Here is a 57,671-nt window from a genome sequence, read left to right on the forward strand (position 1 = left end):
ACCGGTGATCAGCGTCCGGATCTGATTGCCCGTCAGACGTCCACCGGCGACCTCTACCTCTACCGCCACAACGGCAAGGCCGCACTGACCAAGGTCGGTCTCCTCGCCGCCGGCTGGAAGACCAAGACCCCCATCGGTGCGGGGGACCTGAACGGCGACGGCCACGCCGACCTGCTGGCGCGGGACGCGGCGGGCATTCTGTGGCGGCACTTCGGCACCGGCAAATCCACCCTGGGCCCGGCGGTCAAGGTCGGCCCCGGCTGGGGCCCCTTCACGGCCATTGTCGGCGCCGGTGACCTGACGAAGGACGGCAAGGACGATCTGGTGGCCCGCGACGCGGGGGGCCTGCTGTGGAGGTACACGGGCAACGGCGCCGGCGGCTTCGCCAAGCCGGTCAAGATCGGGACGGGCTGGAACGGATTCGCCACGCTGAACTGACCGCTGAACCGACCGTTTGACCGAGCGCGGAACCGACCGCACGGTCGAAAGGGGGCGCCTCCCGGAGTGGGGCCGCCCCCACCTGGTTTGACCCCCCACACAGCCGCCCCGTACTGTTGACCCTCGGCGTGTTTCTTTGCGCGCCTGCTCCTGAGCACCTCACCTGCCGGTGGCTGTCATCGACGCCGTCGGCGGAGGCCGCTCGTCCCATCCGGATGTGGCGGCTGGCATCAGGAGTCCCGTTCCGAGCGAGAGTGAGATCCGCGTGTACGCCATCGTGCGCAGCGGTGGTCGTCAGCACAAGGTTGCTGTTGACGACATCGTTGAGGTTGACAAGATTCCCACTGCCAAGGTTGGCGACACGGTCGAGCTCTCGACCCTGCTCGTGGTCGACGGCGACGCCGTGACCAGCGACCCGTGGGTCCTGAACGGCATCAAGGTCACCGCCGAGGTCGTGGACCACCACAAGGGCGCGAAGATCGACATCCTTCGCTACAAGAACAAGACCGGTTACCGCCGTCGCCAGGGCCACCGCCAGCAGTACACGGCGATCAAGGTCACCGCTATTCCCGCGGCCGCGAAGAAGTAAGGGACTGAGGAGACATGGCACACAAGAAGGGCGCATCGTCCACCCGTAACGGGCGCGACTCGAACGCTCAGCGGCTCGGCGTGAAGCGCTTCGGCGGTCAGGTCGTGCTCGCCGGTGAGATCCTCGTCCGTCAGCGTGGCACCCACTTCCACCCCGGTTCGGGTGTGGGCCGTGGTGGCGACGACACGCTGTTCGCGCTGGCCCCGGGTGCGGTCCAGTTCGGCACCCACCGTGGCCGCAAGGTCGTGAACATCGTTCCGGTCGCCGAGTAATTCGGTACCCGTAGAGCGATTTCGATCGGTTTCTCGCGAGGGCGGACCTCACTTCCCGTAGGGGAAGCGGGTCCGCCCTTCGCTTGTTCAACTGTCTGAACGCAGGAATTTCCGTATGTACTGGAGGCACCACCATGACCACCTTCGTGGACCGCGTCGAGCTGCACGTCGCCGCGGGTAACGGAGGCCACGGCTGCGCCTCCGTCCACCGTGAGAAGTTCAAGCCGCTCGGCGGCCCGGACGGCGGCAACGGCGGCCGTGGCGGAGACGTCATCCTGGTCGTCGACCAGTCGGTGACCACGCTTCTCGACTACCACCACTCGCCGCACCGCAAGGCCACCAACGGCCGGCCCGGCGAGGGCGGCAACCGTTCCGGCAAGGACGGTCAGGATCTCGTCCTGCCCGTTCCCGACGGCACGGTCGTCCTCGACAAGAACGGCAACGTCGTCGCCGACCTCGTCGGCCAGGGCACCACCTACGTCGCCGCCGATGGCGGTCGCGGCGGCCTCGGCAACGCAGCCCTCGCCTCCGCCCGCCGCAAGGCCCCCGGCTTCGCGCTGCTCGGCGAGCCCGGCCGGTCGGGCGACATCGTCCTGGAGCTCAAGACCGTCGCCGACGTCGCGCTCGTCGGCTACCCGAGCGCCGGCAAGTCGTCGCTGATCTCCGTACTCTCCGCGGCCAAGCCCAAGATCGCCGACTACCCGTTCACCACGCTCGTCCCCAACCTCGGTGTCGTCACGGCCGGTTCGACCGTCTACACCATCGCGGACGTCCCCGGTCTGATCCCGGGCGCCAGCCAGGGCCGCGGCCTGGGCCTGGAGTTCCTGCGCCATGTGGAGCGCTGCTCGGTCCTCGTGCACATCCTGGACACGGCCACGCTGGAGTCCGACCGCGACCCGATCTCCGACCTCGACATGATCGAGGAGGAGCTCAAGCAGTACGGCGGCCTCGACGACCGCCCGCGCATCGCGGTCCTCAACAAGATCGACATCCCGGACGGCCTGGACCTCGCCGAGATGATCCGGCCCGAACTCGAAGCGCGCGGCCTGCGTGTGTACGAGGTGTCCGCCGTGGCCCGTACCGGTCTCAAGGAGCTCTCCTTCGCGCTCGCCGAGATCATCGCCGCCCAGCGCGCGGCGAGGCCCGTCGAGGAGGCCACCCGGGTCGTCATCCGGCCCAAGGCGGTGGACGACTCGGGCTTCACGGTCGGGCTGGAGGAGGACGGCCTCTACCGCGTACGGGGCGAGAAGCCCGAACGCTGGGTCAGGCAGACCGACTTCAGCAACGACGAGGCGGTCGGCTATCTCGCGGACCGGCTCAGCCGACTCGGCGTCGAGGGTGAACTCGTGAAGGCCGGCGCCCGCTCCGGCGACGGCGTCGCGATCGGCCCCGAGGACGACGCCGTCGTCTTCGACTGGGAGCCGACGGTGATGGCCGGCGCCGAGATGCTCGGCCGGCGTGGCGAGGACCACCGGCTCGACGCGCCGCGCCCGGCCGCCGTTCGGCGCAGGGACCGGGACGCGGAGCGGGACGACGCGGACAAGGAGTACGACGAGTTCAGGCCGTTCTAGCGATTCCGGCCGGGCTCCGGCCTGTTCGCGTCCGAACCCCGTTCGGTGCCGTAAGCATCGAATTCGAGCGGTGACGACACGATTACGCGCCGTCGCGCCCCCCGGCACCCCGATCCGCCCCCGCCGTCGTCAAGGCCGTGGTCCGCTCCATCCGGAGCGGACCACGGCCTTCGTCATGCCCGTACGGCCTAACGCGCCCGGATGGCCGAAAGCCAACTGCGCGCATTGACGGATATGGGCGGAATAATGACTCATGCGGTTTCTTTTCAAGTGCTCGCACAACCGTCGGCCGCGTTCACCCGTCTTGCATGCGGGGCACAGCCGTGACGGCTGCGTGAACCCGTCCGGACCTGAAGGGGAACTTGGGATGACCGCCCAGGATTCCGAACACCGAACGGAGCGTTGATGAAGATCTCCTTCCTCATCCACACCATCTATGGCATCGGCGGCACCATCCGCACCACGCTCAACCTCGCGGAGGAGTTCGCCGACCAGCATGAGGTGGAGATCGTCTCGGTCTTCAGGCACCGGCCCGTCCCGCTCTTCGACGTCGACCCGCGCATCACGCTCGTCCCGCTCATCCACACCTGGAAGGAGTCCCCGGCGTACGAGAAGGACCACCCGCTCCATCTCCAGCCCGCCGAGTACTTCCCCCGGAACGAGGCGCGCTACCGCGAGTACAGCAAGCTGACCGACGAGCGGGTCAGGGACCACTACGCGGATTCGGACGCCGACGTCGTCATCGGCACCAGACCCGGACTCGCCGCGTACGTCGCCCAGTTCGCCCCGGCGAGCGCCGTGCTCATCGGCCAGGAGCACATGACGTACAACCACCACAAGCCCGCGCTGCGCAACGAGATGTACCAGCACATCGACGCGCTCGACGCGTACGTCACCGTCTCCGAGGGCGACGCCGCCGTCTACCGCGCCAAGATGCCGTTGCCCGCGACCCGCGTGCTCGCCATCTCCAACAGCGTTCCCGAGCCGTCGATCCAGCCGTCCACGGGCTCGGGCACGACGGTCGTCGCCGCAGGGCGGCTGTCCGCCGAGAAGCAGTACAGCGTGCTGGTCGACGCGTTCGCCAAGGTCGTCGCCGTACGCCCCGAGTGGGACCTGCGGATCTACGGCGGCGGCCCGGAGAAGGAGAACCTGCGCCGGCAGATCGACCGGCTCGGCCTCTACAACAGCGTGCGGCTCATGGGCTCCGTCTCGCCCATCGAGCCCGAGTGGGCGAAGGGCGCCATCGCCGCGTCCACCTCGCGTCACGAGTCCTTCGGTATGACCCTCGTGGAGGCGATGCGCTGCGGCCTGCCCGTCGTCAGCAGCGACTGCGACTACGGCCCCCGGGAAATCCTCCAGCCCGGTGTGGACGGCCTGTTGGTGCCCGTCTCCGACCCCGGCGCGGTCGCCGACGCGCTGCTCAAACTGATCGACGACGAGCCGCTGCGCCGCAGGATGAGCACGGCGGCCGTACGGAACGCCTCACGGTTCGATCCGAGCCAGGTCGCCAAGAAGTACGAGGAGCTCTTCGGCGAGCTGCGGACCGTCGCCGCCCAGCGCGCGGCCGTGGGCGATTTCATGCCGGTCGCCGACTGTGTGGTGGAGTCCGGCGGCGCGCTCGCCTTCTCGCTCGTCGCGCCGCAGGCGGCGGCCGTCGTCCACGAGGGGCTGAAGCTCGTCTGTGTGCGCGCCGATGTCCGCACCCAGGAGCGCGTCTTCCCGCTGTCCGGCAACGGCTCGGTCACGATTCCGGCGGACGCGGAGTTCAGCGAGGGTGTCTGGGAGTGCTTCGCCGAACTCCCTGAATCCGGGCGGCGGGTACGGATCGCCGCGCGCTCCATCGACCAGCGCGGTGCGATGAGCGCTAGCGAACGTGCGCGGCACGGTGAGCCCGTCCACAATCTTGTCCCGTACGCGACACGGCCCCAGAAACATCTCGCGCTCCGCGCCTGGGTCCGGCCGGTCCACGCGGAGGCCGGTGACATCCGTGTCGACGGCAAACGGATCACGGTCGTGGGCGAGTTGCTGGGCGCGGGCACGATGGCGCAGGAGCCTTCGCTGGTGGTACGCCGACGGAGCAAGCCCGCCGTGGAGTTGACGTACGCGGGCAGCCGGGAGGGGGAGCGCGGATTCCGCTTCACCTTCCCCGCTTCGGGACCGGCCGGACGCCAGGTGGCCAGGTCGGAGTCGTGGGACCTGCTGCTCAAGTACGCTCCGGACGCCGCGCCGGTGAAGGTCGCGCGGGTGCTCGACGACGTCGTGGAGAAGCGGCCGATCTACGAATACCCGGTCACGGAAGTCCGTAAGAGGAGGCCGTGGGGACCGGTGCGCCGAGTGGTCCGTAAACTGAGGAGCCGGCCGGCCCAGTGGGTGCGGGTGCGGATCATGTACATGGGGACCAACGACCTCATCGTCAACGTGGCGGACGCTCCGCAGAAATAGCGTGGTAATCGCGGAAGCCGCTCACGCGCGGCGGAATTCGCTTACGTAGCGCTTATATGGCGGTCGGACCGAGGTCGGATCGCGGATGGACCGAGTTCGGGAAATCGCGGACGCGAAGTAAAGGTCCGGTGCAGGTAACTGCCTGGTGGTCGTGGTGATGTGGTGTCGGTCACGCCGCAGTTGGCCGGGCTCGGTCCCAATCTGGCTGGCCAGAGGGTGAACAGATGGTTTCCTGTAGGTGAGGGGCATCCGGCGTCCGCCTTGCGAGACGGTCACGGAGAGTGCGACCATCACAGCGTCCCCCACTCGTCTCAAGGTAGGTCGTTCTGTGTCTGTGCCGCATGCAGCCCATCCCCGTACCACGGCAGTCGTGCTCGCCGGTGGTACCGGCCAGCGCGTGGGCCTGTCGATCCCCAAGCAGCTGCTGAAGATCGCGGGGAAGGCTGTCATCGAGCACACGCTGTCGATCTTCGAGCAGTCGGACTCGATCGACGATGTGATCGTGCTGATGGCACCGGGTTTCGTGCCCGACGTGGAGAAGATCGTCGCCAAGGCCGGCCTCACCAAGGTGACCAAGGTCATCGAGGGCGGCCAGACCCGCAACGAGACGACGGAGCGGGCCATTTCGGCGCTGGGCGAGGGGCTCGCCGAGGGGGAGGACCGCAACGTCCTGTTCCATGACGCGGTGCGTCCGCTTCTGTCACAGCGCGTCATCAAGGACTGTGTGGACGCGCTCGGCCGCTATCAGGCCGTCGACGTCGCCATCCCGTCCGCCGACACCATCATCGTGACCCGCACGCACGGCGGTGACGGCGAGTTCATCACCGACGTCCCCGACCGCTCGCGCCTGCGGCGCGGCCAGACGCCGCAGGCGTTCAAGCTCTCCACGATCCGCAAGGCGTACGAGATCGCGGCGGGCGACCCCAACTTCCAGGCCACCGACGACTGTTCGGTGGTCCTGCGCTATCTGCCCGACGTGCCGATCTACGTCGTCGCGGGTGACGAGTACAACATGAAGGTGACCCAGCCGGTCGACGTCTTCATCGCCGACAAGCTGTTCCAGCTCGCCTCCACCGCGGCCCCCGTGCAGGCGGACGAGGCGGCCTACCGCGAACTGCTCTCCGGCAAGACGCTGGTGGTGTTCGGCGGTTCGTACGGCATCGGTGCGGACATCGCGGCCCTCGCCGAGCGGTACGGGGCGAAGGTGTACGCGCTGGGCCGCTCCACCACCGGCACCCATGTCGAGAACCCGGAGCATGTCGACGACGCGCTGTCGAAGGCGTACTCGGCGACGGGCCGGATCGACTACGTCATCAACACGGCGGGTGTCCTGCGCATCGGCAAACTCGCCGAGACGGACAACACGACGATCCAGGAAGCGCTGAACGTCAATTATCTGGCGCCTGTCCAGATCGCCCGCGCTTCGTACAAGTATCTGGCCGAGACCCAGGGCCAGCTGCTCCTCTACACGTCGAGCAGCTACACCCGGGGCCGCGCCGAATACAGCCTCTATTCGTCCACGAAGGCGGCCATGGTGAATCTCACCCAGGCTCTCTCGGACGAATGGGCGGGGGACGGCATCCGGGTGAATTGCGTCAATCCGGAGCGCACCGCGACGCCGATGCGCACCAAGGCGTTCGGTACCGAGCCCGCCGGCTCGCTGCTCTCGTCGGAGGCCGTGGCCCGTACGTCGCTGGACGTTCTGCTCTCCGAGCTGACAGGTCATGTGATCGACGTCAGGCAGCAGGACCCGACCCGGGAGGCGTCTTCCGAGGCGTCGGGATTCGAGCAGGCGCTGGCCTCCGTTCTTGACCGCCAGGAAGATGTGTAATAATTCACCATAAGTTTGCATTAAACGGGCCTTTGCGGTCGCCATTCGGCGAATTGCAGAGGCCCGTGTGCGTGAAGCCCCGACTTCACAATTCCCGCCAACTGTGAAATAACCGGCACCCTCTCCTGGAGCAGGTTCTTCGTGATTTCGACCGCAATTCGCCTGGCCCGTGTGGGCAGCCGCGCCGAGCTGGCCGCGGCGGCCCTGCTGGGGCTGGGATACCCGTGCGTCATGCTCGCAGCGCTGATCCCGAACCTCTGGTTCTTCGCGGCGGCCTGCGCCGTGACCTACGGCGCGGACCGATATCTGCACCAGCGGAACAGCTATCTGGTCAACCGGCTCAACAAGGTCCGGGCCGGTCTGTCGATCCGCTTCCTGGTGCGCCAGTTGCTGCTCGTGCTGCTGCTGGCCCGGATGGGCCTGGCCGAGCAGCCCCTGTTCTACGCGGCGGTCGCCGGTTTCCTGCTCTTCTACGGCGTCCAGGCACCGCAGGGCGCGCTGGCGACACTGATCCGGCTGCGCCGCGGCATGCCGGTCGTCGCCCGCAACGTGGACCTGCACGCCCTGCGCATCCCGGACGCCCCGCCGAACTACCTGGTCAACCGCTCCGCCGAGAAGATGCTCCACCTCGACGTGTTCGCGATGGCCGGTCTGCTGGCCGCCGCCGAGTCAGGCACGGACGCGTACGGGTACGCGGGACTCGGCATCACCCTCGGGCTGGGCCTGGGCTACCTCCTGCTGCTCGTGCCCTACCTGCGCCGCAGCCGCCGCGTGCCGCAGCCGCCGATCGTGCTCGGCGCGGTCGACAACTGGCTGCGGGAGTACCAGCCTTCGGTGGTCCTGTACTTCTCCGGCTCCAAGGAGTCCGCGTACCAGGTCAACATGTGGCTGGAGACGCTGGAGCAGTCCGAGGGCCGGCCGCTGGTCCTGCTGCGCGAGCGGGCCATCATGACCCAACTCGCCCCGACGTGGCTGCCGGTGCTCTGCGTCCCCGGCGGCACGCACCTGATGAACCTCGACCTGTCGTCGGTCCGGGTCGCGCTCTACGCGGCCAACGTCGGCAAGAACATCCACCTGCTGCGCGTCCCGACCATGAAGCACGTCTTCATCGGCCACGGCGACAGCGACAAGATCGCCAGCGTCAACCCGTTCAGCAAGGTGTACGACGAGGTGTGGACCGCCGGGCGGGCCGGGCGCGACCGTTACGCGCTGGCCGACGTCGGGGTCCGCGACGACGACATCGTCGAGGTGGGCCGGCCGCAGCTCGCGCCCATCAAGACGAGCGCGGGCGCGCCGGGACACCCCGTACCGACGATCCTGTACGCGCCCACGTGGGAGGGCTGGGACGACAACCCCGGTAACACCTCGCTCCTGCTGGCCGGCGAGAACATCGTCAAGGGGCTGCTGAAGGCCGAGAAGCCGGTCCGGGTCATCTACAAGCCGCACCCCTTCACCGGGATCCGCGACAAGAAGGCCAAGGCAGTCCACGACCGGATCACGGCGATGGTGAACGCGGCGAACGCGGCGCGTGCGGCGGAGCCCCGCTGGGCGAAGGAGAGCGCCGACGCGCAGGCCGGACAGGCCGCCGCGCGGGCCGAGTTGACCGGTATCGAGGAGCGCCTCGCCGCGCTCACGGCCCCGGGCCGCGCGGGCGGCGACGAGTCGGAGGAGTCCCGCGTCTCGCTCGCCGACCACGACCGCCTGGACCGGGCGAAGGCGCTGCGGGCGGAGTGGAACGACGCGTACTGGCGGACGTTCGGGTGGTGGGAGCACAAGGTCGTGACGGGCGCCGAGCCCAAGCTGTACGACTGCTTCAACCAGTCCGACGGCATGGTTTCGGACATTTCCAGCGTGGTGTCGGACTTCATCGCGAGCGGCAAGCCGTACGCGGTCACGGACTCGGCGCAGCTGGGTGTGGAGGAGTTCAAGCGGCAGAACACCGCGGTGCGGGCCGCGGTCGTCCTGTCCAACAGCGCGGCGGAACTTGACGAGTTGCTGACGGCGGTCGCGGACCCGACAGCCGACCGGCTGGCGTCGGCGAGGCGCGAGCTGAAGACGTATCTGCTGGGCCCCGACGAGCCGACGTCGATCGAACAGTTCAACGCCGCGGTGTCCGCGCTGGGCGCCAAGGCGGCGGCCCGCAACGCGGGTGTGACCCAGCGTCTGAGCGCCCAGGAGCAGCAGCCGGGCACGGAACCGGAACGCGAACCGTCGGCGGACCCGGAGTCCCCCGCGGCGGAACCGGCGCCGATCCCGGACCCGAACACCGCGGAAGCACCGGCGGCCCACTGACGCACACGACGCCTACGGCCCGGACGGCCTCCTGAGGGGGGCGGTCCGGGCCGTAGGCGTGACGGGGCGATACGCGCGGCCGCCCGCCGGGGCGACGCCGTACCGGCACCCGTGCCCTACGCGCCCGGCAGACGGCCGAGCCGAGCGGCCCCGCGCGCTGTCCAGCGCGTGAAACGACCGCGCGGTGGTGGTGGGCGCTGGCATAGGTTCGGGGCGTGACAGTGGCAAGGCAGCACGTAACGGAAGCCCGCAGGATCGTCGTCAAGGTTGGGTCGTCCTCGCTCACCACCGCCTCCGGTGGGCTCGACGCCGATCGGGTCGACGCCCTCGTCGACGTACTCGCCAAGGCCCGCAGCGGCGGCGAGAAGGAGATCGTTCTCGTCTCCAGCGGCGCCATCGCCGCCGGGCTCGCCCCGCTCGGCCTCGCCCGCCGGCCCCGGGACCTCGCCCGCCAGCAGGCGGCGGCCAGCGTCGGGCAGGGGCTGCTCGTCGCGCGCTACGCCTCGTCCTTCTCGCGTTACGGACTGCGCGTCGGCCAGGTCCTGCTCACCACCGACGACACCAGCCGCCGCTCCCACTACCGCAACGCCTACCGCACCCTCGACCAGCTGCTCACCATGGGCACCGTCCCGGTCGTCAACGAGAACGACACCGTCGCCACCGAGGAGATCCGCTTCGGCGACAACGACCGGCTGGCCGCGCTCGTCGCACACCTCGTCCGCGCCGATCTGCTCGTCCTGCTCTCCGACGTCGACGGCCTGTACGACGGCGACCCCAGCAAGCCGGGCAGCTCACGGATCGAGCGCGTCGACGGCCCCGCCGATCTGGTCGGCGTCTCCATGGGCAGCGCGGGCAAGGCGGGGCTCGGTACCGGCGGCATGGTCACGAAGGTCGAGGCGGCCAGGATCGCCGCCGCCGCCGGCATCCCCGTCGTACTGACGTCGGCCGGCCGCGCGGGCGACGCCCTCGCCGGCCGCGACACGGGTACGTACTTCGGCCGAACCGGCCGCCGGTCCGCCGACCGGCTCCTCTGGCTCGCCCACGCGTCGACCCCGCAGGGCGCGCTGACCCTCGACGACGGCGCCGTACGGGCCGTCGTCGAGCGCCGCACCTCGCTGCTGCCCGCCGGAATCGCCGCGGTGGAAGGGGAGTTCAGCGCGGGGGACCCGGTCGAACTGCGTGACACGGCGGGCCGGGCCGTGGCCCGCGGTCTCGTCAACTTCGACGCCAAGGAGATCCCTCAGCTCCTCGGCCGCTCCACCCGGGATCTGGCGCGCGAACTGGGACCCGCGTACGAGCGGGAGGTCGTACACAGGGACGATCTGGTCATCCTGCATCCTTGACGTACGCCTGAAACGGCTGAAAGTCCGGTTTTTTGGAAGGGACCTTTACCGAAACCACCCCATGCCCCGCCCAGGGCTGGTCAACTTTGTCTCAGGGGTTAGAGGCGGGGTAGCAGTACGACGAAGCAGCAACAGGAGGCCGCCGGTGAGACGAACGCGCCCGGGGGCGGGGTCCCTCGGGTCAGGAGGAGGCACCTTGCACGCCCGGAGGGCCGCGGGGGAAGAACGGACGCTGACCAGCGTCGGAGCCGGGGCGGACTTCGACGACTTCGACGACGTGGAGGATCCGGGCACGTCCCGGCAGACCCAGTCGCGCCGCGGTGAGGACCGCGCGGTGTCGAAGCTGTGGCACATCACGCTCAGCGTGTCGGGTTCGCAGGCGCCGCTCACCGAGGTCAGACGGGGCCTCGAACAGCTCGCCCACGACCATCCGTTCCTGCTGACCAGCAGATACGCCAACGACCACGCGGAGATCCGCTACTGGGAAGAGGCCAGGGATCTGCACGACGCCGCGGCGGTCGCGCTACGGCTCTGGGGCGAGCACCGGTCGAGCGCCAAGCTCCCGCCCTGGGAGATCGTCGGCCTGGAGGTCATCGACCGCGAGACGTACCACCTGCGGATCGCGGAGGGCTACGGTCCGCCGCCGGCGGCGCCGGTGGGCGTCCACCCGTTCTGACGGCAAGGACAACAGCAAGGGCGACGGCGGGGCGAGGGCAGGGGCGACGGCCGGGGCCGCCCTACACGGTGAAGGCCGCGGCCGTCTCGCAGTACGGGATACGGGGGAAGTGCCCGCAGCGCGCGCATTACTCTGCGGGCATGACCTCGCTCTCGCCGTACGACAACCTGACACCGGTCACCAGGACCGCCTACCGCGCCCGCTCCGCAGCCGCCGATCTCGCCCCACTGCCGCGCTCGGTCAAGGACGACGCACTGCTGGCGATCGCCGACGCTCTTGAGGTCCGTACGCAGGAGATCATCAAGGCGAACGGTGAGGACATCGCGCGTGCCAGGGAAGCGGGCACCAGCGAGGCGATCATCGACCGGCTGACCCTCACGCCCGAGCGCGTGCGGGCCATCGCCGCCGACGTACGGGACGTGGCCGCGCTGCCCGACCCGGTCGGCGAGGTCGTGCGCGGCTCGACGCTGCCCAACGGGATCGACCTGCGCCAGGTCCGGGTCCCGCTCGGCGTCGTCGGGATCATCTACGAGGCCCGCCCCAACGTCACCGTGGACGCCGCGGCGCTCTGTCTGAAGTCCGGCAACGCCGTGCTGCTGCGCGGCTCGTCCTCCGCGTACGCCTCCAACACCGCGCTCGTGCGCGTGCTGCGCGACGCCGTCGGCGGGGCCGGGCTGCCGGCCGACGCCGTCCAGCTCGTGCCCGGTGAGAGCCGTGACTCCGTACGTGAACTGATGCGCGCCCGCGGCCTGGTCGACGTCCTGATCCCGCGCGGCGGCGCCTCACTGATCCGTACGGTCGTCGAGGAGTCCACCGTCCCCGTCATCGAGACCGGCACCGGCAACTGCCATGTCTACGTGGACGCCGAGACCGATCTCGACATGGCCGTCGACATCCTCATCAACTCCAAGGCCCAGCGCCCCAGCGTCTGCAACGCCGCCGAGACGCTCCTGGTCCACCAGGACATCGCCGCCGCGTTCCTGCCGCGCGCGCTGGACGCGCTCGCCGCCGCCGGGGTCACCGTCCACGCGGACGAGCGGGTGCTGGAGTACGCGCAGACGGCGGGCGGCACCGAGGCCACCGTCGTGGCGGCGACCGCCGAGGACTGGGAGACCGAGTACCTGTCGTACGACATCGCCGCTGCCGTGGTCGACTCGCTGGAGAGCGCCGTCGCGCACATCCGGCTCTGGTCCTCCGGGCACACCGAGGCCATCGTCACCACCTCACAGGCGGCGGCCCGCCGTTTCACCCAGTTGGTCGACTCCACGACCGTCGCCGTCAACGTGTCGACGCGGTTCACCGACGGCGGCCAGTTCGGCTTCGGCGCCGAGATCGGCATCTCCACGCAGAAGCTGCACGCGCGCGGCCCGATGGGGCTGCCCGAGCTGACCTCGACCAAGTACATCGTGACCGGCGACGGTCACACACGGTAGCCGGGAGGGGAATCCCGGGGAATCTGCACGGTCTCTGCCGAAAACGTCCTCCCCGGTCTACTCTGAGAAGGTGCCGGACGACGTGGGGGGCAAGCCGTTCCCGGACGGCTGGGAGCCTGACGACGACCGCGGAGGCGCGGACGAGGACTTCGCCTCCGTGGTGTTCGACGAGGAATTCATCCGGTCCGCACCCATTCATGAACCGACCGCCGTGGAGCGGCTGCTGGCCGCCGCGCAGGCGCGCGCGGACGCCGAGGCGGCCCGCGCCCGGCCCTACGGCGGCCCGCCGGACGACGAGCGTTACGAGGACGGCTACGGCCCGTCGGGCGAGTACGCCGACGAGCGGCTGTACGGCGGCGCGTACGACCCGGACGACCCCGACGGCGACTTCGGCCCGTACGGCCGCCACGGCGGCTCTCTGCGTCCCTACCGTGGCCGCGCCCGCTGGCACCGGCCCGTCGCCTGGGTCCTCGCCGTCGTGATGGGCATCGGGATGGTCGCTCTCGCGTTCACGGCCGTCTACCGCGGGGCGTCGGGCAACCGTCAGGACCGGGTGCCGCCGCCCGCCACGACCGGCGTCGACGCGTCGCGCGGCGGAGACGGGCCCACGACCTCGACGGAGTATTCGGTCCCCAAGGTCTCGGCCGTGCCGCGCAGCACGCCCTGAATCGCCTTCGGCGCCCCCGGAAGCCTCGCGCGTACCCCGAAAAGCGCTCTCCGACGCCCCCCGACCCATGTCGTTCTTGGGGACGGCGTCCGAGTTTATGTTCGGCCGAGCCGACCTAACCTGAAGGTATGGCAGGGCGCGGAGACCCACCCGAGGGCACGCCTGAGGGAACCCCCGGCGGTGGCGAGGACGAATTCCGATCCGTCGTCTTCGACGAATCGTTCGTCCGTGCTGCCCGGCTCCAGGAGTTCTCAGCCCGGGAGCGGATGGGCGACAACTCCCATGCCGTACGCCGACGCGCCCCCGCCGAGAGGTCCCGCGCCGGCTCGCTGACTCCCCGCAGGGGATCGGTCCAGGCGCTGCTGCTGGTGCTGGTGGTCGCCGTGGCCTTCGGCACCGCCGTCTATGTGGGTGTACGGCCCCCGTACCGGCCGCCGTTCACCCGGTCGGCGGAACCGCTGCGTATGACGGTCATCCCGCTCGCCCCCGCCGGAGAGGTGCCGGGCGACGACCCCAAGAGTCTGCTGCGGCGCAGTCCCGCCGCGGAGTTCGGCACGGGTGCCTCCGGCATCCCACTGCCGCTGGCGCGCCGCACACCGCACTTCACGGAGAACGAGGTGATGGCCGCGCTGGCCACCGCCAAGGACTATCTCGTGGCCTCGTCCCTCGACCCGGACGTCCTCACCGGCACGCAGCGGCGCTCGGTGCGGATGATGCTGGACCCGGGGCAGCTCGCCCAGTTCGACCAGACCTTCGCCGAGCCCGCCGACGACGGCAGACACGCTCCCGCGGGCTGGCTGGTGCGTTTCGACCCTTCGAGGGTGGCGCTCGCCGAGTCGGCCGTCCGGGTCAGGGGCACGCTGCGGTTCGCGGAGTCGGCGCCCGGCACGATCGACGTGCTCTCGGACCACACCTTCGTCTACGCGCTGAAACCGGCCGGGAAGCCGGCGCGGGAGGACGCGTCGCTCTTCACCGTCCGGCGGACCCTGCACTTCCGGCTCGACCGCGAGGACCTGCCCCGGCATCAGGCCGAGTTGGTGACCAGTGAGATACAGGCAGGACCGCAGGCCTGCTCGAAAGAGCCCCCGACCACCCTGAGGCCCCTGCTGGCCGGGGCCAGGGCGACGCCCGCAGGACCGGCGGGCACCGATCCGTACGTGAAGGGACCGCCTTCCGCCGGGCTGTGCGGCGTCCTCGACAACAACGCACAGCCCCGCGGCTGATCCCTGTCCGGGCGCCGGCGGCCCGGACGCTTCCCGTCGCCTACTTCCCGTCGCCTACTTCCCGTCGCCTACTTCCCGTCGTCGGCGGGCTTGGCGCCGTTGCCGTTGGCACTGTCGCCGCCGCTGCTTCCGCTGCCGCCGCCCGCGTTGCCCGACGAGCCGCCCGTGAACCTGTCCCGGAGCTTGCCGCCGAGGTCCCCCGCGCCGCCGGCGATGTCGCCGACCAGCTTCATCAGCGGGTCCTTGCTGGTGCGGACCGAGTCCGCGTAGTGCGAGGCGGAGTCACGGATCGAGTCGCTGACGGACGTGTCCTTGTCCTCCGTACGACGTGGGTAGTGCCCGTCCATGATCCGCTGGAAGTCGCGGCTCTCGCCCCACTTCTTCAGCTCGGCGGCGCGCACCGTCGTGAACGGGTGCGTACGCGGCAGCACGTTCAGGATCTTGAGCACGGAGTCCCGCAGATCGCCCGCCTCCTCGTACTCCCGCGCCTGCTCCAGGAACGCGTCGACGTTCATCTCGTGCAGATGATTGCCGCCCGCGATCTTCATCAGGCCGCGCATCGACGCCTGGGGGTCCTGGCCGACCAGCAGCCCCGCCCGGTCCGCGGACAGCTCCGACTTGCGGAACCACTCGCGCAGCGCCGACACGATCGCCATGATCGCGACATTGCCGAGCGGGATCCAGGCGACCTTGAGCGCGATGTTCGTGAGGAACAGCAGTATCGTCCGGTAGACGGAGTGCCCGGACAGCGCGTGGCCCACCTCGTGGCCGACGACCGCCCGCATCTCCTCCTCGTCCAGCAGCTCGACGAGACCCGTGTTGATCACGATGATCGGCTCGTCGAGACCGATGCACATGGCGTTCGGCGTCGGGTTCTGCGCGACGTACATCGTGGGGACCTTCTCCAGGTCCAGGATGTAACAGGCGTCCAGCAGCATCGTGTGCAGATGCGCGAACTGCACGTCGCTGACGCGCACCGAGTCGGAGAGGAAGAGCAGCCGCAGGCTGCGCTCCGGCAGCAGGCCGCTCATCGCCTTGAAGACCGTGTCGAAACCGCTCAGCTTGCGCAGCGCGACCAGGGCGGAGCGGTCCGCGGGATGTTCGTACGCCCGTGAGGAGATACCGGGGAATCGCTTGCGCTGCCTGCTCGGCACGTTCTCGCGACTGGCTGCGTCGTGGCTGTCTTCGGTCATTGAATTCCCCTGTCCGTACGAGTCACCGGCTCGTCCCCCTGCCGGACCCCACCGTATGCGCTGCGACTACGGTTGTGCGGGGCCGCTGCGCGCCGTCGTCGACTTCAACGTCCGAGTCGGCGTGAGGGTGCCCGACGGGCCCGCATACGATGTGCGCGAAGTCTCCGCTCCCGATCGAATAGGTCCTGCCGAAGATGAGCCTCTACAGCACCGCAGCCAGCATGGTCACCGTCGCCGCCGAGGGCAGCGAGCACGGAGGCAGCCACGAGAGCCTCAGCGCGTACCTCATCGGTGGCGGCGCGCTGTTCGCGCTGCTTCTGGCGCTGTGGATCACCACCCGCTTCAACCGCGACCGCTGAGACGGGGCCGTTACGCCGTGCCAGTAGGCTCCGCAGGCATGGGAAATCAGGCAGCGCCGGTGGGCGCGGGACAGAACGGCAGACGCCGTCTCGGGGTGATGGGCGGGACGTTCGACCCGATCCACCACGGGCACCTGGTGGCGGCCAGCGAGGTGGCCGCGCTGTTCAACCTCGACGAGGTGGTGTTCGTACCGACGGGACAGCCGTGGCAGAAGAGCCACTCGGCGGTCTCGCCGGCGGAGGACCGGTATCTGATGACGGTCATCGCGACGGCTTCCAACCCGCAGTTCTCGGTCAGCCGTATCGACATCGACCGTGGCGGCAAGACCTACACCACCGATACGCTGCGGGACCTGCACTCCCTGCACGGCGACGCGGATCTCTTCTTCATCACCGGCGCTGACGCGCTGTCCCAGATCCTCAGCTGGCGGGACGCCGAAGAGCTGTTCGCGCTGGCCCACTTCATCGGTGTCACCCGCCCCGGACACGATCTGACGGACGACGGACTGCCCAAGGGCGGCGTCTCGTTGGTGGAGGTTCCCGCGCTGGCCATCTCGTCGACCGACTGCCGGGCAAGGGTCGCGCAGGGTGATCCGGTCTGGTATCTGGTGCCGGACGGCGTGGTGCGCTACATCGACAAGCGGCAGTTGTACCGCGGCGAATGAGCCACGGAGAGGGGCACCGGTGAACGACCAGCAGCCGTACGACCCGTACGACCCGTACGACCCGTATTACACCCAGCCGCAGATCGTGGGCTACGACGAGTACGGGCAACCGGTGTATCAGCAGCAACAGCAACAGCAGCAAGACGGGCAGCAACAGCAGCCTCAGGGACAGCAGTACGACCCGTACGCGCAGCAACAGCAGCAGTCGCAGCAGCAACAGGGGTACGGCTACGACCCGTACGGCCAACAGCAGGCTCAGGGGCAGCAGTACGACCCGTACGCACAACAGCAACAGGGTTACGGCTACGACACCGGGCAGCAGCCCGCGGCGGTCGACACGACGCAGTGGAACATCCCGCAGCAGCAGCAACAACCGCCGCCACAGCAGCAGTCGGCGCCGGTCGAGGAGCCCGCGCCGGCACCCGCACCCGCCGCCCCGGCCCCCGAGCCCGCCGTGCCGGGCCAGCGGCGGTCCGCGCCCGACGGTGACTACAGGACCGAGCAGTTCTCCTTCATAGAAGAGCCGGACTCCGACTCCGAAGACGTCATCGACTGGCTCAAGTTCACCGAGAGCCGCTCCGAGCGCCGCGAGGAGGCCCGCCGCCGCGGCCGCAGCCGCGTCGTCGCCCTGGTCGTCGTGATGGCGCTGGTGGTCGTCGGCGGCGTCGGCTACCTCTGGTACGCGGGCAAGCTGCCCGGCTTCCCGGCCGACGAGAAGAAGCAGAACACCGCCACCGGCCCGCAGAAGCGCGACGTGATCATGGTGAATCTGCACAACACGAAGGACAAGGCCACCTCCACGGCGCTGCTCGTCAACAACTCCACGACCAAGCAGGGCACCACCGTCCTGCTGCCCAACTCCACTCTCGTCGCGGACGGGGAGACCGGCGCCACCGGCACCCTCGCCAAGTCCGTCGCCGACAGCGGCTCCCAGAGCACCCGCGAGTCCGTCGACACCCTCCTCGGTACCAAGATCTCCGGCACCTGGCGGCTGGACACCCCCTATCTGGAGAATCTCGTCGAGCTGGTCGGCAACATCGACATCACCACGAACGTCGAGGTCCCGGCCGCCAAGAAGGGCGAGGACCCGCTGGTCACCAAGGGCGAGGAACAGACGCTGAACGGGCAGGCGGCCGTCGCGTACGCCACCTTCCTGGGACCGGACGAGCCCGAGGTGAAACAGCTGGAGCGGTTCGGCGCGGTCATGCAGGGCGTCCTGCGGAAGATCTCGGACGACCCGAAGGGCGCGACGATCACCGTCGAGACACTGGCGCAGATCCTCGAACCCCCGATGACCGAGCAGGACCTGGGCGCGGCGCTCGCGAGTCTCGCGGGCCACGCCAAGGTCGGCGACTACAAGACGACGGTCCTGCCGGTGGGCGGGGACGGCTCCCTCGGTACGGAGGCGACCGACACCGTCGTCAAGGACGTCCTCGGCGGCACCGTCAGCGCTCCCGAGGAAGGCGCGGCTCTGCGGGTCGGTGTGAAGAACGCCACGGGCGACAAGGCGGACACGGACGCCGCCCGGGTCTCGATCATCAACGGCGGCTACACCTTCGTCGACGGCGGTACGGTCGATCCGGCCCAGGCGTCGCAGGTCACCTACGGTGACGCGAAGAACAAGGCGCAGGCGGAAGAGGTCGCCAAGACGCTCGGTCTGCCGGTGAGCGCGGTCAAGAAGGACAAGGCCCCGCCGAACGCGGATGTCCTGGTCACTCTCGGCGGAAACTACGAAAGCAGCTGATCAAAAAGCTGCGTCGGCTTGTCGGCGGTCCGTGAGACCCTGGGGGTCTCCAGACCGCCGACGAAAGCATCGCCTGTGACCGCCACGGACCGCTCCACCGAGCTCATCAACGCCGCCGCCCAGGCGGCGGCAGACCGGCTCGCGCACGACATCATCGCGTACGACGTCAGTGACGTGCTGTCGATCACCGACGCGTTCCTGCTCGCATCCGCGCCCAACGACCGCCAGGTCAAGTCGATCGTGGACGAGATCGAGGAGCGGCTGTCCAAGGAACTCGGCGCCAAGCCGGTGCGCCGTGAGGGCGACCGCGACGCCCGCTGGATCCTCCTGGACTACGTCGACATCGTGGTCCACGTCCAGCACAGCGAGGAGCGGGTCTTCTACGCGCTCGAACGCCTCTGGAAGGACTGCCCGGAGCTGCCGCTTCCGGAGGACGCCGTCAAGACCCGTGGCAAGGGCGCCGAGCACGCGGACGCGAACGGCTCCATGGAAGGTGAGCTGAGCTGAACGGCGGCAGAGGCGGCAGAGGCCGCCGCGTCATCCTGTGGAGGCACGGCCAGACGGCCTGGAATCTGGAGCGCCGCTTCCAGGGCACCACGGACATCGAGCTGACGGAGACCGGCACCGCGCAGGCGCGCCGCTCCGCCCGGCTGCTGGCGTCGCTGCGGCCGGACGCGATCGTCGCCTCCGACCTCCAGCGCGTCGTGGCCACGGCCGGCGAGCTGGCCTTGCTGACCGGGCTCACCGTCAGCTACGACTCCGCGCTCCGCGAGACCTACGCGGGCGCCTGGCAGGGCCTGACCCACGAGGAGATCGTGGAGCGGTTCGGCGAGCAGTATCTGGCGTGGAAGCGCGGCGAGCCCGTACGGCGCGGGGGCGGCGAGCTGGAGACCGAGGTCGCCGACCGTGCCGCGCCCGTCGTGCTCCACCACGCGGACAAGCTCCCCGACAACGGCACGCTCGTCGTGGTCAGCCACGGCGGCACGATCCGCACCACGATCGGCCGGCTGCTCGGTCTGGAGGCGCACCACTGGGAAGGTCTCGGCGGGCTCTCCAACTGCTGCTGGTCCATCCTCGGCGAGGGCGTGCGGGGCTGGCGTCTTCAGGAGCACAACGCGGGGACGCTCCCCGAGCCGGTGCTCGGCGACGACGACTGACTTGATTTCACTTTCCGGCAGGCCGCAGGCTAAAGTTCTTCTTGTTCAGAGCGCGGAGCGCGAAGAACGCGAGGGGCTATAGCTCAGTTGGTAGAGCGCCTGCATGGCATGCAGGAGGTCAGGAGTTCAATTCTCCTTAGCTCCACACCCCGGATCCCGTCCTCCTTACGAGGGCGGGATTTCTCGTTCCGTAAAGCCTCTGTGTGATCATGCTGCCCTCCTTGCGCTGCCATGACAGAATCGGACCGCCGGAGGGGGACGACGGCACGGATGGGGAGGAGAGAGCGCGATGCCCGTCAGCAGCATCGACCAGGTCGGTGTTCTGCTCGGGGCGACGGAGCGGGCTCCCGGCCTGAGCTGCCTGTCGTGCGGTTCGTTCCATGTGGCCCAAGTACTCGGCGACAACGGCGGAGTTTCCTACGTGTGCACGGCCTGCGGCCACAGCTGGAGCTGAGTGATGGGTGCGCACAGGAGAAAATGCGACTGGTGCGGCAGCGGCACCCCCATCGTCCGGGACATGGACCCGCTCAACGCCTCGTTCCAGTACTGGTGCGAGGAGTGCGCCCGCGCGCTCATCATAAAAGGCGACCCCATCGAGACGTACCGGGAGCTGGAGGGCGAGCCCATCTACGGCCGGCTCCTCGACGAGCACTGCACGCTCAAGCGCTTCTACTCCTTCGCCACCGCCTAGGTAGTAGGTCCTAGGGTCTGTCGTTTGGATCTTGCCGGGCTCGCGGTCCCTGGCACGCACGCTCGCCGCGTTGTCGTCAGTCGCCGACGCTCCGCGTCGGCTCCCTCCTCCGCCTTGCGATCGCACGCACCAGACCCCGCTCCCTGATCCGGCCTGACCCAAACGACAGGCCCTAGCCGGCCGGCTCCTTCGTCCGTGTCCGTCTCTTCGGCCGCGTCGGCTGCTTGGCCACCGTCACTTCCCTCGCCGACGGGTGGGCCACCGGTGGCCGCTCCTCCCGGACGGCGACCGACAGATACACCAGCAGCCCCAGCGCCATCGTCGGATAGAGCGCCGTGAGCGTCATCTGCGTCCGGTTCTGGTCGAGTTCGAGCCTTTCGACGGCGCCGTGCGGCACCCGCCACAGCGCGTACGAGTAGAAGCCCATCCCCGTCGCCGCCGCCCACTCCGCCCTCCCGTGCGCCACCAGGAGAAACACCATCGGCATGCACCAGACCCAGTGGTGCGACCAGGAGATCGGGCTGATCAGCAGTGCGGTGGCCGCGCAGGCGACGGTGGCCTCCGCCGTCCTTCCGCGCCGGGCGGCGGTCACCGACACCGCCAGCCCCACCACGGCGACGACGGCGGCCACCGGGAGCCACCACAGGGCCGGATCGATCGTGTGCAGCACCCGCGCGAAGACTCCGCGCAGCGACTGGTTCGCGGCGGCCTCCACACGCCCCACCCGGTCCGCCCGGAAGACGATGTCGGTCCAGAAGCGGCGGGAGTCGTACGGCAGGATCACGGCCGACGCGAGGGTGGCGGTGAGGAACGCCCCGACCGCCACCGCGGTCTTCCGCAGCCAGGGGTTCCAGCCCGCCTCGCGGAACCGCAGCAGGCCGGTGATCAGCAGCATCACGGCGAAGAGCGCGGGGGTCAGCTTGACCGCCGTGGCGAGACCGATGCCGACGCCCGCCCAGCGGTGGCCGTCACGGCGAGTGAGGTCCCACAGGACCGCGATGCCGATCAGCAGATTGATCTGCCCGTAACGCAGGGTCGTCCACACCGGCTCGCACCAGACGGCCGCCGCCGCCACCCACAGCAGGGCGCCGGGCCGCACCGCCTTCCGGAACGTCAGCCGCAGCGACAGATGGACGAAAACGATGAGGAGCAGGAGATTGCCCGCCGTGGCGAGCGTGCGCATCTCCGGGACGCCCAGCAGCGTCAGCGGTGTGAACAGCAGTGCCGCGAACGGCGGATACGTCGTCGGGAGACCCGCCCGGGTCGCGCGCATCGCGTAGAGGTCGAGTCCGTCGAGCACCGTACGGCCCTCGGCCCGGTAGACCATCACGTCGATCATCGAGACCGCGGCGGCGCGCTGCGCGATCCAGAACCCCGTGAACGACAACAGGCAGACCGCGGCGCCGACGAGGACGGAACGACGGTCGGCGGTGACCCGCGAGAATACGGAAGTGAGTACGGTCACGAAGGGTGACAGTAGCAGCCCTATCGGTACAAATCGGAAACGATTTGGCGGGAGGGCCGAGGGACCGTGTAATGTTGGCACCGCCGCTGAGGGGATGCCCGAAGTGCGGTACATCACAAGGGGCTATAGCTCAGTTGGTAGAGCGCCTGCATGGCATGCAGGAGGTCAGGAGTTCAATTCTCCTTAGCTCCACATCTCAGAAGTTCCCGTCCGGACACGTCGTCCGGGCGGGTTCTTCTCGTTGACAGCCCCTCGCGGAGGAACGCCGTGTCCAACTCGCCCACCGCGCCCGACCTTTGGCACCGGCTGCTCGGTGTACTGAGGTGCCCGCTGTGCGGCGGAGCGCTCACACCCCCGCACGGCGTCCCGGCACCGTTCAAGACCCTCCGGCTCGTCAGGTCCCTCGGATGCGCCGAAGGCCATTCGTTCGACGTCGCCCGCCAGGGCTATCTCAGTCTGCTGACCGGCGGCGCGAACGCCGCGAACGCCGACAGCGCGGACATGGTGACGGCCCGGACGCTCTTCCTGAAGACCGGCCACTACGAGCCGCTCGCACGCGCGCTGGCCGGGACCGTCGAGGAGCTGTGCCCGCCGGACGGCACCGTCATCGACGCCGGGGCCGGCACCGGCTATTACCTCGCCACGGTCCTCGACGCGCTGCCCGAAGCCGTGGGACTGGGCCTCGACGTCTCCAAGTTCGCGCTGCGCCGGGCCGCCGGGGCGCACCCGAGGGCCGGTGCGGCGACCTGGGACATCTGGAAGCCGCTGCCGGTCGCCGACGGCGCGGCCGACGTCGTGATCAACGTCTTCGCGCCCCGCAACGGCCCGGAGTTCCGGCGCGTACTGCGCCCGGACGGCGCCCTCGTCGTCGTCACCCCCACCGCGCGCCACCTCGGCGAACTCCCCGCGAGCCTCGGCATGTTGTCGGTCGACGCCGCCAAGGAGGACCGGCTGCACCGCACACTGTCCGGTCACTTCCGGCAGGAGCGTACGGACGTGGTGGAGCGGGAGGTCACCATGACCGGCCAGGACGTGCTGAACCTGATCCTGATGGGGCCGAGCGCCCACCACCTCAGCCCCGAAGACGTGCACCGGAGCGTCGCCTCGCTGGACACTCCGCTCGCGGTGACCGTCTCCTTCCTGGTCTCCGCCTACCGGCCGCACTGACGCCGGGACGGACGGCCTGCGGTGGCGCGGGGCCCGGCCTCCTCAACAGAGGACGTGCCGGGGCCGGCCTCCTTACAGAGGGCGCGTCAACGCCCGCTGCCCAGAGCCTTCCTGCCGCCCCCGGGCGGCAGGGCCGCCGGGCCTCCCTGCCGCGCGGGCCGCTGCGGCGCCGGCTGCTCGATACGGAGCGCGAGCGCCGGGCAGCGCCGTACGGCACGCTGGGCGCCGCCCCGCAGATGCATCGGTACGGGGGCGTCGGCGAGCGCGGGAAAGCCGTCGGGGCCGAGCCGGATCAGCTGGGGCACGATGTCGGCGCAGAGGCCGTGCCCCTGGCAGAGCGTCCAGTCCACGGCCAGCTTCTCGCCGCTCGGGATGGACTCCTCGGCCGTCTCGTAACCGGGGCCCGGCAGCGGCAGCACGCCGGTGGTGTCGCGCCCGCAGCCGCCGTCCAGGACATGAGCGGCCAGGTCGTCGGTGAAGGCCGAGAGGGTGGACATGAAGAACCGCGCGGACCCGTCGGGGTGCTTGCACGCTCCCCGCCCCCGTACCGCCTGGGTCACCTCGCGCAGCGCCTCCAGGGCGGCGGGACCGCCCCCGTTCAGTACGTCGCTCAGGCCGCCCGCCGCGGCTGGCAGACCGAGCTTGCAGGGGCCGCACTGACCGGCCGTCTCGGCGGCCAGCCAGTTGGCCACCCGCAGCGCCTCACCCAGCGGGCAGGTCTCCGGGCCGATCGGCAGGATCGCGCCCGCGCCCAGCGAACCGCCCACCGCCGAGAGTGACTCGCGCGAGACGACGGCGTCGTGCGCGGCCACGGAGTCGATCCAGTTGCCGTGGTACCCGCCGGTCAGCACGCCCTGGGGCAGCGGAGGCGCGCCGGCGAGCTGGAGGACGTACCGCAGCGGCACTCCCGTCGGCACCTCCACGACCATCGGGCGCGCGACGGCGCCGGAGACGGTGAGCATGACGGTGCCCGGCTCCGCGTCGAGCCCGGTGTGCCCGTAGCGGCGCGCGCCGATCCTGGCGCCGATGGCCAGCTGCGCGTACGTCTCCGCGTTGGACAGCAGCGTCGGGGCGCCCCCGACACCCGACTCGGCGGCCCGCTCACGGCGGCCGGGGGGCAGAGCGGGCCCGCCGTTCACCGCGCGGATGACGGACGAGGCCTCGCCGGAGACCATGCGCTCGGGCGTACGGACCACCCGCGCCCGCAGCTGCTGCCCGCGCCGGTCGGACAGGCCGCGCTCGGCGAGCGCGGCCCGCATCGATATCTCGGTGGAGTTGCGGGTGACGGCGACGACCAGCGTGCGCGCGCCGAGCGCCTCGGCCGCCAACAGGGCGCCGTCCAGGATGAGATGGGGTGCGCGGTTGAGCAGCACCGTGTCCTTGCGGCAGGCAGGCTCGCCCTCGCTGCCGTTGATGACGACGACGGGGCGCACCCCGCGCCGGATCGACGCCTTGGCGACGGCGCGCAGCTTCTTGCCGAAGGGGAATCCGGCGCCACCGCGTCCGCGCAGACTGATGTTCTCGGCGAGCTGTGCGAGCAGTTCCCCTGTCAACGGCTCCAGCGGCCCGTGCACCTTGAGGTGCATGGCGAGGTCGAGACGCTCGACGAGGTCGAATCCCTGTGTCAGCTGGGGAAGGCCGACGACACGGACTTCGGGGACATCGGGGAGAGGGGCGTTCACTGTCGGTCTCCTGCGGATGGGTACCAGGGCTCACCGGCACTCGGGGTTCCCCCGCCGTCGGCGGGAGGTTGCTGGAATGCTCCGTCCGACTGTCGGTAGAGGTCGGCCTGTTGGTAGAGGTCGGGTGCCGGGGCGGCGTCGGGCTGCGGATAGGGGGCCGACTGTAGGTACGTGTCGGAGGGCGGGTTTGTCTCAGCCGGCCGGTAGGTCTCCTGTTGCAGGTACGGAGACGGCTGCTGGTACGGGTCGGCCACCGGCGGCGGTGCGCCGGCGCCCGGCTCCTGGCCACGGGCCTGCGCGGGGGGCGGAGGCGACGGCGTCGGCCACATACCGGCCCCGGCCGCCGACGGCTCGTCGATGACCGGTATCTCCTCGGTCATCGGGATGCGCTCGGCGTACGGGACCTCTTGCGACGTCAGCGGGTCGCCGGGGCCTGCCGGGGCAAAGGGGAACTGCGAGGGGGCGGGCGGGGGGTCGCCCAGGGAGACCGCGCGGTAGCCGGCCGACAGCCTCGTACCGGCCCCGGCTCCGGCGGCCCCCGGGGCGAGGAACGTGTCCGCGAGCGGGTCCGGATAGGCGGCCTGAGCGGGAGCCGCGGTCGGCGGTGGCGGCGGGGAGGCGGCGTACGGCGCGGCGGCCGGGGGTGCGAAGGAGTCGGCGACGAAGGTGTCCGCGAGCGGATCCGCGCTCCCCGGACGCCCCGCCTCGTAAAGAGGCGGCGACGGCGGGGCGATGCGCGGCGGGACCCGTGTCGCGCCCAGCGGTGCCGCTCCAACGGAGCCGGACCGCTGGCGCGGGAACTGCCGCTCGAACTCGACCTGCGGCGCGTTCGCCGCGCCCGGCAGCGGATCGCGGGCCAGATCACGGCGCGCCGACTGCTCCGGCTCGGGAGTCTCGCGTACCCCGCCGGTCAGCTTGAGGATCTTGTCGGCGATACGGCGCTGGACAGGCCGAGGCAGCAGCCGTACGGAGACGGCGCCGATGACGGCGACGAGCGCCAGGCAGTACATGGTCGTCACCCAGGTCGCGGCGGCACGGCCCGCGTACAGTCCGTGCATCAGCGCGAAGCACCAGGCCGGATAGGCCAGCATGTGCAGCGCGCGCCAGCGGCCGGCGATCTTGCCGGGGAGGGCGAAGGCGCTGCGCAGCGCCCCGGTCGCGGCGGCGGTCACCATCAGGAAGCCGGCGAGTGAGCCGAGGCCGATCAGGCCGTTCGTACCGGTGATCCCGAGGCCGAAGGGGAGGACGGCGCCGATCAGGGCGACATGGCCGAGGGAGACCTTGACCGTGGCGTGCAGCAGCAGGAAGCCGAGGGAGGCCATCGCGGTGAACCGGTGGATGCCCTGGGCGAGCAGCCGGTGGCGCGGGGAGAGCAGCAGCCGGTCGGTGGCGATCAGTCCCCAGGCGACGGCCGACGTGAGGGACACCAGCGACAGAACACCGGTGGTGAAGTCGAGCATCGCGCGGAACCCGTCACTCCCCGCGACGGCGAGGAGAGGCACGAGAACGATCGCGGCGACCGACAGTCCGCCTCGGACGGAACGGTTCATGCCCGGGTTCGGGGAAGGCGATGAACGGATCTTGCTTTGAAGTTTCATGGGGGCAACTCCGAATGTCTCGGCAAAGCGGTCCCGTTGCCGCATGCTAAGACGCTCCCTACTGGGGGGTTCGCCGTTTGCAGGTTTACCGGGGGGATTGAGCGTCAACTGACTCTGGGGTTGCCCCGGATAGGGTCGATACGCGGAGTAATTCGCGCGCCGAAGGTTCGATGAATCACATGTCGTCGATGGCCTGTTCCGGTCTCGAACGATCTTGTATGGGTTTCGAACGGCCCGCGCCGGTCCCGACTGCGATCCCTACCTCGATCCCTACCTCGATCCGTCGGCGCCATCGCCCCGGCAGGCCCCCGCCCCGGCCGCCTCCGTACGGAATCCGCCGTGCGTGCCGTGTGCCCGCTGCGGTACCCTGCTCGCATGCGTGCCGTACGCCTTCTGCTTAGCGAGCCGCGCTGATCAGACCGACGGATGACAGATCCGGTCGGAATCAGCGTGGCTGCCCCCTCCTGTGCGAGGGGTTTTTTCATTCCCGCGGCAGAGACGATCGATGGAGCTTCAGAGGACATGAGCGAGACGAATCCGGCCGCCGCCGGCGCGGAGACGACCGCGACGACCGCGCCGCACCGCTACACGGCTGCCATGGCCGCCGACATCGAGGCACGCTGGCAGGACTTCTGGGACACCGAAGGCACCTACGAGGCGCCGAACCCGGTCGGCGACCTGGCCGGGGACCCGGCCGTCGTCGCGCGCCCCAAGAAGTACGTCATGGACATGTTCCCGTACCCCTCCGGGACCGGCCTGCACGTGGGCCACCCGCTCGGCTACATCGCCACCGACGTCTATGCCCGCCATCAGCGCATGAGCGGCTACAACGTGCTGCACACGCTGGGCTTCGACGCCTTCGGCCTGCCCGCCGAGCAGTACGCGATCAGCAGCGGCACCCACCCCAGGGAGTCGACCGAGGCCGCCATGGAGAACATGACGCGGCAGCTGCGCCGGCTGGGCCTGGGGCACGACAAGCGGCGCTCGATCGCCACGATCGACCCCGAGTTCTACCGCTGGACCCAGTGGATCTTCGTACAGATCTTCAACTCCTGGTACGACCCGGACGCCGACCGGGCCCGCCCCATCAGCGAGCTGGTCGCGCGGTTCGAGAGCGGCGAGCGCCCGACGCCGGACGGCCGGAGCTGGAGCGGGCTGACCGAGAAGGAGCGCGCCGACATCCTGGGCGAGTACCGGCTGGCGTACGCCTCCGAGGCCCCCGTCAACTGGTCTCCCGGTCTGGGCACCGTCCTGGCGAACGAGGAAGTCACCGCCGACGGACGCTCCGAGCGCGGCAACTTCCCGGTGTTCAAGTCCAAGCTGCGCCAGTGGAACATGCGCATCACCGCCTACGCCGACCGGCTGCTGGACGACCTGGACGCGCTGGACTGGCCCGACGCGATCAAGCAGCAGCAGCGCAACTGGATCGGGCGCAGCGAGGGCGCGCGCGTCGACTTCCCGGTCGGCGACGCCGGCGCCATCACCGTCTTCACGACCCGTCAGGACACGCTGTTCGGCGCCACGTACATGGTCCTGGCGCCCGAGCACGAACTGGTCGAGAAGATCGTCCCGGCCGCGTGGCCCGAGGGCACGCACGACGTGTGGACGGGCGGCCACGCGACGCCCGCCGATGCCGTCGGCGCGTACCGCAAGCAGGCCGCCTCGAAGTCCGACGTCGAGAGGCAGGCCGAGGCGAAGGACAAGACAGGCGTCTTCACCGGCGCCTACGCGACCAATCCGGTCAACGGCGAACGGATTCCGGTCTTCATCGCGGACTACGTGCTGATGGGATACGGCACAGGCGCGATCATGGCCGTCCCGGCGCATGACAGCCGTGACTTTGCGTTTGCACGCGCATTCGAACTGTCGATGCGCTGTGTCGTGGAGCCGGGCGACGGCCGGGGCACCGACCCCGCCGAGTGGGACGACGCGTTCGCCTCCTACGAAGCGAAGATCGTCAACTCGTCTTCCCCCGCCCTGTCCCTGGACGGACTGGGCGTGGTCGATGCCAAGGCGAAGATCACCGAATGGCTGGCCGCCGAGGGCATCGGCGAGGGAACCGTCAACTTCCGGCTGCGTGACTGGCTGTTCAGCCGGCAGCGCTACTGGGGCGAGCCCTTCCCCGTCGTCTACGACGAGGACGGCGTCGCGCACTCGCTGCCCGAGTCGATGCTGCCGCTGGAGCTGCCCGAGGTCGACGACTACTCACCGCGTACGTTCGACCCGGACGACGCGGACACCCGGCCCGAGACACCGCTGTCGCGGAACGAGGACTGGGTCGCCGTCGAGCTGGACCTGGGCGACGGCAGGGGCGTACGGCGCTACCGCCGCGAGACCAACACCATGCCGAACTGGGCCGGTTCGTGCTGGTACGAGATGCGCTACCTGGACCCGCGCAACACGGACAACCTGGTCGATCCGGCCGTGGAGCAGTACTGGATGGGTCCGCGCGAGGGCATGCCGCACGGCGGCGTCGACCTGTACGTGGGCGGCGCCGAGCACGCCGTGCTGCACCTGCTGTACGCGCGTTTCTGGTCCAAGGTGCTGTTCGACCTGGGCCACGTCTCGTCGGTCGAGCCGTTCCACAAGCTCTACAACCAGGGCATGATCCAGGCCTTCGTCTACCGCGACAGCCGCGGTATCGCGGTCGAGGCCAACGAGGTCGAGGAGCGGGAGGACGGCTACTGGTTCCGGGGCGAGAAGGTCAGCCGGCTGCTGGGCAAGATGGGCAAGTCCCTGAAGAACGCGGTCACTCCGGACGAGATCTTCGCCGAGTACGGCGCCGACACGCTGCGGCTGTACGAGATGGCGATGGGGCCGCTGGATGTGTCGCGGCCGTGGGACACCCGTGCGGTGGTGGGCCAGTACCGGCTGCTGCAGAGGCTGTGGCGCAACGTCGTGGACGAGGCGACCGGTGAGGTCACGGTCGTCGACATCCCGGAGGCCGACATCGAGGTGGCGACGCTGCGTGCCCTGCACAAGGCGATCGACGGGGTCGGCCAGGACATGGCGACGCTGCGCTTCAACACCGCCATCGCGAAGATCACCGAGCTGAACAACCATCTGACCAAGGTGGGCGGGCCGGTGGCCCGCTCGGTCGCCGACCGGCTGGTGCTGCTGGTGGCGCCGCTGGCGCCGCACGTCGCCGAGGAGCTGTGGCGCAGGCTGGGGCACACCGGCTCGGTCGCGCACGAGGCGTTCCCGGCCGCCGATCCCGCGTACGTGGTGGACGAGACCGTCACCTGCGTCGTACAGATCAAGGGCAAGGTCAAGGCGCGGCTGGAGGTCTCCCCGTCGATCTCGGACGAGGAGCTGGAAGCGCTGGCGCTGGGTGATGCCGCGGTGGTCGGGGCGCTGGGCGGCGCGGGGATCCGCAAGGTGATCGTGCGGGCGCCGAAGCTGGTCAACATCGTGACCGCGTAGGCACCGGCGTGGGTACACCGCGTAGATCGGCGGGGTAAGGGGGGCGCAGGGCTTTCCCTTACGGGCAGTTTGGGGGTTCCGACGGAACCCTCAGGCTGCCCTTTCCGTTTACGGTGGAGGGACCTACGTCGACACCGGAGAGGCATCCTCATGGAGGCCGTGCTTTTGATCGTGGCGCTGCTCTTCGTCGCATTCGTGGCGCTGGGCGTGTTCGTGAGTGTCAAGGCGGTCCGAGCGGCCAAGCGAGGCGTGGACCGTACGATCACGCAGGCCCGCCGGACGGTCGAGGACACCGCCCTGAGAGCGAAGAGCCTCGGGCAGACCGGCGTGACCGCCGAGCTGGCGCAGCTGCGGCTCTCGCTGCGCACGTCGATGCGGGCCACCCAGGAGGCGCTCCGGGCGAACGAGGCGGAGGACGCCTCGCTGGCGGAGTCGCTGAGCCTCTTCCAGCGGCTGAGTGTGTACGGGCACGAGCTGGACGACGAGCTCAGGCGGCTGGAGCGGGACCCGGACCGGGCGACGATCTCCCGGCGGCTCCCGGAGCTGCGGGAGCGTACGGAACGGATCACGAAGTCGGCGGATTCGCTGCGGTGGGCGGCGAGGGACCGGGCGCGGAAGTTCTCCGAGGACGAGCTGACGCTGCTGAGCGAGCAGATCGACATCGAGTCGGGGGCGCTGCGGCACTGGTCGTCGGCGGAGCCGAACGCGGAGCCGGGCGCGGATTCGAATCTTCACTCGGGGCAGAACCGGCAGGCGGCGTCCGCCCCGCAGCCCCAGCCGATGGAGTGGCCGGAGCCCGAGCCTCCGACCGGGCCGGAGGGCGCGGGAGCACGTGGCGGGCGCGCGGCGCGCCCGGAGCCCACACTCGCCGACCAGACATGGCCCGATCCGCCGCCGGCGGGCGAAGGACCACAGGCGATCGAGCCGTCCGACCCCCGGAAGACCACGTATCCGTGGCAGGAGAAGTCGAGGCGGCCCGAGGCGACGAACTGACGCCTCACGCCCCGTAGTTGACTGGCGCTCGTGGATGATCGGATGGCCGGTGACCGGGTTGCGCGTGGCCGGACGGGGCACACGCATGTCGGTGGCGGGCCGTCAGAGTTGCGGCCCCGTCGAGACCGGGCACGTCGGAGCGGGGAAGAGGGCGGAAGCCGATGGGGACCTCTTCGAATTCGGCGGGCGTGGCGGGGCCGGGCTGCCGACCGGTGGTCGCGGCGGGTAACCTCCCGCTCATGTCCCGCCATGTCGCGATCGTCACCGATTCAACGGCCTACCTGCCGCCCCAGGCGATGGAACGCCATGGCATCACCGCGGTGCCGCTGACCGTCGTACTCGGCGACCGGGCGCTCGAAGAGGGCACCGAGATCTCGGCGAGATCGCTCGCTCTCGCGCTGCAGAAACGGCGCTCCGTGACGACGTCGCGGCCGAGCCCCGAAGTCTTCGCCGCCGCGTACCGGGCAGCCGCCGATGCCGGGGCGACGGGCATCGTCTCCCTGCATCTGTCGGCGGAGTTCTCCGGGACGTACGACGCCGCGGTTCTCGCATCGAGGGACGCGCCCGTGCCGGTACGGGTGGTGGACACCGGGATGGTCGCGATGGCGCTCGGTTTCTGTGCCCTGGCGGCGGCGGAGACGGCGGAGGCGGACGGCACGCTGGACGAGGCGGTGGCAGCCGCCGAGAAGCGGGCGGCCGGGACGTACGCGTACTTCTACGTCGACACCCTGGACTATCTGCGGCGCGGGGGCCGGATCGGCACCGCGCAGGCGCTGCTCGGCTCGGCGCTCGCCGTGAAGCCGCTGCTCCAACTGGACGGCGGGCGGATCGAGTTGCTGGAGAAGGTGCGGACGGCGTCGAAGGCGATCGCGCGCCTGGAGGAGATCGTCGCCGAGCGGGCGGGAGCCGGGCAGGTCGACATCGCGGTGCATCATCTCGCCGCGCACGAACGGGCCGCCGCGCTCGCCGAACGGCTGCGGGAGCGGGTGCCGGGTCTCGCGGAGATGCATGTGAGCGAGGTGGGCGCGGTGATCGGGGCGCACACCGGGCCGGGGCTGTTGGGGGCCGTGGTCTCGCCGCGCTGAGCTGCCGCACGAGGGCGGAATCGCTCGTTCGGGTGGCCGAGTTATCCACAACTGGTGAGTTATCCACGGTAATTCGACGTCTTCGGCGGGATCGGGCGGGAGTGCCTACCGTCTGGAGGCATGACTCTCCGATCACACTCCGTGACCAGCGGCCCCGGCCGTGCTCCGACGTCCGACGGCCGTGTCCGCGCTGCGCGAGGGGCGCGGCACGGTCGGGGCAGGCCGATCGTCTCCACCGCGCCGCGCTCGCGTCGCAGGCGCGCGGGGACGACACCTGCGACGACGGCCTTACGCCGCCGGGCCGACGCTCTCTTCGCCGTGGGGCCGGGCGCTGTGGCGGGCGGCGGGCTCGCCGACGCCGGGGCGGCTCGGGTGGCCGCCGCGGTGGGCGGGCCGGCCCCGGCTCCGGTGGCGGTTCCGGCGCCCGCGCCGACTCCGGCACCACCTCTTTCGCCGACTCCGGTCGTTCCGGAGGCCGGGCGGCGCGAGCGGGCGTGGTCGGCCGTACGGGACCGGTTGCCGTTATGGGTGCAGCTCAGATGTGGGCTGGAGCCGAAGACACTCGCGGCGCTGGTGGTGGTGCTGGTCGTCGCGGCTGTGCTGGCGGCCCAGCATTTCTGGTCCGGCCGGCCGCAGTCGGTCAGCGCGCCGGAGACGGTCCGTGAAGAGGTGGCCGCGACCGGGCCGGTGCGGGAACCCGCACCGTCGCCGGGGCCACCTCCAACCGCCGCCGCGTCGTCGGGCAAACGCGTGGTGGTCGATGTCAGCGGCAAGGTGCGCAGCCCCGGTGTCCACCGGCTGCCCGCCGGGTCGAGGGTCACCGACGCGCTGCGGGCCGCCGGGGGAGTCAGGCCCGGCGCCGATCTGACCGGGCTCAACCGGGCACGCGTGCTGATGGACGGTGAGCAGGTGGTCGTCGGCGGCCCCGCGCCACCGGGTCAGCCCGCGCCCGGCGCGGGCGCGGCGGGGCCCGGCCCAAGCGGCCCGGGTCCCGGCGGGTCGCCCGTGAGTCTCAGCACCGCCACTGTGGAACAGCTCGACACGCTGCCAGGCGTCGGCCCCGTGCTCGCGCAGCACATCGTCGACTACCGCACCCAGCACGGCGGATTCAGGTCCGTCGACGAGCTGCGCGAGGTGAACGGGATCGGCGAACGCCGGTTCGCCGACATCGAGCCCCGCGTGCAGCCGTGAGCCGCGCGGCCGTGCACGCCGCCTCCGGGCATCCGCTGGGCGCCGCAGCCCCTCGCCAGGAAGGCCCGGCCGATCTCCGGCTGGTCCCGCCCGCGTTGGCGGCCTGGGCCGCCGCCGCGCTGGCGACGGGCGCACCGGGCGACTGGATCGCCGGTGTGGTGCTCACCGGGCTGGTCGTGGCGGGAGTGTTGCTGGTGCGGGCGGCTCTGGTGCCGAGGCCCGTGGCGTCACCGGTGGCGGGCCGGCAGGCGGGTGGTGGGCTGAGGGATGTGCGGCGGCGGGTGAATGGCGTAGCTGTCGCAGCCGTGCTGCTCTGTGCCGTGGCCGGCGCGGGGTCCGCGTGGCTGCACGGCGCTGACCGGCACCGAGGCCCGGTGCCGGGGCTCGCCGAGGGGTACGCACGCGTGACCGTCGATCTGACGGTCACCTCCGATCCGCGCCCCGTCAGACCGCGCGTCCACGGAGACAGGCTCTCGTCGGCGGGCCTTGTCCTGGACGCGGACCTCACGCGCGTGACGTCCGCCGACGGAGCGGTCACCGCGGTCCGTACGCCGGTGCTCGTATTCGCGGGAGCCGGAGCCGGAGCCGGAGCGGGGGACGGGGTGAAGGGATGGCAGCGGCTGCTGCCGTCCACCGGGCTCCGGCTGGCGGGGCGGCTGGCGCCGTCGGCGGAGGGGGACGAGAGGTACGCGGCGCTGCTGCGGGTGGAGGGGCGCGGGCCTCCACAGGCCGTACGCCCGCCGACAGACGTGCAACGCGCGGCGGGCCGGCTGCGCGCCGGACTGCGGGAGGCGACGGAGGGGCTCCCGGCGGACGCCCGCGCCCTGCTGCCCGGACTGGTGGTCGGGGACACCTCCCGTATCCCGCCCGAGCTGCACGACGCGTTCACGGCGACCGACCTGTCTCATCTGCTCGCCGTCTCCGGAAGCAACCTGACGATCGTCCTCGCCCTGCTTATCGGACCGCCGGGGCTCGCGTTGAGGGCCGAGCGGCGCGGACTCGCCCCGCGTCTGGGGATCTCACTGCGGTCGACTGCTCTGGTCGGCGGGGCGCTCACGCTCGCCTTCGTGGTGGTCTGCCGGCCGGAGCCGAGCGTGCTGCGGGCGGCGGCCTGCGGACTGATCACCCTGCTCGCCATCGGCACCGGCAGGCGCAGATCGCTGATCCCGGCGCTGGCCGCCGCCGTGCTGCTCCTCGTCCTCTGGGACCCGGCCCTGGCGCGCAGCTTCGGCTTCGTGCTCTCCGTGCTCGCCACGGGCGCGCTGCTCACCATTGGGCCGCGCTGGAGTGCGGCGCTGCAACGGCGCGGGGTGCCGCCCAGGCTTGCCGAGGTGCTGGCAGCGGCGGCGTCCGCGCAGGCGGTGTGCGCGCCGGTGGTGGCGGTGTTCGCCGCGCGGGTGAGTCTCGTCGCCATCCCCTGCAATCTGTTCGCGGAGCTGGCGGTGGCACCGGCGACCGTGCTCGGGTTCGCGGCGCTCGCCGTGGCGCCGATGGCGATGTCGGCGGCCGAGCTGCTGGCCAGGTGCGCGGGCTGGCCCGCCGGATGGATCGCCTCGGTCGCGCGTACCGGCGCGGCACTGCCCGGGGCCGAGTCCGAGTGGCCCGGCGGCTGGCGGGGCGGGGCGCTGCTCGCGGTCGTCACGGTGCTCGTCGTCTACGCGGTACGGCGCATACGCGGCCACCCATGGGTCGCCGCCATGGCCGTGGTGCTCCTGCTGCTGGCCGTCCTGCGGCCGGTCCCCTTCACCCGGATGGTCACCGGCTGGCCGCCGCCGGGCTGGACGCTGGCGATGTGCGACGTCGGGCAGGGCGACACGCTCGTGCTCGCGGCCGGCGAGGGAGCCGGCGTGGTCGTGGACGCCGGTCCCGATCCCCTGCTGGCCGACAGATGTCTGCGCGACCTGGGGATCACCCGCGTACCGCTGCTCGTCGTCAGCCACTTCCATGCCGACCATGTCACCGGACTGCCCGGGGTGCTGCGCGGCAGGAGGGTCGGTGCCATCCAGACGACGACCCTTCAAGAGCCTTGGGAGCAGAGCGAGTTCGTACGGCGGACGGCGCGGGAGGCGCGCGTCCCGCTGGTGCGGGCGATACCGGGGGAGCGGCGCCGGGTCGGGCCGCTCGACTGGCGGGTGCTGTGGCCGATGGACGGTCCCGGTCTGGGCGCGGGCGGGCCGAACGACGCGAGCGTCACCCTCTTCGTCCGGACGGCGGGTGGTCCGACACTGCTGCTGCTCGGCGATCTCGAACCGCCCGCCCAGCAGGGCCTGTCGAGGGAGCACCCGTCGCTGCCGCCGGTGGACGTGCTGAAGGTCGCGCACCATGGCTCGGCCTTCCAGGACCCGGGACTGCTGCGGGAGTTGCGGCCCCGGCTGGCCCTGATCTCCTGCGGCAGGGACAACCCGTACGGCCACCCGTCACCGCGTACGGTCGGCGCGCTGCGGGCCGGGGGTGCGGTGGTGATGCGTACGGACACGGACGGCGCGGTCGCGGTGACCGGCGCGGGGGCCGGGCTGCGGGCGGTGCCACGAGGGCCGGGATGACCAGGAGAGACGACGAGGAGAAGGGACGTAACTGGACGTCAGGTACTTGCGGGTAGGTGATCGGCCAAACCCCCTGTGAGCGCCCGTGTTTGCCCTGAACGGCACAAGGGTGATCGAATGCCTAATCGTCAAGGGTCCATGTATTCGGCAACGATGTGATGCCGCGCACGGGCGCCGAGTCCCGAAGGGCACGGGGGTGGGCTGGAATGTTCAGACGTTGGTTCGGCGGGCGTGGGGCCGTCGCGGCGGGGGCCGGGCCGCTCGCGGGCGTGGCGGTGCCACCCACGGCGGGTGTGCTGAGCTGCCGCGTTCTCGATCCCGGCGGCGAACCGGTTCAGCGGGCCGAGTTCGTGCTCAGCGACGGCTTCGGGCGGAAGGTCCTCGGCGGCGAGAGCGATCCCTTCGGCTCGGTCATGGCGACAGTCCCGGCAGGCGAGTACCGGCTCGCGGTCACGGCCGACGGCTACACGCCGTACCACTGCGATGCCGCGGTGAGCGAGAGCGCGCACGCCGGTCTCGGCGACGTGACCCTTCGGCTCGCGACGCCACCGTCACTCCCCGGTCCGGGGGAGTGGGAGATCGAGCCGACGCACTCCCAGATCGGCTTCACCGCGCGCCATATCGGACTGGCGCGAATCCACGGCCGGTTCAACGTGTTCGCCGGAGCCGTGCGGATAGCCGAGCGGATGGACCAGTCCGCGATGCACGTCATCATCGACGCCTCGTCCATCGACACCAACGTCCGGATGCGCGACGACCATCTGCGCTCGGCGGACTTCCTCGATGTGGCCAACTACCCGACGCTGGAGTTCTACAGCGAACGCTTCGTCCACCGGGGCGGCGGCAACTGGGCCGTGACCGGCGCGCTGACCCTGCACGGCGTGAGCCGTACGGTCACGCTGGACACCCGTTACCTGGGCACCGGCAGCGGCATGGAGGGCGAGACGCGCGCGGCCTGCCGTGCCACGACCGAGCTGCACCGTGAGGACTTCACGCTCACCTGGCAGACGATGGTCGCCCGTGGCATCGCCGTCGTCGGCTCCAGCATCTCCATCGATCTGGACGTCCAGATCGTCCGCAAGTCCTGAGCCCACTCTGAGCCCCACCCTGAGCCCACCGGCCCCCGCCAAGACCCCCTGGGCCACCGCCCGTCACTTCTCGGGCGGTGCTTCGAGCCACCCCTCGTACTCGGCGGCGAAGGCGTCCAGCGCCACGGGATCGAGCCGCGTCGTCGCGTCCTCGATCACCACCAGCCACTGCGCGTCCTCGGCGTCGTCCTCGCCGGCCAGGGCGTCCCGTACGAGCTGGGGCTCCTCCAACACCCCGAAGCGGTCAACGAGTTCACCCGCCACCTCCTCGGCGGCGTCGCGGTCGGGCAGCACCAGTACATGTCGAACATCGCTCACCCGCCCATTCTCCCGTACCCGGGCGGTACGCGGAGCGCTGTCGGTGGGCCGTGCGATGCTGGACCGCGATGGCCACCAGGAAGACTTCCCCCGACGATCCGCTCGCCCCTCTCACGCTCGCCGTGGGCCAGGAGGACCTGCTGCTGGACCGCGCCGTCCAGCAGGTCGTGGCGGCTGCCCGCGCCGCCGACCCGGACACCGACGTGCGCGACCTCCCCTCCGACCAGCTCCAGCCCGGCACCCTCGCCGAGCTGACGAGCCCGTCGCTCTTCGCCGAGCGCAAGGTCGTCGTCGTACGGAACGCCCACGACCTGTCCGCCGACACGATCAAGGACGTCAAGGCGTATCTCGACGCACCCGCCGAGGAGATCACACTCGTGCTGCTGCACGCGGGCGGTCCCAAGGGCAAGGCCCTGCTCGACGCCGCCCGCAAGGCCGGTGCCCGTGAGGTCCCCTGCGCGAAGACGACCAAGCCCGCCGAGCGGCTGGCCTTCGTACGGTCGGAGTTCCGCGCGCTGGGCCGCTCGGCCACGCCCGAGGCCTGCCAGGCGCTGGTCGACTCGATCGGCAGCGATCTGCGGGAGCTGGCGAGCGCGGTGTCCCAGCTCGTCGCCGACGTCGAGGGCCCCATCGACGACGCCGTCGTCGCCCGCTACTACACGGGCCGCGCCGAGGCGTCCAGCTTCACCGTCGCCGACCGGGCCGTGGAGGGCCGCGCGGCCGACGCGCTCGAAGCGCTGCGCTGGTCGCTGTCGACCGACGTCGCGCCCGTACTGATCACCAGCGCCCTTGCGCAGGGTGTGCGCGCCATCGGCAAGCTCTCGTCGGCGCGGGGCGGCCGTCCCGCCGATCTCGCGCGGGAGCTGGGCATGCCGCCGTGGAAGATCGACAAGGTGCGACAGCAGATGCGCGGCTGGACCCCGGACGGGGTGGCGACGGCGCTGCGCGCGGTCGCTGAGGCCGACGAAGGCGTCAAGGGCGGCGGCGCCGACCCCGAGTACGCGCTGGAGAAGGCCGTCGTGACGGTCGCCCGCGCGGCCCGCGCCGGCCGCTGAGGGCTGTCCCGTCATCATGCCGAAGGCCCCGGTACGCCGTACCGGGGCCTTCGTCGTCAAACCTGGCCGGACCCGCACCCGCGTGGCGAACGCAGTCGTGCGCGGATCCGAAAGACACCGGTCAGGAGCGGTAGAGAGGGCCCGCTGAGTCCGTTCCGGCGGTTGGAATCAAGAGTGAGCAGACAGTCGCTCAGCCCTGGAGGGCGGCAACCTTCGACGCCAGCGCCGACTTCTTGTTGGCGGCGGCGTTCTTGTGGATGACACCCTTCGAGGCAGCCTTGTCGAGCTTGCGCGACGCCTCACGGACGGCCACGTTCGCCGTCTCGACGTCACCGGCGGCGACAGCCTCACGGGCCTTGCGGATCGCGGTCTTGAGCGACGACTTGACGGCCTTGTTGCGCAGGCGCGCCTTCTCGTTGGTCTTGTTCCGCTTGATCTGGGACTTGATGTTCGCCACGAAACGCCTTTTCAGGTTCGATGATCTTTGAATGAGCGCCCGCGCCGAGACGGCAGCAGACACAGCTGACCACGCTACCAGTGACCGCCCGACCGGCCCAAACCGGGCGCAGCCCCGTACCCGTGGGACGATGGAGCCTACGTATCGATCCGATGTCGACCCGAGACGAGACGCCGCGCGTCTCAAGAATCAGGACCCTGCGTGCCCGCGACCCCTACCAACGTGCCCGAGCCGAGCCGTACGGACCCGGCGCTGCTCCGTAATTTCTGCATCATCGCGCACATCGACCACGGCAAGTCGACGCTCGCCGACCGGATGCTCCAGCTGACCGGCGTGGTCGACCAGCGGCAGATGCGTGCCCAGTATCTCGACCGGATGGACATCGAACGCGAGCGCGGCATCACGATCAAGTCCCAGGCGGTCCGGCTGCCGTGGGCCCCCAACGAGGGTCCGGACAAGGGCACCACCCATGTCCTGAACATGATCGACACTCCGGGCCATGTGGACTTCACCTACGAGGTGTCCCGCTCGCTCGCCGCCTGCGAGGGCACGATCCTCCTGGTGGACGCCGCGCAGGGCATCGAGGCGCAGACCCTGGCCAACCTCTATCTGGCGATGGAGAACGACCTCACCATCGTCCCGGTGCTCAACAAGATCGACCTGCCGGCCGCGCAGCCCGAGAAGTTCTCCGAGGAGCTGGCGAACCTCATCGGCTGTCAGCCGGAGGACGTGCTCAAGGTCTCCGCGAAGACCGGCGTCGGCGTCGACGTCCTGCTCGACCGGGTCGTCAAGGACGTGCCCCCGCCGGTCGGTGTCGCCGACGCCCCGGCGCGCGCGATGATCTTCGACTCGGTGTACGACTCCTACCGGGGCGTCGTCACCTACGTACGTGTCATCGACGGTCAGCTCAACAAACGCGAGCGCATCCGGATGATGTCCACCGGCGCCACCCACGAACTGCTGGAGATCGGTGTCTCCTCGCCCGAGATGACCCCGGCCGACGGTCTCGGTGTGGGCGAGGTCGGCTATCTCATCACCGGGGTGAAGGACGTCAGGCAGTCCAAGGTCGGTGACACGATCACCTCCTTCGCCAAGGGCGCGACCGAGGCGCTGGGCGGCTACAAGGACCCCAAGCCGATGGTGTTCTCCGGTCTCTATCCGCTGGACGGCTCGGACTACCCCGAGCTGCGCGACGCCCTCGACAAGCTCCAGCTCAACGACGCGGCCCTGGTCTACGAGCCGGAGACCTCGGCGGCTCTCGGCTTCGGTTTCCGCGTCGGCTTCCTCGGGCTCCTGCACCTCGACGTGATCCGCGAGCGGCTGGAGCGCGAGTTCAACCTCGACCTGATCGCGACCGCGCCGAACGTCGTCTACCGGGTGGAGATGGAGGACGGCAAGGAGCACACCGTCACCAACCCGAGCGAGTTCCCCGAGGGGAAGATCGACTCGGTGCACGAGCCGGTCGTCCGCGCCACGATCCTCGCGCCCAGCGAGTTCATCGGCTCGATCATGGAGCTCTGCCAGACCCGCCGCGGCACGCTCCTCGGCATGGACTATCTCTCCGCCGACCGGGTGGAGATCCGCTACACCCTCCCGCTGGCCGAGATCGTCTTCGACTTCTTCGACCAGCTGAAGTCGAAGACCCGTGGCTATGCGTCGCTGGATTACGAGCCCACCGGCGAGCAGAGCGCCCAGCTCGTCAAGGTCGACATCCTGCTGCACGGCGACAAGGTCGACGCCTTCTCCGCCATCACGCACCGGGACCAGGCGTACGCGTACGGCGTACGGCTCGTCGCCAAGCTCAGGGAGCTCATCCCGCGCCAGGCCTTCGAGGTGCCCATCCAGGCGGCCATCGGATCCCGGGTCATCGCCCGTGAGACGATCCGCGCCATCCGTAAGGACGTCCTCGCCAAGTGCTACGGCGGAGACATCTCCCGGAAGCGCAAGCTGCTGGAGAAGCAGAAGGAGGGCAAGAAGCGGATGAAGATGGTCGGCAGCGTGGAGGTCCCGCAGGAGGCGTTCATCGCGGTGCTGTCGAGCGACGAATCGTCCGGCAAGAAGAAGTGACCCCGGGCGTACGGCGGGTTACGGCCGGGGGTGACGGGGAAGTGACTCGCGAGTAGGGCCGGTCGGGTCCGGGCGCTCAGGCGCGCGGGCCCGACGGCCGTTCACGGTCGGGTTCGTTATGAAGCGGCTCCCCGCGTCCCCTTACGTACCGGGCGGGTCCGCTCTAGTCTGATCACTGCTCGATGGTTACTCGCCAGTTACAACAAGCCAGTCGCGCAAGCATTGCGGGGCCCGGAGGACGTCGTGAGCGACACAAAGACCTTGATCGAGAATCGGCCGCCGTCAGTGGCGACTCTCTTCATTGAGCGCGTGGCGGCCACGCCCGACGCGGAGGCGTACCGCTATCCGGTCCCTCCCGCCACCGGTCAGGGCCCCGCCGACTGGAAGTCCCTGAGCTGGGGCCAGGCGGCCGTACGGGTGTACGCGATGGCCGCCGGTCTGATCGCGCTGGGCGTACGGCCCGAGGAGCGCGTCGCGCTCGCCGCCGCCACCCGGGTCGAGTGGATCCTCGCCGACCTCGGTGTGATGTGCGCGGGCGCCGCGACCACGACTGTCTACCCCTCGACGAACGCCGAGGAGTGCGCGTACATCCTCGGCGACTCCGGGAGCCGCGTCCTCATCGCGGAGGACGGCGTGCAGCTCGCCAAGGCGCGCGAGCGACGGGCCGAGCTCCCGAATCTCGCCCATGTCGTGGTGATCGAGGCGGCGGACGCGAAGCCCGCCGATGGCGACCCGGACGGCTGGGTGCTCTCCCTCGCCGACCTGGAGGAGCTCGGGACGAAGCACCTTCGGGAGCACCCCCAGGCCGTCAAGGAGCGGGTCGGGGAGATCAGGGCCGACAAGCTCGCCACCCTCATCTACACCTCGGGCACCACCGGCCGCCCCAAGGGTGTTCGGCTGCGGCACGACAACTGGTCCTACATGGCGAAGGCCATCGCGGGTACCGGGCTCATCGCCAAGGACGACGTCCAGTACCTCTGGCTGCCGCTGGCGCACGTCTTCGGCAAGGTGCTGACCTCCGGCCAGATCGAGGTCGGCCATGTCACCGCCGTCGACGGCCGCGTCGACAAGATCATCGAGAATCTGCCGGTGGTGCGCCCGACCTACATGGCGGCGGTGCCCCGCATCTTCGAGAAGGTCTACAACGGGGTCGCGGCCAAGGCACGCGCCGGCGGCGGCGCGAAGTACAAGATCTTCCAGTGGGCCGCGGAGGTCTCGCGCGAGTACGCCAAGGTCAGCCAGGACAACTTCCGGCACACCGGCACCGCTTCGGCGCCCTTCGGTCTGCGCGCCAAGCACTCCGTCGCCGACAGACTCGTCTACGCCAAGCTCCGCGAGGCGTTCGGTGGCCGGCTGCGCGCCGCGATCTCCGGATCAGCCGCCCTCGCTCCCGACATCGGCTTCTTCTTCTCCGGCGCCGGAATCCACATCCTGGAGGGCTACGGCCTCACCGAGTCCAGCGCCGCCAGCTTCGTCAACCCGGGCGAGGCATACCGCACCGGCACCGTCGGCAAGCCGCTGCCCGGCTGCGAGGTCCGGATCGCCGACGACGGCGAGATCATGCTGCGCGGCCCCGGCATCATGGACGGCTACCACGGGCTGCCCGAGAAGACCGTCGAAGTCCTCGAATCCGACGGCTGGCTCCACACCGGCGACATCGGTGAGCTGTCGGTCGACGGCTATCTGCGGATCACCGACCGCAAGAAGGACCTGATCAAGACGTCCGGGGGCAAGTACATCGCACCGGCCGAGGTCGAGGGCCAGTTCAAGGCGGTGTGCCCGTACGTCTCGAACATCCTGGTGCACGGCGCCGACCGGAACTTCTGCACCGCGCTCATCTCGCTGGACGAACCGGCCCTGCTCGGCTGGGCGGCGGAGAACGGTATGGAGGGCACCTCGTACGCGGACGTCGTCGCGTCGCCGCGGACGCGCGAGCTCATCGAGGGCTATGTGAAGGAGCTCAACGAGGGCCTTCAGCGCTGGCAGACGATCAGGAAGTTCCGGCTGCTGCCGCGCGACCTGGACATCGAGCACGGCGAGCTGACGCCGAGTCTGAAGCTCAAGCGGCCGGTCGTGGAGCGGGAGTACAAGTACCTGCTGGACGAGATGTACGAGGGCGCGCGGGAGGCGTAGAGGCACATACGCGTCGTACATGAGTACGAGGGCGGGGCCGGCGGCCGGGATCTACGGCTGAAGGCTCCGTCCGCGGCGTAATTCCCGCAGTATGTTGTCGAGCCCGGCCACATGGTCGCGCAGCGCGGCCAGTTCGCCGGGGCCGCCGTCGTGACCGACCGGACCCTCGTCGCCGAGCATCGACCCGATCGCGGCGAGCCGGTGGCCCATCTCCGCGAGCCGTGCGTGGTCCTGGGCCTGCAGGGCTTCCAACTGGCGGTTCTTGCGGTGCAGTTCGAGGAAGACCGTCACCTTGGCGCGCAGTACCCAGGGGTCGAACGGCTTCGGGATGAAGTCCGCCGCCCCGGTCGCGTAGCCGCGGAACGTGAACCCGCTGTCGGTGTCGCCGCCGGTCAGGAAGATGATCGGGACGTCCTTCGCCTGGTCCAGCCGCTTGATGCCGGCGGCGGTGTCGAAGCCGTCCATGCCCGGCATCCGTACGTCCAGCAGAACCAGCGCGAACCGCTCGCGACGCAGGGCCCGCATCGCCTCCTCGCCCGAACGGGCCCGCACCAGTGGGGCGTTGAGGGATGTCAGAACGGCTTCGAGTGCGAGAAGATTCTCCTCCATGTCGTCGACCAGGAGGATTCCCGCGCGGTCCGCGACAAGGGTGTCAGTGGCTTGCCGGGTGGGTATCTGGGTGCTCATCGTGGGTGGCGTCCGAATAGATTGAGGCCGGGACTGGGGGATCCTGATGCGTAGTGTGTCGGGGGTACGGCGGCCGGGAAGTGGCCTCTGAGCTCCGTGCTTCGCTCAATTCTTCGCCCGCTTCTTCGCCCGTTTCGATGACTCGACGCGTATGGGCACGCTCAGTCTGTCACTCTGTCGGGGTCGTAAGCGGCGCAACGAAAGAAACAACCAGGAGCCGCACGTGGTGCCTACAGGGGACCGTCGGAACCCGAAAGATCCGGAAGTGCCGACTCTGACAGTGAGTTGGGCGTTCCGTAACGACGAGCGACGCACGGCACGCACCAGTCTGCCGGGCAACCCGCTCGCGCCGTCCGCCGCGCGCCGGTTCGTGCGCGCGGCGCTCGCCGAGTGGACGAGCCTCGGGCTGCTCACCGCCTGCGCCCTCTGCCAGGGCGAGGCGCGGTGCCCACCGGGTGAGCACAGCTCCGACGTGCTGGCCGACGACGCGGTGTTGATCGTCGACGAACTGGTCACCAACGCCGTCGTGCACGCGGGCACCAACGTCGAACTGCTCTGCCGTCTGGAAGCGCCGCTGGAGCCGGCGGCCGAGGCACCCGACGCGACGCCCGGTCCTGACGGCGCGCCCGTCCCGCTGCCCGAGCCGGACGCGGACGCGGAGCGGGAGTCCGCCGCCCTCGTCATCGAGGTGTCCGACCACCACCCCGCCCGCTCCGTGCGCAGCGACGCGCACGGGCCTGCGGGCGGCGGCGCCCCCGACTACGGCCGTGGCCTCCAGCTCATCGCCGCCCTCGCGGAACGCTGGGGCATCACGTACCGCACCGGCCTCAAGACCGTCTGGGCCCGGCTCCCGCTCGACGGGCCGGCCACCGAGGCCGCATCCGGCACCGACACGGCCGCCGGAGCCAACGGGGTCGTCGGCGAACCCGCCCTGCGCCGCGGGCTGCGCGCCGCCGAGATCCTCGCCGCCGCACCGCACGGCATACCGCGCGAGGACCCGGACTGGATCAGCCGGGGCGCCCTCTCCTTCCTCGCCGAAGCCTCCGACCTGCTCGCCGGCCAGCTCGACGAGGACTTGGTCGCCGCGCTCGCCGGGCAACTGCTCGTGCCCCGGCTCGCCGACTGGTGCGCGATCTGGCTCGACGGCGAGGGCGAAGGGCACGGCAGGGCGGGCACACCGCGGCTCGCCCGCGTCTGGCACGCCGACGAGTCCCGCATCGAACCGCTGCGCGCCCTTCTGGAGAAGGAGCCGCCGCGGCTGCTCGACCCCCGGCGCGGAGAGGACGGCGGGGGCGGCGGTACCGGCGGGCGTAACGTTCCTGTGCCCGTCCCCTGGCCCGGCTCGGGCCAGACCGGCGCGCACGACGGCGCGGCCGTCGCGTGCCGGCTCGTCGCCAACGGCCGCCCTCTCGGCACCCTCGTCCTCGGGCGGCGCCGGCTCGCCCGGATGCCCGACGAAGTGATCGCGCTCATCGAGGACTTCGCCCGCCGCGTCGCCCTCGCGATCGGCGCCGCCCGCCGCTACACCCGGCAGGCCACCATCAGCCGAATCCTGCAACGCAGCCTGCTGCCCAGCCAGGTCGCCCGGATCCCGGGCGTCGAGAGCCACCTCGTGTACGAGCCCGCCGACGACGGCGTGGTCGGCGGCGACTTCTACGACGTCTTCCCCGCGCCGCCAGGCGGACGCTGGTGCTTCATGCTCGGCGACGTCCAGGGCAGCGGCCCCGAGGCCGCCGTCGTCACCGGTCTCGCCCGGCCCTGGCTGCGGCTCCTCGCCCGCGAGGGGTACGGCGTCGGCGAGGTCCTCGACCGGCTCAACCGGCTCCTGCTCGACGACGCGATGGAAGCCGCCGAAGCCGCCGCTCTGATGGTCGCCGTCGCGGGCGGGCAGGACCTGACGGGCGGGGACGGCGCCCTCCCCGGACTCAGCGATCTCGGCCCGCTCAGTGACATGGGCGACATCCGTGACATCGGCGACATCGAGCAGAGCGCCGGGGACGGCGGGCGCGGCGGCGGACTCGCCGACGGCGGCCAGTCGCGCTTCCTCTCCCTCCTCTACGGAGAGCTCGCGCCGCTCCCCGGCACCGGCGGCGGCGCGCGCTGCACCCTCGCGAGCGCGGGCCACCCGCTGCCGCTGCTGCTGAAGCCCGACGGGACGGTGAGCGTGGCGGCGGAGCCGCAGCTGCTCCTCGGGGTCGACGAGAACGTCGCGTACGAGAGCCTCAGCTTCGACCTGGCGTCGGGGGACACGCTCCTGTGCGTCACCGACGGCGTCACCGAGCGCCGCTCGGGGCGGCTGCTCCTGGACGACGACGACGGTCTCGCCGCGATCCTGGCGGGCTGCACGGGGTTGAGCGCGCAGGGTGTCGCCGAACGGATTCGACGCGCCGTGCACGACTTCGATCCGAGTCCGCCGTCGGACGATCTGGCGATGCTGGTGCTGCGCGCGGAGTAGTCCCGGCGTCCGGCGGGGACACCGCCGCCGTGCGGGACACTGGGGGCATGCCTTCCGCTCTGCCCGACGGTGACCCCATGCCCGAGTCCGGCGCGCTGCCCGCGCACGCCCTGGAGGGTGCGGGGGACCGGCCGCTCGGCTTCTATCTGCACGTGCCGTACTGCGCCACCCGCTGCGGCTACTGCGACTTCAACACCTACACCGCGACGGAGCTGCGCGGCTCGGGCGGCGTCCTGGCGTCCCGCGACAACTACGCCGACACCCTGACCGACGAGATCCGGCTCGCCCGCAAGGTCCTCGGCGACGACTCCCGGCCCGTCCGCACCGTCTTCGTCGGCGGCGGTACGCCCACGCTGCTCGCCGCGTCCGACCTCGTACGGATGCTGGGCGCCGTACGCGACGAGTTCGGCCTCGCGGACGACGCCGAGGTCACCACCGAGGCGAACCCGGAGTCCGTCGGCCCCGAGTACCTCGCGGAGCTCCGCGCGGGCGGCTTCAACCGGATCTCCTTCGGTATGCAGAGCGCGAAGCGGCACGTGCTCCAGGTCCTCGACCGCACGCACACCCCCGGACGGCCCGAGGCGTGCGTCGCGGAGGCCCACGCGGCCGGGTTCGACCATGTGAACCTCGACCTGATCTACGGCACGCCCGGGGAGACCGACGACGACTGGCGCGATTCGCTGGCGGCGGCGGTGGGGGCGGGGCCCGACCATGTGTCGGCGTACGCGCTCATCGTCGAGGAGGGCACGGGGCTCGCCCGCCGGATCCGCCGGGGCGAGATCCCCATGACCGACGACGACGAGCACGCGGACCGGTACCTGATCGCGGACGAGACGCTGGCGGCGGCCGGGTTCTCCTGGTACGAGGTCTCCAACTGGGCCACCACGCCGGCCGGCCGCTGCCTGCACAACGAGCTGTACTGGCGCGGGGCGGACTGGTGGGGCGCGGGTCCCGGCGCCCACAGCCACGTGGGCGGGGTCCGGTGGTGGAACGTGAAGCACCCGGGGGCGTACGCGGCGGCGCTGGCGGAGGGGCGGTCGCCGGGGGCGGGCCGGGAGCTCCTCACGGCGGAGGACCGGCGCGTGGAGCGCATCCTGCTGGAGCTGCGGCTGTCGGAGGGCGTGGAGCTGTCCCTGCTGCGGCCTGCGGGGCTGGCGGCTGCGGGGCGGGCGCTGGGCGAGGGGCTGCTGTCGGCGGGGCCGTACGGGGAAGGGCGGGCGGTGCTGACGCTGCGGGGGAGGTTGCTGGCGGACGCGGTGGTGCGGGATCTGGTGGATTGAGGGGGGTGCCGTCCGGCGGTTCGCGGGGTTGTTGGGTTGCGGGTTCGTTGCCGGGGGCGGGGGTCGGGGCCTCCGGAGGGGTATGTCCGGACGGCGTGATTTACGGCGCGTGCCCCGTTCGTTGGACCCGATGTGCCCCTGTTGTTCACGCGCCACAAATCAGCCTGAGTGTCCGAACACACCCCTCCTGCGACCCCGCCCCCCTCAGGCCGTCGCGTGGCGCTGTTCAAGCCCCGTACCGGCACCCGGACACCGACCCGCACCACCGACCCCGCCGGAGGCGACCCCAGACCCGCAAACCGCTACTCGCGCGGGGGGTCCGTCACGAAGTCGATCAACTCCTCCACCCGGCCCAGCAGCGCCGGTTCCAGGTCCCGGTAGCTTCGGACCGAGGACAGGATTCGCTGCCACGCCGCACCGGTGTTTTCCGGCCAGCCCAGGGACCGGCACACCCCCGTCTTCCAGTCCTGGCCGCGCGGAATCGTCGGCCAGGCCGCGATGCCCACCGAGGACGGCTTCACCGCCTCCCAGACGTCGATGTACGGGTGCCCCACGACCAGTACGTCGTCCCCGGTGACCTGCTCCGCCAGGCGGGACTCCTTGGAGCCGGGCACCAGGTGGTCCACCAGGACGCCGAGCCGCGCGTCAGGTGCCGGGGCGAACTCCGCGACGATCGCCGGGAGGTCGTCGATGCCCTCCAGATACTCCACGACCACGCCCTCTATACGGAGGTCGTCGCCCCAGACCCGCTCGACCAGTTCCGCGTCGTGCCGCCCTTCTACGTAGATACGCCCCGCACGGGCGACCCGCGCCCGCGCGCCGGGGACGGCTACCGAGCCGGAGGCCGTGCGGGTGGGCCGGGCCGGGCCGCCGGCGGTTGGCCGGACCAGGGTGACGGCCTGGCCTTCGAGCAGGAACCCGCGCGCCACCAGCGGGAACACCCGGTGCTTGCCGAAGCGGTCCTCCAGGGTGACCGTCGGCCCCTCGGCCGTCTTCTCGCAGCGGATCACCGCGCCGCAGAAGCCCGTCGACACCTCCTCGACCACCAGATCCGGCTCGGCGGGCACCTCCGGCACCGGCTTCGAGCGCTTCCAGGGCGGGGTCAGATCGGGGCTGTAGCTGCGCATCCCCAGACGATATCCGGGCTCACGCCGTGCCGAAACGTGCGGCGAGCGCGCCCCGCTGGGCCCGTACGAACGCCGCGTCGACGGCCGCGCCATGGCCGGGAACGTACACCGCGTCCCCGCCGCCCAGCGCCAGCAGCCGATCGAGGGCGGCAGGCCAGCGGGCGGGAATCGCGTCGTCGCCCGCCTGGGGTTCGCCCGACTCCTCGACCAGGTCGCCGCAGAAGACGATCTCCCGGTCGCCCGGGACGAGCAGGGCCAGATCGTGCCCGGAGTGCCCGGGGCCGACATTGGCGAGAAGTACCTGTCGCCCGCCGAGATCGAGCGTCCACTCGCCCGTTACGGGATGGTCCGGCACCACCAGTACGTCCACCGCCGTCGCGGCTTCGGAGGCGGGTACGCCGTGCCGTACGGCCGTGGCGCGCAGGCTCTCCCGGTCGCGGAGCAGCAGCTCGCCCAGGCCGACCGCCCCGTAGATCTCCGCCCCCGAGAAGGCCGCCGTGCCCAGGACGTGGTCGAAGTGGGGATGACTGAGCGCGATATGGGTGACGCGCCTGCCGCACAGCGCTTGCGCCTGCGCGCGGATCTCCGAGCCCTCGCGGAGCGTCGAGCCCGTGTCGTACAGAAGGACGGCGTCCGCGCCCACGACAAGCCCGACCGTCGCATCCCAGCCAGGCAGCCGCCGTCTGCCGACCCCCGGAGCCAGTCGTTCCCAGCCGTGCTCTTCCCAACGGACGTCCATACGGCGACGCTATCGGTGGGGCGGGCGGTGCCGCGCGGTAGCGTGACCGGTCGGCCTTGCTAGGGGCGTACCTCACGGCCGTACACTGGCCCGGGGAATGCTGGCACTCCCGCGCATCGAGTGCCAAGCCGGATCCGAGGAACCAGAGCTGGAGGTGTGCGCGATGCTGAGCGAACGCAGGCTTGAGGTGCTGCGCGCCATCGTCCAGGACTATGTCGGCACCGAGGAGCCCGTCGGCTCCAAGGCGCTCACCGAGCGGCACAAGCTCGGTGTCTCCCCGGCCACCGTCCGTAACGACATGGCGGTGCTGGAGGACGAGGGCTTCATCGCCCAGCCCCACACCAGTGCGGGGCGTATTCCGACGGACAAGGGCTACCGGCTCTTCGTCGACCGGCTGGCGGGCGTCAAGCCGCTCTCGGCGCCGGAGCGCAGGGCCATCCAGAACTTTCTCGACAGTGCCGTCGATCTGGACGACGTGGTGGGCCGTACGGTGCGGCTGCTCGCGCAGCTGACCCGGCAGGTCGCGGTCGTGCAGTACCCCTCGCTGACCCGCTCGACGGTGCGGCATGTGGAACTGCTCTCGCTGGCCCCCGCGCGGCTGATGCTGGTTCTGATCACCGACACCGGCCGGGTCGAGCAGCGCATGATCGACTGTCCGGTGCCGTTCGGCGACACGTCGCTGGCGGACCTGCGGGCCCGGCTCAACGCCCGGGTCGTGGGGCGCCGGTTCTCCGACGTGCCGCTGCTGGTGCAGGAGTTGCCCGACTCCTTCGACCTGGAGGACCGGGGCACGGTGTCCACGGTCCTCGCGACGCTTCTGGAGACGCTGGTCGAGGAGACCGAGGAGCGGCTGATGATCGGCGGCACCGCCAATCTGACGCGCTTCGGGCACGACTTCCCCCTGACAATCCGGCCTGTGCTGGAGGCACTTGAGGAGCAGGTCGTGCTCCTCAGGCTCCTCGGCGAGGCCGAGGACTCAGGCATGACCGTACGAATCGGGCACGAGAACGCCCACGAGGGCCTCAACTCCACGTCCGTCGTCGCGGTCGGCTACGGTTCGGGCGACGAGGCAGTCGCCAAACTCGGCGTGGTCGGACCGACCCGCATGGACTACCCCGGAACGATGGGAGCGGTACGCGCAGTGGCACGTTACGTCGGACAGATCCTGGCGGAGTCGTAAGTGGCCACGGACTACTACGCCGTACTCGGCGTACGCCGCGACGCATCACAGGACGAGATCAAGAAGGCATTCCGCAGGCTCGCCCGCGAGCTGCACCCGGATGTCAATCCCGATCCCAAGACGCAGGAGCGCTTCAAGGAGATCAACGCCGCGTACGAGGTGTTGTCGGACCCGCAGAAGAAGCAGGTCTACGACCTCGGCGGCGACCCGCTCTCGCAGGCGGGCGGCGGTGCCGGCGGCTTCGGTGCCGGTGGCTTCGGCAACTTCTCGGACATCATGGACGCGTTCTTCGGGACGTCGCAGCAGCGTGGGCCGAGGTCGCGGACGCGGCGCGGCCAGGACGCGATGATCCGGCTGGAGATCGACCTCAACGAGGCCGCCTTCGGTACGACGAAGGACATCCAGGTAGACACGGCGGTCGTCTGTACGACCTGCTCGGGCGAGGGCGCCGCACCCGGCACCTCCGCGCAGACCTGTGACATGTGCCGCGGTCGCGGTGAGGTCTCGCAGGTCACGCGGTCCTTCCTGGGCCAGGTCATGACCTCGCGGCCGTGCCCGCAGTGCCAGGGCTTCGGTACGGTCGTGCCGACCCCCTGCCCCGAGTGCGCGGGCGACGGCCGTATCCGCTCGCGCCGCACGCTCACGGTCAAGATCCCCGCGGGCGTCGACAACGGCACCCGTATCCAGCTCTCGGGTGAGGGCGAGGTCGGGCCAGGTGGCGGTCCGGCGGGCGATCTGTACGTCGAGATCCATGAGCTGCCGCACACGGTGTTCCAGCGCCGCGGCGACGATCTGCACTGCACGGTCACCATCCCGATGACCGCGGCGTCCCTGGGCACCCAGTGCCCGCTGGAGACGCTGGACGGGGTCGAGGACATCGACGTACGGCCGGGCACCCAGTCCGGCCAGTCGATCCCGCTCCACGGCCGTGGCATCACGCATCTGCGCGGCGGTGGCCGGGGCGACCTGATCGTCCATGTCGAGGTCATGACCCCGGCGAAACTCGACCCGGAGCAGGAGCGGTTGCTGCGGGAGCTGGCGAAGCTCAGGGGCGAGGAACGGCCCACCGGCCAGTTCCAACCGGGACAGCAGGGCCTCTTCTCCCGGCTGAAGGACGCGTTCAACGGTCGTTAGACCGTCCCCTCGGCCGCCGGAGGGCCTGCTCAGGGCCCCTCTGGCGGCCGAGGACGAACCGGCACCGAGGCTCCACGGCCGACATGGCACCATGCGTGCATGTCCTCCGTGTTGACCGATCTCTGCCGGTATCCGATCGTGCAGGCGCCCATGGCCGGCGGCGCGTCCGGCCCGCAGCTGGTCGCGGCCGTCGGGGACGCCGGCGGACTCGGATTCCTCGCCGCCGGTTACAAGACCGCCGACGGGATGTACGAAGAGGTCAAGCAGCTCCGGGGGCTCAGCTCGGCCCCGTTCGGGATCAATCTGTTCATGCCGCAGCCGCATCACGACGACCACGCCGCCGTGGATCTCTACCGCGAACAGCTGGCCGGTGAGGCGACCTGGTACGAGACGCCGCTCGGCGACCCCGACGCGGGCGGCGACGACGGGTACGAGGCCAAGCTCGCGATACTGCTCGACGATCCCGTCCCCGTCGTGTCGTTCACCTTCGGCTGCCCCACGCCCACCACCCTCGACGCTTTCACCCGCGTCGGCACCCTCACCGTCGTCACGGTGACCACACCAGAGGAGGCCCAGACCGCCCAGTGGTCGGGCGCCGACGTCGTCTGCGTCCAGGGCATCGAGGCGGGCGGCCATCAGGGCACGCACCGCGACGACCCCGCCACCGACGGCGCGGGCATCGGGCTGCTGTCGCTCGTGACGCAGGTACGGGACTCCGTACGGCTCCCGGTCATCGCGGCCGGCGGACTCATGCGCGGCGGCCAGATCGCCGCCGTACTGGCCGCGGGCGCCGACGCCGCGCAGTTCGGCACCGCCTTCCTCGTCTGCCCGGAGTCCGGCGCCCACGCGCTCCACAAGCAGGCCATGACCAACCCGCTGTTCACCCGCACCGAACTCACCCGCGCCTTCTCCGGCCGGCCCGCGCGCGGTCTCGTCAACCGCTTCATGCGCGAACACGGCCCGTACGCCCCGCCCGCGTACCCGGAGGTGCACCACCTGACCGCCGGACTGCGCAGGGCCGCCGCCAAGGTCGGCGACCCCCAGGGCATGGCCCTGTGGGCCGGCCAGGGCCACCGGATGGCCCGCGCTCTGCCCGCCGGGCAGCTCGTCGAGGTCCTCGCCGACGAACTCGAAGCCACCCGCGCCTCGTTGACCCTGGGGAACGCCTCATGACCGCACCTGTCTTCGTCGTCGACACCGCCGTCGCCCTGCGGCCGGGCACGGTCACGCTGGACGGCCCCGAGGGCCGCCACGCCGTCTCCGTAAGGAGGCTGCGCGCCGGGGAGGAGGTGGTCCTCACCGACGGCGCGGGCACCGGCGCCCACGGGACGGTCGAGGCCGTCCACGGCAAGGACCGGCTGGACGTCGCGGTCACCGGCGTACGGACCGAGGACGAGCCCCGGCCCCGTATCACCGTCGTCCAGGCGCTGCCCAAGGGCGACCGCGGCGAGGTGTCCGTCGAGACGATGACCGAGACCGGCGTCGACGCGATCGTGCCCTGGCAGGCCGCGCGCTGCGTCACGCAGTGGAGGGGCGAACGGGGTGCCAAGTCCCTGGCGAAATGGCGCGCGACCGCGCGCGAGGCGGGCAAGCAGTCCCGCAGGATCCGCTTCCCCGACGTCGCGGAGGCGATGACCTCCAAAGAGGTCGCGGCGCTGCTGGCCGGAGCCGACTTCGCCGCCGTCCTGCACGAGGAGGGCAGCGAGCCCCTGGCCACCGCCGAACTCCCCGCCGCCGGGAGCATCGTGCTCGTCGTCGGACCCGAGGGCGGCGTCTCCCCGGACGAACTGGCGCTCTTCGCGGACGCCGGGGCCACCGCGTACCGGCTCGGCCGCACCGTGCTGCGCACCTCCACCGCCGGCACGGCCGCGTGCGCGCTGCTGCTGGCCCGTACGGGCCGCTGGTCCTGACCGGGGGACACGCTCCGGGGGCGGATAGCATGCCTCCGTACGGAAGTGACCAGGGGCGACCGGCCGACCGATGAGGAGACCCGGACCATGGCGGGAGAACGACAGGCCGACTGCCTGTTCTGCAAGATCGTCGCCGGGGAGGTGCCGGCCACCGTCGTACGCGAGACGGACACCACCGTGGCCTTCAGGGACATCAACCCGCAGGCTCCCACGCATGTTCTGGTGATCCCCAAGGTCCACTACCCGGACGTGGCCACGCTCGCCGCCGCCGAGCCGCAGATCACCGCCGACATCCTGCGTGAGTCCGCCGAGGTCGCCGCCGAGGACAAGACCGTGGGCAGCGGCTACCGGATCGTCTTCAACACCGGCAGCGGCGCCGGCCAGACGGTCTTCCACGCGCACGCCCACGTCCTGGGCGGCCGCGGCCTCAACTGGCCCCCCGGGTAGGCCCCCACCTTGTCCGTACGAGAACTCGTCGTCCTCGGCACCGCCAGCCAGGTCCCCACGCGGCACCGCAACCACAACGGCTATCTGCTGCGCTGGGACGGCGAAGGCATCCTCTTCGACCCCGGGGACGGCACCCAGCGCCAGATGTCGCGCGCCGGAGTCGCGGCGTACGACATCAACCGGATCTGCGTCACCCACTTCCACGGCGACCACTCGCTCGGCCTCGCCGGGGTGATCCAGCGCATCAACCTGGACCGCGTCCCGCACGAGGTCACCGCGCACTACCCGGCGAGCGGACACGTCTTCTTCAGGAGGCTGCGGTACGCGACGGCGTACCGCGAGACCGTCGGGGTCACCGAGGCGCCCGTCGACGCCGACGGCGTGCTCGCCAGGACCGGCTCGTACACCCTCCGGGCGCACAAGCTCTCGCACCCCGTCGAGTCCTACGGCTACCGGATCACCGAGCCCGACGGGCGCAGGATGCTCCCGGAACGTCTCGCCGCGCACGGCATCAAGGGGCCCGACGTGGGGCGTCTCCAGCGGGACGGGGAGCTGCGCGGGGTCACGCTCGCCGATGTGAGCGAGGAGCGCAGGGGCCAGCGTTTCGCGTTCGTCATGGACACCCGGCTCTGCGACGGCGTGCACGCGCTGGCCGACGGCTGCGACATGCTGGTCATCGAGTCCACGTTCCTCGACGAGGACGGTCAACTGGCCGAGGAACACGGGCATCTGACCGCCGGTCAGGCGGGCGCGGTGGCGCGGGAGGCCGGCGTACGGCATCTCGTACTGACGCACTTCTCGCAGCGCTACTCCGACCCCGCGGAGTTCGAGCGGCAGGCCAGGGTGGCCGGTTACGAGGGCGAGCTGACCGTCGCGGCGGACCTCGTACGCGTACCGCTGCCCAAGCGCTCCGGCTGACCGCCGCGGCCCGCGCCCCGGCCCCGGCCGGCGGCAGCCCCCACGGCCTGCCCTCGCGCCGACTGTCAGTGCCATCGGGCACACTGTCCGGATCCGTACGCCGATCCGGGAGCGCGACCGTGACCCCAACCGAAGGAACGCCGCAGCGGCACACCGCCGATGTCGACCCGCTGGGCGCCCTGCGCGCCCCGGACGACCCCGACTGCGACGTCTACCTGACGGGCACGGTCTTCCTCGACATCATCTTCACGGGCCTCGCCAGCGCCCCCGTGCGCGGCACCGAGTCCTGGGCCAGGGGCATGGGTTCGAGCCCCGGCGGCATCGCCAACATGGCCAGCGCGCTGGCCCGGCTGGGGCTGCGCACGTCGCTCGCCGCGGCCTTCGGCGACGACCACTACGGGGAGTACTGCTGGGACGCCCTGGAGCAGGGCGAGGGCATCGACCTCTCCCGCTCCCGCACGGTTCCCGGCTGGCACTCGCCGGTCACCGTCTCCATGGCGTACGAGGGCGAGCGCACGATGGTCTCGCACGGTCACGAGGCGCCGCCGCCGGAGGGCGCCCTGCCCGAGTGCCCGCCACGCGCGCGTGCGGCCGTCGCCGCGCTCACACCGGGCCGCGGCGACGGGTGGATCGCCCGCGCCGCGGGGCACGGGGCGCGGGTCTTCGCGGACGTGGGGTGGGACGACACCGGCCGCTGGGACCTGGCGGGCCTGCCCGACCTGGCGCACTGCGAGGCGTTTCTGCCCAACGCCGAGGAGGCGATGCGCTACACCCGCACCGACTGCCCGAAGGCCGCCGCGCGGGCGCTCGCCGAGGTGGTGCCGCTGGTGGTGGTGACCCTGGGCGCCGAGGGGGCGTACGCGGTGGACAGCGCCGCCGGCACGACCGCGGAGGTGCCGGCCATCGATGTGGAGGCGCTCGATCCGACGGGCGCGGGGGACGTGTTCGTGGCCGGGTTCGTCACCGGCACCCTCGCCGGCTGGCCGCTCGCCGACCGGCTCGCCTTCTCCGGGCTCACGGCCGCGCTGTCGGTCCAGGAGTTCGGCGGATCGCTGTCGGCGCCCGGCTGGGCGGAGGTGGCCGCGTGGTGGCAGTCCGTACAGGAGCTGCCGGACCAGGATCCGGCGGCGCTGCGCCGGTACGCCTTCCTGGAGGGCCTGGTGCCCGCGCCGACCCGGCCGTGGCCGCTGCGCAGGGCGGTGCCGACGATCGGCTTCGGACGCTCGGCCTGACGGGGGGCATCGGCCCCCCGCGCGGAGCCCCGCGTCAAAAGCCCCCTGTAAAAGCCCTTCGGCCTTGTCAGTGGGGAGTCGTACGCTGGTACCCAGAGGTTGTCGAGCGGCGAGAACCCTGCAACGGGAGGTATGTGCAGGCCACAGTGCCGGCCCATGACTCAGACACCCACAGCCCCTACCGCGCCCGGTCAGGCGCGAGCCCACTTCACCATCCCCGCCAAGCACCCGATGGTGACGATCCTGGGTTCCGGTGACTCGCTGTTGCGCGTGATCGAGAAGGCGTTCCCGGCCGCCGACATCCATGTCCGGGGCAACCAGATCAGCGCCGTGGGCGACGCGGCCGAGGTCGCGCTGATCCAGAGCCTGTTCGACGAGATGATGCTGGTGCTCCGCACCGGTCAGCCGATGACGGAGGACGCAGTGGAACGCTCGATCGCCATGCTCAGGGCGAGCGAGAACGGCGGCGCGGACGGACCCGAGACCCCCGCCGAAGTTCTCACTCAGAACATCGTCTCCAGCCGTGGCCGCACGATCCGCCCCAAGACGCTCAACCAGAAGCGCTATGTGGACGCGATCGACAAGCACACGATCGTCTTCGGCATCGGCCCGGCGGGCACCGGCAAGACCTATCTCGCCATGGCCAAGGCCGTCCAGGCCCTCCAGTCCAAGCAGGTCACCAGGATCATCCTGACCAGGCCCGCGGTGGAGGCGGGGGAGCGGCTCGGCTTCCTGCCCGGCACGCTGTACGAGAAGATCGACCCGTATCTGCGCCCGCTCTACGACGCGCTGCACGACATGCTCGACCCCGACTCGATCCCGCGGCTGATGGCCGCGGGCACGATCGAGGTCGCGCCCCTGGCGTACATGCGAGGCCGGACGCTCAACGACGCGTTCATCATCCTCGACGAGGCGCAGAACACCAGCTCGCAGCAGATGAAGATGTTCCTGACGAGGCTCGGCTTCGACTCGAAGATCGTCATCACGGGCGATGTCACCCAGGTCGACCTTCCCGGCGGTACGAAGAGCGGGCTGCGCCAGGTCCAGGACATCCTTCACGATGTCGATGACGTGCACTTCTCCCGTCTCACCTCCGACGACGTCGTCCGGCACAAGCTCGTCGGCCGTATCGTCGACGCCTACGAGCAGTACGACAGCCGCAACGGCAACGAACAGCACAGCTGAGCCGGCGCCTCGCGGCACTACCCGGGAGAGTCACACCGCACCATGTCGATCGACGTCAACAACGAGTCAGGGACCGAGGTCGACGAGCAGGCGATCCTCGGGGCCGCCCGCTACACGCTGACCCGGATGCGTATCCATCCCCTCTCCGAGCTCTCGGTGATCGTGGTGGATTCCGCCGCCATGGAGCAGCTGCACATGCAGTGGATGGACCTCCCGGGTCCGACCGATGTCATGTCCTTCCCGATGGACGAGCTGCGTCCGCCGGTGAAGGACGACGAGGAGCCCCCGCAGGGGCTCCTCGGTGACGTCGTGCTCTGCCCGGAGGTCGCGAAGACCCAGGGCGAGGAAGCGCCGACGCGGCACTCCATGGACGAGGAGCTCCAGCTCCTCACCGTCCACGGAGTGCTGCACCTCCTCGGGTACGACCACGAGGAGCCCGACGAGAAAGCCGAGATGTTCGGTCTCCAGGCGGCCATCGTGGACGGCTGGCGGGCCGAGCAGGGCCTGACCGGTCCCTCTCCCGCAC

49 protein-coding genes and 2 tRNA genes (2 of these 51 cut by a window edge) are annotated in these 57,671 nt (G+C 70.8%); 42 read left to right on the forward strand and 9 right to left on the reverse strand.

The features are described 5' to 3' along the window. From OIE74_RS26255 to OIE74_RS26310, 12 genes are all read left to right on the forward strand, one after another. On the forward strand, positions 1-438 hold the 3' end of the coding sequence (locus tag OIE74_RS26255; protein ID WP_329387748.1) for an FG-GAP repeat domain-containing protein. 1,737 nt of this gene lie to the left of the window's left edge; 438 of the gene's 2,175 nt are visible here — the last part of the coding sequence; its start codon lies off the left edge, out of view; it ends in the stop codon at positions 436-438. Positions 439-703: 265 nt separating this feature from the next. Beyond that, positions 704-1,027, forward strand: a complete 324-nt coding sequence (gene rplU, locus OIE74_RS26260) for a 50S ribosomal protein L21 (protein WP_078077375.1) — start codon at positions 704-706, stop codon at positions 1,025-1,027. A 14-nt stretch (positions 1,028-1,041) separates the two neighbouring features. Further along, on the forward strand, positions 1,042-1,299 hold the full coding sequence (gene rpmA / locus OIE74_RS26265; protein ID WP_329387750.1) for a 50S ribosomal protein L27: 258 nt from the start codon (positions 1,042-1,044) through the stop codon (positions 1,297-1,299). A gap of 134 nt (positions 1,300-1,433) precedes the next feature. After that, positions 1,434-2,870 carry a GTPase ObgE gene (obgE, locus tag OIE74_RS26270; protein ID WP_329387752.1) on the forward strand — a complete coding sequence of 479 codons (1,437 nt, stop codon included), beginning with the start codon at positions 1,434-1,436 and terminating at the stop codon, positions 2,868-2,870. Between the two features lie 405 nt (positions 2,871-3,275). After that, positions 3,276-5,312: a glycosyltransferase family 4 protein gene (locus OIE74_RS26275; protein ID WP_329387756.1), complete on the forward strand. Its 2,037-nt coding sequence runs from the start codon at positions 3,276-3,278 to the stop codon at positions 5,310-5,312. Positions 5,313-5,640: 328 nt separating this feature from the next. Then, positions 5,641-7,143, forward strand: a complete 1,503-nt coding sequence (locus tag OIE74_RS26280) for a bifunctional cytidylyltransferase/SDR family oxidoreductase (protein ID WP_329387761.1) — start codon at positions 5,641-5,643, stop codon at positions 7,141-7,143. Between the two features lie 141 nt (positions 7,144-7,284). After that, positions 7,285-9,435, forward strand: coding sequence for a hypothetical protein (locus OIE74_RS26285; RefSeq protein WP_329387766.1), 2,151 nt, complete (start codon positions 7,285-7,287; stop codon positions 9,433-9,435). Between the two features lie 215 nt (positions 9,436-9,650). Continuing rightward, entirely contained in the window at positions 9,651-10,778 is a 1,128-nt protein-coding gene (gene proB, locus OIE74_RS26290; RefSeq protein ID WP_329387769.1) for a glutamate 5-kinase, read from the forward strand. A 145-nt stretch (positions 10,779-10,923) separates the two neighbouring features. Then, a complete protein-coding gene (locus tag OIE74_RS26295) occupies positions 10,924-11,454 on the forward strand; it encodes a hypothetical protein (RefSeq protein ID WP_329387774.1) in 531 nt (176 codons plus the stop codon). Between the two features lie 140 nt (positions 11,455-11,594). Then, entirely contained in the window at positions 11,595-12,887 is a 1,293-nt protein-coding gene (locus tag OIE74_RS26300; protein ID WP_329387777.1) for a glutamate-5-semialdehyde dehydrogenase, read from the forward strand. A gap of 70 nt (positions 12,888-12,957) precedes the next feature. Then, on the forward strand, positions 12,958-13,554 hold the full coding sequence (locus tag OIE74_RS26305) for an SCO2584 family spore wall biosynthesis protein (protein WP_329387780.1): 597 nt from the start codon (positions 12,958-12,960) through the stop codon (positions 13,552-13,554). 128 nt (positions 13,555-13,682) lie between these two features. Then, positions 13,683-14,777, forward strand: a complete 1,095-nt coding sequence (locus OIE74_RS26310; RefSeq protein WP_329387783.1) for an SCO2583 family membrane protein — start codon at positions 13,683-13,685, stop codon at positions 14,775-14,777. A gap of 68 nt (positions 14,778-14,845) precedes the next feature. Here OIE74_RS26310 and OIE74_RS26315 read toward each other — a convergent pair whose 3' ends face one another. Next, positions 14,846-15,970 carry a M48 family metallopeptidase gene (locus OIE74_RS26315; protein ID WP_329387786.1) on the reverse strand — a complete coding sequence of 375 codons (1,125 nt, stop codon included), beginning with the start codon at positions 15,968-15,970 and terminating at the stop codon, positions 14,846-14,848. Between the two features lie 194 nt (positions 15,971-16,164). Between OIE74_RS26315 and OIE74_RS26320 the strand changes: the two genes are divergently transcribed. The 8 genes from OIE74_RS26320 (at position 16,165) to OIE74_RS26355 (ending at position 20,586) form a co-directional block, all read left to right on the forward strand. Then, the gene (locus tag OIE74_RS26320; RefSeq protein ID WP_329387790.1) at positions 16,165-16,329 is read left to right on the forward strand and encodes a hypothetical protein; all 165 of its coding nucleotides are present in this window, start codon (positions 16,165-16,167) and stop codon (positions 16,327-16,329) included. 38 nt (positions 16,330-16,367) lie between these two features. After that, positions 16,368-16,994 (forward strand): nicotinate-nucleotide adenylyltransferase, encoded by a 627-nt coding sequence (gene nadD / locus OIE74_RS26325; protein WP_329387794.1) that lies wholly within the window; start codon positions 16,368-16,370, stop codon positions 16,992-16,994. Positions 16,995-17,013: 19 nt separating this feature from the next. Further along, positions 17,014-18,738, forward strand: a complete 1,725-nt coding sequence (locus OIE74_RS26330) for an LCP family protein (protein ID WP_329387799.1) — start codon at positions 17,014-17,016, stop codon at positions 18,736-18,738. Positions 18,739-18,813: 75 nt separating this feature from the next. Further along, on the forward strand, positions 18,814-19,245 hold the full coding sequence (gene rsfS / locus OIE74_RS26335; protein WP_329387803.1) for a ribosome silencing factor: 432 nt from the start codon (positions 18,814-18,816) through the stop codon (positions 19,243-19,245). Beyond that, positions 19,242-19,895 (forward strand): histidine phosphatase family protein, encoded by a 654-nt coding sequence (locus tag OIE74_RS26340; protein WP_329392449.1) that lies wholly within the window; start codon positions 19,242-19,244, stop codon positions 19,893-19,895. The genes rsfS and OIE74_RS26340 overlap by 4 nt, the downstream gene beginning before the upstream one ends. A 72-nt stretch (positions 19,896-19,967) precedes the next feature. After that, positions 19,968-20,040 (forward strand) — tRNA-Ala (locus tag OIE74_RS26345). A gap of 144 nt (positions 20,041-20,184) precedes the next feature. Continuing rightward, positions 20,185-20,349 (forward strand): hypothetical protein, encoded by a 165-nt coding sequence (locus tag OIE74_RS26350; protein WP_329387806.1) that lies wholly within the window; start codon positions 20,185-20,187, stop codon positions 20,347-20,349. A gap of 3 nt (positions 20,350-20,352) precedes the next feature. Then, positions 20,353-20,586: a hypothetical protein gene (locus OIE74_RS26355; RefSeq protein ID WP_031231688.1), complete on the forward strand. Its 234-nt coding sequence runs from the start codon at positions 20,353-20,355 to the stop codon at positions 20,584-20,586. Positions 20,587-20,758: 172 nt separating this feature from the next. Here OIE74_RS26355 and OIE74_RS26360 read toward each other — a convergent pair whose 3' ends face one another. Beyond that, positions 20,759-22,051 (reverse strand): glycosyltransferase 87 family protein, encoded by a 1,293-nt coding sequence (locus tag OIE74_RS26360; protein WP_329387809.1) that lies wholly within the window; start codon positions 22,049-22,051, stop codon positions 20,759-20,761. 119 nt (positions 22,052-22,170) lie between these two features. Between OIE74_RS26360 and OIE74_RS26365 the strand changes: the two genes are divergently transcribed. Both OIE74_RS26365 and OIE74_RS26370 read left to right on the forward strand, forming a co-directional pair. After that, a tRNA-Ala gene (locus OIE74_RS26365) sits at positions 22,171-22,243 on the forward strand. Between the two features lie 75 nt (positions 22,244-22,318). Then, positions 22,319-23,218 (forward strand): putative RNA methyltransferase, encoded by a 900-nt coding sequence (locus OIE74_RS26370; RefSeq protein ID WP_329387812.1) that lies wholly within the window; start codon positions 22,319-22,321, stop codon positions 23,216-23,218. Between the two features lie 86 nt (positions 23,219-23,304). Here OIE74_RS26370 and OIE74_RS26375 read toward each other — a convergent pair whose 3' ends face one another. Next, a complete protein-coding gene (locus OIE74_RS26375) occupies positions 23,305-24,900 on the reverse strand; it encodes an NADH-ubiquinone oxidoreductase-F iron-sulfur binding region domain-containing protein (RefSeq protein WP_329387813.1) in 1,596 nt (531 codons plus the stop codon). Continuing rightward, the gene (locus tag OIE74_RS26380) at positions 24,897-26,450 is read right to left on the reverse strand and encodes a hypothetical protein (protein WP_329387815.1); all 1,554 of its coding nucleotides are present in this window, start codon (positions 26,448-26,450) and stop codon (positions 24,897-24,899) included. The genes OIE74_RS26375 and OIE74_RS26380 overlap by 4 nt, the downstream gene beginning before the upstream one ends. A 570-nt stretch (positions 26,451-27,020) precedes the next feature. Here OIE74_RS26380 and leuS point away from each other — a divergent pair. From leuS to OIE74_RS26410, 6 genes are all read left to right on the forward strand, one after another. Then, positions 27,021-29,921, forward strand: a complete 2,901-nt coding sequence (leuS, locus tag OIE74_RS26385) for a leucine--tRNA ligase (protein ID WP_329387817.1) — start codon at positions 27,021-27,023, stop codon at positions 29,919-29,921. Positions 29,922-30,071: 150 nt separating this feature from the next. Next, positions 30,072-30,914: a hypothetical protein gene (locus tag OIE74_RS26390; RefSeq protein ID WP_329387821.1), complete on the forward strand. Its 843-nt coding sequence runs from the start codon at positions 30,072-30,074 to the stop codon at positions 30,912-30,914. Positions 30,915-31,153: 239 nt separating this feature from the next. Then, entirely contained in the window at positions 31,154-31,999 is an 846-nt protein-coding gene (locus OIE74_RS26395) for a DegV family protein (RefSeq protein WP_329387824.1), read from the forward strand. Positions 32,000-32,119: 120 nt separating this feature from the next. Beyond that, positions 32,120-33,190, forward strand: coding sequence for a ComEA family DNA-binding protein (locus OIE74_RS26400; RefSeq protein ID WP_329387828.1), 1,071 nt, complete (start codon positions 32,120-32,122; stop codon positions 33,188-33,190). Continuing rightward, complete coding sequence (locus tag OIE74_RS26405; protein WP_329387831.1) at positions 33,187-35,733, forward strand: ComEC/Rec2 family competence protein; 2,547 nt, start codon at positions 33,187-33,189, stop codon at positions 35,731-35,733. The genes OIE74_RS26400 and OIE74_RS26405 overlap by 4 nt, the downstream gene beginning before the upstream one ends. A gap of 206 nt (positions 35,734-35,939) precedes the next feature. After that, positions 35,940-36,821: a YceI family protein gene (locus OIE74_RS26410; protein WP_329387833.1), complete on the forward strand. Its 882-nt coding sequence runs from the start codon at positions 35,940-35,942 to the stop codon at positions 36,819-36,821. 63 nt (positions 36,822-36,884) lie between these two features. On the opposite strand, the gene OIE74_RS26415 is transcribed toward OIE74_RS26410, so the two are convergent. After that, positions 36,885-37,139, reverse strand: a complete 255-nt coding sequence (locus tag OIE74_RS26415) for a hypothetical protein (RefSeq protein ID WP_329387835.1) — start codon at positions 37,137-37,139, stop codon at positions 36,885-36,887. Positions 37,140-37,207: 68 nt separating this feature from the next. On the opposite strand from OIE74_RS26415, the gene holA reads away from it, so the two are divergent. Then, complete coding sequence (gene holA, locus OIE74_RS26420; protein ID WP_329387837.1) at positions 37,208-38,194, forward strand: DNA polymerase III subunit delta; 987 nt, start codon at positions 37,208-37,210, stop codon at positions 38,192-38,194. 190 nt (positions 38,195-38,384) lie between these two features. On the opposite strand, the gene rpsT is transcribed toward holA, so the two are convergent. Beyond that, entirely contained in the window at positions 38,385-38,651 is a 267-nt protein-coding gene (gene rpsT, locus OIE74_RS26425) for a 30S ribosomal protein S20 (RefSeq protein ID WP_189108282.1), read from the reverse strand. A 201-nt stretch (positions 38,652-38,852) separates the two neighbouring features. On the opposite strand from rpsT, the gene lepA reads away from it, so the two are divergent. Together lepA and OIE74_RS26435 are read left to right on the forward strand one after the other, a co-directional pair. Beyond that, positions 38,853-40,718: a translation elongation factor 4 gene (gene lepA, locus OIE74_RS26430; protein ID WP_329387840.1), complete on the forward strand. Its 1,866-nt coding sequence runs from the start codon at positions 38,853-38,855 to the stop codon at positions 40,716-40,718. A 243-nt stretch (positions 40,719-40,961) separates the two neighbouring features. Continuing rightward, on the forward strand, positions 40,962-42,851 hold the full coding sequence (locus tag OIE74_RS26435) for an AMP-dependent synthetase/ligase (protein WP_329387842.1): 1,890 nt from the start codon (positions 40,962-40,964) through the stop codon (positions 42,849-42,851). A 51-nt stretch (positions 42,852-42,902) separates the two neighbouring features. Here the strand turns inward: OIE74_RS26435 and OIE74_RS26440 are convergent, their stop codons facing one another. Then, positions 42,903-43,538 carry a response regulator gene (locus OIE74_RS26440; protein ID WP_329387844.1) on the reverse strand — a complete coding sequence of 212 codons (636 nt, stop codon included), beginning with the start codon at positions 43,536-43,538 and terminating at the stop codon, positions 42,903-42,905. Between the two features lie 265 nt (positions 43,539-43,803). Between OIE74_RS26440 and OIE74_RS26445 the strand changes: the two genes are divergently transcribed. Both OIE74_RS26445 and hemW read left to right on the forward strand, forming a co-directional pair. Then, on the forward strand, positions 43,804-45,993 hold the full coding sequence (locus OIE74_RS26445) for a SpoIIE family protein phosphatase (RefSeq protein ID WP_329387846.1): 2,190 nt from the start codon (positions 43,804-43,806) through the stop codon (positions 45,991-45,993). 47 nt (positions 45,994-46,040) lie between these two features. Further along, positions 46,041-47,273 (forward strand): radical SAM family heme chaperone HemW, encoded by a 1,233-nt coding sequence (gene hemW, locus OIE74_RS26450; RefSeq protein WP_329387847.1) that lies wholly within the window; start codon positions 46,041-46,043, stop codon positions 47,271-47,273. Between the two features lie 302 nt (positions 47,274-47,575). On the opposite strand, the gene OIE74_RS26455 is transcribed toward hemW, so the two are convergent. Together OIE74_RS26455 and OIE74_RS26460 are read right to left on the reverse strand one after the other, a co-directional pair. Next, positions 47,576-48,400 carry a DUF3097 domain-containing protein gene (locus OIE74_RS26455; RefSeq protein WP_329387850.1) on the reverse strand — a complete coding sequence of 275 codons (825 nt, stop codon included), beginning with the start codon at positions 48,398-48,400 and terminating at the stop codon, positions 47,576-47,578. Positions 48,401-48,419: 19 nt separating this feature from the next. Beyond that, positions 48,420-49,139, reverse strand: a complete 720-nt coding sequence (locus OIE74_RS26460) for an MBL fold metallo-hydrolase (RefSeq protein WP_329387852.1) — start codon at positions 49,137-49,139, stop codon at positions 48,420-48,422. Between the two features lie 163 nt (positions 49,140-49,302). Between OIE74_RS26460 and hrcA the strand changes: the two genes are divergently transcribed. From hrcA to ybeY, 9 genes are all read left to right on the forward strand, one after another. Next, on the forward strand, positions 49,303-50,319 hold the full coding sequence (gene hrcA / locus OIE74_RS26465; protein WP_329392450.1) for a heat-inducible transcriptional repressor HrcA: 1,017 nt from the start codon (positions 49,303-49,305) through the stop codon (positions 50,317-50,319). Next, a complete protein-coding gene (gene dnaJ, locus OIE74_RS26470; protein ID WP_329387854.1) occupies positions 50,320-51,453 on the forward strand; it encodes a molecular chaperone DnaJ in 1,134 nt (377 codons plus the stop codon). 99 nt (positions 51,454-51,552) lie between these two features. After that, complete coding sequence (locus OIE74_RS26475) at positions 51,553-52,626, forward strand: nitronate monooxygenase (protein ID WP_329387856.1); 1,074 nt, start codon at positions 51,553-51,555, stop codon at positions 52,624-52,626. Further along, the gene (locus OIE74_RS26480; RefSeq protein ID WP_329387858.1) at positions 52,623-53,363 is read left to right on the forward strand and encodes a 16S rRNA (uracil(1498)-N(3))-methyltransferase; all 741 of its coding nucleotides are present in this window, start codon (positions 52,623-52,625) and stop codon (positions 53,361-53,363) included. The genes OIE74_RS26475 and OIE74_RS26480 overlap by 4 nt, the downstream gene beginning before the upstream one ends. 87 nt (positions 53,364-53,450) lie before the next feature. Then, complete coding sequence (locus OIE74_RS26485; protein WP_329387861.1) at positions 53,451-53,810, forward strand: histidine triad nucleotide-binding protein; 360 nt, start codon at positions 53,451-53,453, stop codon at positions 53,808-53,810. 9 nt (positions 53,811-53,819) lie between these two features. Beyond that, entirely contained in the window at positions 53,820-54,728 is a 909-nt protein-coding gene (locus OIE74_RS26490; RefSeq protein WP_329387863.1) for a ribonuclease Z, read from the forward strand. Between the two features lie 119 nt (positions 54,729-54,847). After that, positions 54,848-55,960 (forward strand): carbohydrate kinase family protein, encoded by a 1,113-nt coding sequence (locus OIE74_RS26495; RefSeq protein ID WP_329387865.1) that lies wholly within the window; start codon positions 54,848-54,850, stop codon positions 55,958-55,960. 156 nt (positions 55,961-56,116) lie between these two features. Next, positions 56,117-57,145 (forward strand): PhoH family protein, encoded by a 1,029-nt coding sequence (locus OIE74_RS26500; protein WP_329387867.1) that lies wholly within the window; start codon positions 56,117-56,119, stop codon positions 57,143-57,145. Between the two features lie 42 nt (positions 57,146-57,187). Next, positions 57,188-57,671 carry the 5' portion of an rRNA maturation RNase YbeY gene (gene ybeY / locus OIE74_RS26505; RefSeq protein ID WP_329387869.1) on the forward strand. Its footprint extends 14 nt past the window's final position, so only the first 484 of its 498 coding nucleotides appear in the window; it begins with the start codon at positions 57,188-57,190; its stop codon lies off the right edge, out of view.

The organism is Streptomyces sp. NBC_01716 (assembly GCF_036248275.1).
Lineage (GTDB): Bacteria > Actinomycetota > Actinomycetes > Streptomycetales > Streptomycetaceae > Streptomyces.

What these genes read in the sequence shown, in the direction of transcription:
- OIE74_RS26380 (WP_329387815.1), bottom strand. Translation starts at nt 26,450, where the DNA reads ATGAACCGTTCCGTCCGAGGCGGACTGTCGGTCGCCGCGATCGTTCTC.
- rpmA (WP_329387750.1), top strand. Translation starts at nt 1,042, where the DNA reads ATGGCACACAAGAAGGGCGCATCGTCCACCCGTAACGGGCGCGACTCG.
- hemW (WP_329387847.1), top strand. Translation starts at nt 46,041, where the DNA reads ATGCCTTCCGCTCTGCCCGACGGTGACCCCATGCCCGAGTCCGGCGCG.
- OIE74_RS26320 (WP_329387790.1), top strand. Translation starts at nt 16,165, where the DNA reads ATGAGCCTCTACAGCACCGCAGCCAGCATGGTCACCGTCGCCGCCGAG.
- OIE74_RS26460 (WP_329387852.1), bottom strand. Translation starts at nt 49,139, where the DNA reads ATGGACGTCCGTTGGGAAGAGCACGGCTGGGAACGACTGGCTCCGGGG.
- OIE74_RS26480 (WP_329387858.1), top strand. Translation starts at nt 52,623, where the DNA reads ATGACCGCACCTGTCTTCGTCGTCGACACCGCCGTCGCCCTGCGGCCG.
- OIE74_RS26475 (WP_329387856.1), top strand. Translation starts at nt 51,553, where the DNA reads ATGTCCTCCGTGTTGACCGATCTCTGCCGGTATCCGATCGTGCAGGCG.
- OIE74_RS26275 (WP_329387756.1), top strand. Translation starts at nt 3,276, where the DNA reads ATGAAGATCTCCTTCCTCATCCACACCATCTATGGCATCGGCGGCACC.
- hrcA (WP_329392450.1), top strand. Translation starts at nt 49,303, where the DNA reads ATGCTGAGCGAACGCAGGCTTGAGGTGCTGCGCGCCATCGTCCAGGAC.
- OIE74_RS26455 (WP_329387850.1), bottom strand. Translation starts at nt 48,400, where the DNA reads ATGCGCAGCTACAGCCCCGATCTGACCCCGCCCTGGAAGCGCTCGAAG.
- OIE74_RS26390 (WP_329387821.1), top strand. Translation starts at nt 30,072, where the DNA reads ATGGAGGCCGTGCTTTTGATCGTGGCGCTGCTCTTCGTCGCATTCGTG.
- holA (WP_329387837.1), top strand. Translation starts at nt 37,208, where the DNA reads ATGGCCACCAGGAAGACTTCCCCCGACGATCCGCTCGCCCCTCTCACG.
- OIE74_RS26440 (WP_329387844.1), bottom strand. Translation starts at nt 43,538, where the DNA reads ATGAGCACCCAGATACCCACCCGGCAAGCCACTGACACCCTTGTCGCG.
- OIE74_RS26400 (WP_329387828.1), top strand. Translation starts at nt 32,120, where the DNA reads ATGACTCTCCGATCACACTCCGTGACCAGCGGCCCCGGCCGTGCTCCG.
- leuS (WP_329387817.1), top strand. Translation starts at nt 27,021, where the DNA reads ATGAGCGAGACGAATCCGGCCGCCGCCGGCGCGGAGACGACCGCGACG.
- OIE74_RS26355 (WP_031231688.1), top strand. Translation starts at nt 20,353, where the DNA reads ATGGGTGCGCACAGGAGAAAATGCGACTGGTGCGGCAGCGGCACCCCC.
- OIE74_RS26500 (WP_329387867.1), top strand. Translation starts at nt 56,117, where the DNA reads ATGACTCAGACACCCACAGCCCCTACCGCGCCCGGTCAGGCGCGAGCC.
- OIE74_RS26485 (WP_329387861.1), top strand. Translation starts at nt 53,451, where the DNA reads ATGGCGGGAGAACGACAGGCCGACTGCCTGTTCTGCAAGATCGTCGCC.
- obgE (WP_329387752.1), top strand. Translation starts at nt 1,434, where the DNA reads ATGACCACCTTCGTGGACCGCGTCGAGCTGCACGTCGCCGCGGGTAAC.
- OIE74_RS26350 (WP_329387806.1), top strand. Translation starts at nt 20,185, where the DNA reads ATGCCCGTCAGCAGCATCGACCAGGTCGGTGTTCTGCTCGGGGCGACG.
- OIE74_RS26300 (WP_329387777.1), top strand. Translation starts at nt 11,595, where the DNA reads ATGACCTCGCTCTCGCCGTACGACAACCTGACACCGGTCACCAGGACC.
- nadD (WP_329387794.1), top strand. Translation starts at nt 16,368, where the DNA reads ATGGGAAATCAGGCAGCGCCGGTGGGCGCGGGACAGAACGGCAGACGC.
- OIE74_RS26395 (WP_329387824.1), top strand. Translation starts at nt 31,154, where the DNA reads ATGTCCCGCCATGTCGCGATCGTCACCGATTCAACGGCCTACCTGCCG.
- OIE74_RS26315 (WP_329387786.1), bottom strand. Translation starts at nt 15,970, where the DNA reads ATGACCGAAGACAGCCACGACGCAGCCAGTCGCGAGAACGTGCCGAGC.
- OIE74_RS26310 (WP_329387783.1), top strand. Translation starts at nt 13,683, where the DNA reads ATGGCAGGGCGCGGAGACCCACCCGAGGGCACGCCTGAGGGAACCCCC.
- OIE74_RS26410 (WP_329387833.1), top strand. Translation starts at nt 35,940, where the DNA reads ATGTTCAGACGTTGGTTCGGCGGGCGTGGGGCCGTCGCGGCGGGGGCC.